This is a genomic window from Acinetobacter haemolyticus CIP 64.3 = MTCC 9819, assembly GCF_000369065.1.
Lineage (GTDB): Bacteria > Pseudomonadota > Gammaproteobacteria > Pseudomonadales > Moraxellaceae > Acinetobacter > Acinetobacter haemolyticus.
This window is the reverse complement of sequence record NZ_KB849812.1, coordinates 1-57,671: the sequence shown is the minus strand read 5'-3', so window position 1 is coordinate 57,671 and position 57,671 is coordinate 1. Positions and strand designations below refer to the sequence as shown.

The window sequence follows — 57,671 nt, the reverse complement described above, 5'->3', positions numbered from 1 at the left end:
CATCTGCACCAATACCATTGTTGCTATTATTGGTGGTGTCATTGTCTTGAACGATATTTGAAGTTGTGGTTGGTGCTGTATTGACAGAGTTGACTTCACCGCCGCCAATTCCTGCAAATGAGTTGCCTAGCACTTGGAATGGTGTTGTCCATGGTGCAACCACACTGGCATCATCGCCGTTACCATTACCGATCCCATAGTTATGTTCGCCATTTCCAGCTGATACACCATTTAACAATCCACCAGCATTACCATTACCTGCTGCGCCAACGCCATTGTTACTGTTGTTGGTGGTATCGTTGTCTTCAATGACATTGGAGGTTGTGGTTGGTGCAGTATTCACTGAATTTACGTCACCACCACCGATGCCTGCGACTGAGTTACCCAAAGCTTGAAATGGAGCAGTGACTGGCATGGTGATATCAGCATCATCGCCGTTACCATTACCGATCCCATAATTTTGTTCACCGTTACCCGCACCAATCCCATTTAACCAGCCGCCGCCATTACCATTACCTGCAGTACCAGTTCCATTGTTATTGTTGTTGGTGGTGTCATTGTCTTGAATATGAGTGGATGAAGTGGTTGGAGCAGTATTGATTGAATTCACGTCACCGCCGCCAATCCCTGCGATTGAGTTACCCACAGCTTGAACAGGCGTTGTCCAAGGCACAGTGACATTTACATCATCACCGTTACCATTACCAATCCCATAATTATGCTCACCATTACCCGCCGCCACACCGTTGAGTAGGCCGCCGCCATTTCCGTTACCCGCAGCACCAACACCACTGTTACTATTGTTGGTGGTATCGTTATCTTCAATTACTGTGGTTGAGCTAGTTGGGGTGGTATTGATTGAGTTAACATCTCCGCCACCAATAGCAGCGAAAGAGTTGCCTAAAGCTTCAAATGGCACAGTGACAGGCGTGGTGACATTGACGTCATCTCCGTTGCCATTACCGATGCCGTAGTTGTGTTCGCCATTGCCTGAACCAATACCATTTAAGAAACCACCGTTACTGCCATTGCCCGCAGAGATGCCTAAACTACTATTATCTGTGGTGTCGTTATCTTCAATATGAACTGAAGAAGAGGTGGTTGAAGTATTGACTGAGGTGACAGGTGAGGCTTCACCAAGCCAAGAATAAGAATTACCAAGTGAGTGAAATGCTGTTGTAAATGGATAAGTGAAGTTCAGGCCATCACCGTTACCCACACCGATACCATAGTTCTGGTCGCCATTACCTGCTGCAATGCCATTGAATAGACCATCATCAACTTGAGTGCCACTATTACTGTTGTTTGTTGTGGTACTTTCCTCGACATGAACTTGTTTTATTGTCGAGACTGTGTTGACAGAAGAAGATGAACCTTGGCTGTTGCTACTCCCCAGCGAGAGTATATTTGTAATGGGTGATAAAATATTTTTAAATAACATGTCGGTATACCTATATATAATTATTGAAGTTTTGTTTTATTTACCTTAATAATTATGTGACTCCTGTCTCATAATCCATGTAATAGTATTTATTGGTTTGCATTACTATGTCAATATTGTTATATGTATCATATTTTTAACGGCAATAAATTGAATATAAATCAATAAGCTGGCTTTTGAAAAGCTATTTTTTATTAGAATTTCTACATATATTCTGTTAAGCAGCTCATATTATTTATAAAAAATATATAATATGAATTAAAGATCGTTAATGAATGAGTGGTTAGTCAATTTAAACTTAATAATAAGAGTAAAATTAGATCGCTTGTTAAAAAATATTCTAAATAATATTTAATTTAATTATAAAGTTAAGATGGTGCAGGTTAAGGTTTCTATTATTTTTGAAGCGGTGGTTATGTATGAAAAGAGCAATCTATAGCCAGTTGATCATGATCGAGTGAAAAAGAGCTTATCAATTGAGAAAAAATACGTATAATGCCCAACATCAAATATGCGCTCATAGCTCAGCTGGATAGAGCACTTGGCTACGAACTAAGGGGTCGGGAGTTCGAATCTCTCTGAGCGCACCAATTTGAAAAAAGAAACCGCTTAAATGCGGTTTTTTTGTGTCTATTGCTTTTAGAGTTTGGTTCGTATTTTTTGTACAAACACGGTATTCCCACCAACGGCAGGTAACGTATCGTGATAAGGAAGGCTGCGCATCGCTCTTAATAAAAATGGTGCTTTTTCATCAATTTTCATAGCGGTCGTCATTTTAAATAAAGATCCTTGATTCACTGTATTTATCTGCATTCGCCCTTTGATATAGCGTAAATCTCCGCCATTGGCATGAAAGTTATTTTCGGTGGTCTGTGGGTAGTTAAACTGCAATTTAAAAGCAAATGGAATGTTAATTACACCTAAACCAACATTGACCTGAATATCGGCATCCTGACTTTGGTTTTGAATAGGTGTAGTGCTCACTTTTTTAATTTGACGTGGAAATAACTCCTTATAAGTCACTGGGGCAAGCCATTTTTGTAGTTGTTGAGGCGATTGCTTGTAGAACTGGTAGGTTGTGGTAAAGCGCATTGACTCCCGACCATGTGTATAAGCGATTGTAGTTGGGGAATGTAGAAAACTTACAGGTTGTTGAGCAGCTTGACTCAGTTGTGCAATTTTAACTAATTGGGCAGGTGTGAGTTGTGGAGAGGGTGTCTGACCTGCAGGAAGCGCGATAGGTGTGAGTGTGTTAAAACGTGTTCTTAATGATTCTAAGATAAAAGCGCTGCCGCTGCTGGGAATGCCAAGCTTCACTTCGGGAATCGCAGCTAGAATTTTTTTAACTAAAAAACCTTGAGGCTGATTTAGGTCACCCCATTGGGTTAGTGTGATTAATGTTCGATTTTCATCCAAAGCAAACCATTCAAATTTACCCACACCATAGGGAATAGGGGCATCAATCACCAAAGTTGAAATACTATTTTCAGTCAATTGGTGTTGCATGATGATATTTTCATTAAAGTTTAAAACAGGGATGGGGGTTGGTATCGAAACACGATATTTCATCTGTGTGATATTGCCAGATTGAGCTAATGTTTTCGCAGATTTCAGTGTGGGGAAAAGATCAACATATTGATTAAAGTCGGTCAGTGTTTTTTCAACCTGTTGTGCATTCACAGGAACAATCATCGCAGCTGTCGTAAAGTTTGCGGTTGGCTGAGGATTATTCTTTAGGGTCGGAACTGAGGTTTTTACGGCTGGGTGTCCGTAGATAAAAATATCATTTTGCGTATAACTTGCCAGAGTTTTTGGTTGATTTTGAAATGGTTGTATAGCACTCGGAATATTATCTGACCATGTAACAAGCTGTGCGAAGCTATACTGTATTGAACAATATAGAAAAATTGTAAATAGAGTGATAAAACGAGACATCACATTCCTTTGATTTTCTTTTGGTGATTCCAACTACAACAATTTATAACTTTTTTCTGCTAAGGAAATAGCCCTATTATGTAAAACGAGTCTGAATGATGAAAAACTGGTGTAATATCTATGCCTGTCTATGATCACCCGAATTGAAGTGTTATATGTCTGAACAGCGTCCAACCATATCCGCACGTTTTTATCTTAATCTGGAAGAATCTCAAGATGGCTTTGCTTTAGTCACTTTTGGCAAAAAACCGATTACACGTTTTCTAACCCCCGCAATTAGCATCGCAATTATCCTTTGGGGAATTTATTTGGGGTTCACCGGAGTTGGTCGTTACTATGTGGCACTCGGTGTTTTCTTCTTGATCATGCAAGCGATCATGCGCTTTTGGTTATTGCCGCTGTTGTTTAAACGTCAATTTGTGCGCTATCAATTTGGGAAAAGTGAACAAGGTATTGACCTATATCAAGACTACTTTGAGTTATATGCTGCAGGAAAGAAACAAAAAGCACAATATAGTGAAGTTCAATCTTTCGTAATTGGCAAATTGACTTATATGCTGGAACTTAAAAACCAAACAGTCGTGATCGTACCCAAACGTGTTTTTACTAATCCAGCAGATCAAAATAAATTTGAAAATAGCTTTAAAAAATAGTTGTAAAAATAAATAACGGTTCAAAACAACAAGGAGTTTTCATGAGTACACAGCCTTCAAAAATTGTTTGTGTGGGTAGAAATTATGCTGAGCACGCGAAAGAGTTGGGGAATGCTGTCCCAGATCGTCCGATTTTATTTATGAAACCACCAAGTAGCCTTGCTACGTTAGCACAAGGTGTCGCTTGGAATCAGGCCTTAGGCGAGTGTCATTATGAATGTGAAATTTGTTTGCAAATTGCACATCCTTTATCTCAAGAAACCGATAAGAACAAAGCATTAGAAGCAATTGGTGCGATTACGTTAGGTTTGGATTTAACTTTGCGTGATTTGCAAAGTGAATTGAAAGACAAAGGACAGCCTTGGGAGCGAGCAAAAGCGTTCGATGGTGCTTGTATATTGGCAGATTGGGTTGAAGCAGATGAAATCGGTGATTTACAAGAATTAGAATTGGTTTTAATGATCAATGGCGAACAGCGTCAGCATGGTTTTAGCCGGGATATGTTGTTTGATATCGGAGCGCTATTGGTCGAAATTAATCAGTCATTTAGTTTACAAGCAGGTGATGTGATTATGACCGGTACGCCAGCTGGAGTAGGTGCTTTAAATCCAAATGATCAACTTACGATGAAATTAATTACTCAGTCTGGGGAATATGATTGGGATACCTTTGTTAAAGCATAAGAATGAGTGATATGGCGCTGGTATCTAGGTATCAGCGTTTTTTTATGGGAAAAGAAATGAGAAAAATAGAATGAAAATAGGGCTATACCTGACACTGTTTTTGATCACCAGTTTCGTTCATGCGAAGCAGTTGGCGTTGAGTTTCGATGATGGGGTAAATCCTGATTTAAATGTTCAAGCCTTAACAATTAATCAGCATATTTTAGAGCAACTTCATCAACATCGAATCAAAAGTATTATTTACCCGAGTGTAATCAAGATTGGTGATTATGCAGGTGTACAATTGGTTGCTGAATGGGGGAAACAAGGTCATCAAATTGGTAACCATAGTGAGTTTCATCTTAACTTAAATAAAGACAGCATCAGTAGCCAACAATACATTGATGGAATTCGACGAGCAGAACAAGTATTTCAACCGTTACAGGGCTGGGTTGCAAGATATCGTTATCCTTTTTTGAAAGAAGGCAATACCCAAGAAAAAAGAGATGCAGTTGTTGGGTATCTTAAACAGCATGACTATCAGTCGGGTGCAGTGAGTATTGATGCCAGTGATTGGTTTTATAACCAAAAATACTTGTCTTATCAAAAGCATCATCAGAGTGATCAGCTTGAGAAATTAAAGCAAGCATACATTTATCATTTGCTAGATCGAGCCGATTATTATGATCAGCTTGCAATAGATACAATTGGTTATTCACCAAAACATGTACTGTTATTACATGTAAATGCCATTAATGCGGCTTTTTTGGATGACGTGGTTCTTGCATTTCAACAACAGGGTTGGCAGTGGATTGACAGTGAGAAAGCTTATACCGATCCACTGTATCAACTATCGTCAACGGTTTTGCCAGCTGGAGAAAGCATCATTTGGTCCTTGGCCAAACAGCAAGGACATGCAGACTTGCGTTATCCGGCTGAAGATGCACCTTATGAGCAGGAAAATTTAAAACGGTATGGCTTATTGTAGAGAACTGCCTTGATACAATTTCCGAAATTGATCTGGGGTAAAGTGCATCCAACGTTTAAACATATAAATAAAGGCGGAAGAACTCGCATAACCTAAATCTAATGCAATATTTTCAATGGTTTTCCCTTGATTGAGCATCGACATCGCTTTCATCACCTTGAGACGTTGTCGCCATTCATGTAACGACATGCCAAGCTCTTTTTGACTATAACGAGCCAAGGTTCTTTCGGTCATGTTTATCATTTCCGCAAGCTGCTGCAGGGTACTATTATCCGCTGGATATGCATGTAAGTGGCTTAATATTTTTGATAAGGCAGGATGTTGTGTGGTGGGTAAATAACTTCCTACCAATTCAGCATGTGTGAGTGCATCTAGTAATACTTGTAGTAAGCGTAAATATTCTGGGTCCTGCTCTGAAAAAGGGTGTTTACGAATGTGCTCTAGCAACGCTGGAACCAATGGTGCAGTCAGTAAGATACCCGCTTGTTGTGGCATGTTTTGGCACAGGTTTTCGTGTACATACAAAATGCAATGCGTGACCTCATGACGGTTGATCCCACTATGTTGTAAATGAGGAGGTAGCCAAATCCCATAAGGTGGGGGTGTAAGATAATGAATCTGGTCAATACTGACCTCCAGTACCCCATCAAAAGTATAAATAAACTCTCCCCATGCATGCGCATGTTTAGGATAAAAGGTTTCAGCGGGTGCATCGCGAATACGTAGCCACAATGATGCTGGAATATCATCACAGGCGGGTAGCTCCTGAAAATCTTGGATGCGATGTGCTGACTTTTTCATAATATGAGAATTGCCTGAAAATATGCATGCATTGTCTAAATCTCACTATATCATCAAAATAAGACAGCTTTATATTGGCTTTCTAATTATAAAATTGGGAGCTGGCAATGGATGAGCGTAAAACATTAGATGCACGAGCATCTGGTCTTATGATCGGACTCTGCATGATTTGGGGATTACAACAAGTCATTCTAAAAATGGCAGCTCCAGATATTTCTCCTCTTATGCAGATTGCACTGCGTTCGGGCTTAGCAGCAATTTTGTTATTGCCTTTATTGTATTTGGATAAAGCCGCTGAATTATTCAATCGCCAAAATCTTCAAGCGGGTGCTTTGGTTGCCTTTTTATTCTCTTTAGAATTCTTTTTGTTGGCGCAAGCATTACAATGGACCTCGGCTTCACATGCAGTGGTATTGCTATATACAGCACCAATTTTCGTGGCGTTGGGTTTACATTGGAAGTTACCCGCTGAACGTTTAAGTTGGTTGCAATGGTGTGGTATTGCTCTAGCTTTTATCGGCATAGTGGTGACATTTATCCGAGAGCAATCAGGGACAGCTTCTGCGATTGAGCAACAAATGCTTTGGGGAGATTTGTTGGCATTGGCTGCTGGTATTGCTTGGGCAGCAACCACAATTACCGTACGCTTATCCTCATTGGCACAAGCTGCGGTGACACAGACTTTATTCTATCAATTGGCAGGTAGCTTTATTTTATTGTTCGGCTTGGCTGTGTTTTTGGGGCAGGCAAGTATTCATTTTACCCCATTGGTAATTGGTAGTTTGGCATTCCATACCCTCGTGGTGTCTTTTGCGAGTTTTTTAGCTTGGTTTTGGTTGCTTAGAAATTATTTAGCTTCGCGCTTAGGCGTATTCTCTTTTTTAACCCCATTGTTTGGGATCATTTTCGGAGTATGGTTGCTCGATGAGAGAATTGAACCAAACTTCATTCTCGGTTCAATTCTGGTGTTAGCAGGGATTGTGGTGGTGAGTTTACAAGGTTGGTTAAGGAAATAAAAAAGACCTCAATACGAGGTCTTCTTGCTACTTCTGCTCAAAAATAGTGGATAACGGAATAGAAAGTTTAGCTGCTAAATAATCATTGCTTTCAATCAAGGCGGGTCCGATTTTTTCCATCCACTCATCATCTGCATGAACATTAGCAACATCATCTCGTAGTGGTAGTGGATATGGGAGTGCGGTGAAGAAACTCCAAAAATCAACCTGTGCTAAATTACGAACCAAGACATACTCATCATTGTCTGTACGTTTAATCAGATTTTGTGCTTCTAATTGCAGAATATATGAAGGTAAACGCCCCAGCTCACCGCGACCTACGATATCAAGTAGCTCATGCTCACTTACACTATTTCCAACTTGTTGCTTCTTATAAAATAGCTCTAAGATATCTAATAACATCATGATTGGATGACGCTTTTGTTCCTTACCTGAATGAAATGCGGTCAGTGCATAGCTGATTTCCACACCGAGTAAAATAATATTCCACGACAAGAAAATCCAAAGCAGAAAAATAGGAACCGCAGCAAAAGCACCATAAACGATTTCATAGCTGGTGAAGTTACTCATAATCCAGCCAAAGAGGCGTTTTAAGACTTCAAATACTGTTGCACTAAAACATGCTGCGATCATGGCTGAGTACATGGGAACATTGCGATTCGGTATGGTCCAATACAAAATGAAAAAACCAATAATGGTTAATAAAAATGAAATTAACCATAAAAGAAAAGCGCCGTTTAGCTGATAACCTGCGAAGTTATTGCTTAAGATATTCATTGAGGCAACTGTAGAGGAGAGTACGAATGCGCTCCCTAATAAAATCGGACCCAAAGAAATAATGGTCCAATAGCGCATAAAACCGACCAAGCCTGTACGCGTTTCTTTGACACGCCAAATACGATTAAAAACATTCTCAATCGATGACAGCATTAATACCGTTGTGACAAATAGAAACAAGATACCAATAATAGTTAGGTTGCTCGATTTATCAGTAAAGGCACTTAAGGCTTTATCAAAGGCAATGGTGCTTTTAGGTAAAAAATTGCTATAAATCAATTGCTGTAGCTGCTGCCTAGCAGGCTCTAAAGCTTTAATCGAAGAAATAATCACCAAAAACACAGTCAGCATTGGGACGACAGCAAATAAGGTGGTATAGGTCAAGGATCCTGCTTGTTCTCGACAGCGATCAGCCTCAAAACGGCGCAATACAAAGACAATAAATTGAAACCATGTTTTTTCTAAAAAATTCAGTTTTTTTAGATAACGGTTTAAGATCATGGAGATATCCTAGTTATTTTTAATCAAGATCTTGGTGAGTGCACAAGATCAACAACAGCTAAAAAAGGTAAAAATGTCGTATAGTGTTCTTAACTTAGCAAAATTATGAAAAGTGATGCAACCTTACGTTCTTGTACTTTATTACAGCAAATATGGTTCTACTCGGCAAATGGCTCATTTAATTGCGGATGGAATCGAGTCAGCAGGGGTGAATGCTCGGATTCGAACAGTACCGAATCTTGCAACTGTTGTAACAGAGGCACAACCGAGTATACCGGCAGATGGCGATATATATTGTAGCTTAGATGATCTGGCTCATTGTTCTGGTTTAGCTTTGGGTTCACCCACTCGATTTGGCAATATGGCCAGTGAGATGAAATATTTCTGGGACCAGACTACCAGTTTATGGCTCAATGGTGCTTTGCATAATAAACCTGCTTGTGTTTTTACCTCTTCGGGTTCAATGCACGGTGGGCAAGAAAGTACATTATTGACGATGTTACCACCGCTATTTCACCATGGCATGATGATTTTAGGTCTTCCTAACTCTATTCCTGCACTATCGAATACTAAAACTGGGGGGACACCTTATGGTGCGAGTCATGTTAGTGGACCGCGTCATGATCAGAGTTTAAGTCAGGATGAAAAAATATTGTGTGAAGCTCAAGGTAAACGTTTAGGTGAACTGGTTAAAAAGCTCATTTGAATTAACAATGGGAGCCAAAGCTCCCATTGTTTTGTTTATTTTTTCAATTGCCAATCATAGATGTTTTTACGATAAGCATACCAAATCATCCAAAGACCAATAATAATCATTGGGAAGCTTAGAATTTGTCCTTTGGTCATCCAGCCAAATAAGATGAATCCTTGATCTGCATCGGGTTGACGGAAGAATTCCATAAAGAAACGTGCTACGCCATATCCAACTAAGAATACTGCTGAAACGGCCATACGTGGTCGAGGTTTAGAGCTAAACCACCATAAAATGATGAAGAGTAATAAACCTTCACACAATGCTTGATAGATTTGTGATGGATGGCGTACCAGCCCCAAAGGGTCTGTTGGGAAAATCATACCAAATGGATAACTTGGGTCTTGAACTTGACGACCATACAGTTCACCACCAATGAAATTACCAATACGACCAAACATTAAACCTGTCGGTACACAAGGTGCGATAAAATCCAGTGTTTGAAACCATGTTTTTTGGTATTTCTTGCACCAAAATAACATGGCAATCATTACACCAAGAAAACCACCATGAAAACTCATGCCGCCTGTCCAAACTTGGAATAGCCATAGTGGATTTTCTAAGAATTTTCCAAATTCGTAAAACAGGACGTACCCCACACGACCACCAAGTACAACACCTAGCGCACCGTAAAAAACGAGATCTGAAACCATGTCTCCTGTCCAGCCATCACGCTGCTTAGCGCGATAAGAGGCAAGTCCCCATGCACATAAAAACGCCAATAAATACATGAGTCCATACCAATGCACTTGTACTGGTCCCAAGCTCAGTGCAACTGGGTCTATATTTGGATAGGTCAGCATTGCTGTTCCTCAATTTAGAATTTGAAATTAAGTTTTGAACAGATTGTAGCGGAATGATGTGAAAAATGTTGTACATTCAATGTGTAAAGATGTGAGAACAAAATCAATGTGTATTGTCGCTTTTGCATGGCATGTTCTTGAAGACATGCCACTTTGCTTAATTTCAAATCGAGATGAATTTTATCATCGTCCTAGCGCGCGCTTACATGCTTGGGAAAATAGCAGCATTATTGCTGGGCAAGATTTACAGTCAGGCGGGACATGGATGGGGATAACAGCATCTGGGCGCTGGGCGATTGTAACTAACTTTCGTAATGGTCGAGATAAAAATCAATATCAAACCTCAAGAGGTCATTTGATACAGACCTTTTTAGAAAGCGACTTAACTCCGATTCGTTTTGCGCAGCAGTTAGAATTAAAACAACAAGAATACGCGGGTTTTAACTTATTTGTAGGTGATCGAGAGCAAGCCGTTTATATGAGTAATCGCGGCGAAGCACCACAAGTTCTTGCCAATGGTGTTTATGTTGTTTCGAATGGTTTAATGTCTGAAGATTGGGAAAAAACCAAACATTTACGTAAACGCTTTACTCAAGAGTTTTTACCGATGTTACAACAGCCGAATATGACTGAAGCTGCACTGCATTCTACAGTTTGGGATATTTTGGAGGATGAGCGTAAGGTGATACCCGATTTGCTCCCCGATACGGGGATTAATGCTGAAATGGAGGCTTTATTGTCTTCGACATTTATTCAAAGTCCAATCTACGGAACACGATGTTCTAACTTTTTGCGTATGCGTCAGCAGCAATGGCTATGGACAGAGAAAGCACAACAAGGTGAGCAACAGGGGGAGATTGTGGAGCAAAAAATCAGTTTGTTGAAATAAAAAACCACGCTATCCGAAAATAGCATGGCTTGAATCTACTTTTAAAACTAAGCAGTTTTACCCAACAATTACACCGCCATCTTTACGAGTGATCACCACTGTTGCAGAGCGTGGACGGGCCGTAGTGTTATTCGGGTCAGTTTGAGTTGCAGGCCAGTTACTAGTTGGTGCTGCATAACTTTTAGCATCTTCACCTGGGTGCTGAACGTTGATGAAGATAGCTTTGTAATCAGGGGTCATCGTTACACCTGTGATCTCACATTCTTTTGGACCTGTGAGGAAACGACGAAGATTTTCATCATTCACTTTTGCCCCAACGATGGTTTCAGTCCCATTTGATGTTGTTGCCTTGCTACCATCGTTCAGTTGACCCGGTAGTGCTGCCAGCATCATACAGTTCGTAACATCCGTATATGCACCATCGTCAGTTTGAATCCACAATACACCGCGTGGGTCAAACCACATACCATCTGGTGATGAGAAATCATTGCTATCAGTTAAACCAGAAAGGTTAATGTTTGATGCCATGGCTGCTTCTGCACCAAATAAGTAGATATCCCATTTGAAGCTTTCAGCTGTGGTTTTATCCTCAGCTTCACGGAAGCGAATGATGTGGCCATTCACATTACCTTTTTGTACTTTTTGATTGTTATATAGATCTTCATAATTTCGCGGATTCGCTGCGTCAGTCGGATAGCTTGAACCACGATTCGAGTTATTGGTGAGAGTCACATAGACTTCACCATTAACAGGATTGACTGCACACCATTCAGGGCGGTCCATTTTAGTTGCACCAACAGAATCTGCCGCCAAGCGTGCGAAAGTTACGACATCTGCTTGTGATTTAAATGGATAGACAGGATTACTTTCTGTTAAGCCATTCTTACCATAGCTTAACTCTAACCACTGACCTGTACCATCAGCATTGAATTTAGCAACATAGAATTTACCGCTGTTCATATATTTATCACCAGCGCGGTAACCACCGTTGATATCTTTTGGATCCCACTTAGCATCGGATACAAATTTATAGATATACTCACCGCGTGAGTCATCACCCATATAAAAAGCTAGGTTCTGACCTTCAATGACGCGGCTAGTACGACAGTCTTCATGAGCAAAACGTCCAAGAGCAGTACGTTTTACAGGTGCTTGGCGGCTATCAAATGGATCGATTTCGACCATCCAACCAAAAGTATTTGGTGCATTGCGGTAATCTTGTCCTGCATTAGCTGCTTTTACATCAGCATTCCAACGATCATAAAGATCTTGGGATTCAACTTGACCTTGTGCAGTTTCCCAACCATAGCGTGAATTTGTATTTAAATATTGAATTCGCCCTTGTTCATCTAAGTTTGGTATTTTATTTTTTTGAGCATCTAAGATATAAATAATTTCGCCTTTTTCATTCTTCTTTGGCGTCCCATCTGGATTTTTTTCATATTGATAATCAATAGATAGACCTAAACCATAGCGTTTGAGCGCAATCTCTTCTGTTGCAGTACGTTGGTATTTATCAGTCCCTGAACGTTGGAAGTAACCAATGAAGTTTTCTTCAGTAGTGAGGTAAGTTCCCCATGGCGTGTAGCCATTACCACAGTTGTTATGTGTACCACGGGTTTGTACACCCGATGGTGAGAACTTAGTCGCAAGTAATGCATTACCCGCAGCAGGACCAGCAAACTCCATTAGAGTCGAACCAGTAATACGACGGTTATAAACTGAGTTTTTGACCAGTTCAACTTTTTGAGTTTTGGTGTCTTTCTTTACATGAATGATCGAGACGCCGTGAGCATTTACCTCACGGATTACTTCATCTTCTGGGCGGCGACCATCAACTTTGCTTGGTCCTTTAGGATGCAAGAATGTTGGATTGATATATTCATGATTTAGAACCAACAAACCATCATTTGACTGCTGTTCATCATAACGACCTGTTGCAGTATTTAGACCAAAATAACTCATGCCGTCATGACAGTCGCCTGAACGGAATTGGAAACTTGGACCTGATGGAATATTGTTGTCATCCCATTCTGCGTATGTTGGATTGATTGAGTCCCCTAAAGCATACAGAACATGTGCTTCATAACCTTCAGGTACAGTCACGATATCGTTTAGATTTTTAGGCACTGTAGTGAAGTTTAATTTTTCAGGTTTCTTATTTGGGTCAATAGGAGGGTTGGTTCCGCCGTTATTATTATTCGATTTATTATCGTTGTCATTGCAGCCAGTTAAAGTTGATGCCAAAGTCAGTGCGACAGCACCGCTTGCAGTTTTAGTGATGAGGCTACGGCGGTTAATATGTTGTTCTAAAATGTCACGGAAATGAACATTTGTAGACGTGTTATTGTCCAGTTCTTGGTCTTCATGATATGGCGTCAGCTGTGTCATGGAATCATCCTAAGTTTATATGTGCGATAAAAAATTTCCCGCCTTTAACTTAGTTTTTAATTCTGACGCTGCCTTGACAGTTATGTGACAAATACATTAAAAATCAATAAATAATAAAACGTTTAGTCAAAAAAAACAGGTGCTAGACCTGTCCTAAAATTGGATCATTTAAGTCTAAGCTGTTGCTTTTGATTTTTCTAGAACTTTGCCTAATAAGAGACCAAGTTCAAACAATAACCACATTGGAACGGCGAGCATAATCATTGAAATAGCGTCAGGTGGGGTAACAAACATCGAAATGAAAAAACATCCCACGATAATAAATCGTCTTTTTTCAACTAAACTTTGCGTGCTGACAACACCGATTAAGATCAGTAACAAGGTAACGACTGGAATCTCAAAGGTCAGACCGAAGACTAAGAAAAGTTTTAAGCAGAACGCCAAATAACTATTAATATCGGTCATTGGTGCCACTGTTTCGGGTGAGACACTGATGAAAAAATGTAAAATTGAAGGTAAAGCAATAAAATAAGCAAATGCAATACCCAAATAAAACAAGCAAATACTACTCACTAAGATCGGGAGAGCTAAAGATTTCTCTTTTTCATATAGGGCAGGTTTGGCGAAAGACCAAATCTGATAAATGATAAAGGGCATAACCAGCATTAATGCCACGAAGAAATTTAGCTTAAAAGGTGCCATAAATGTTGCTGTAACATCCGTTGCAATCATGGATGAACTTACAGGCAACTGAGCTCGTAATGGCTCAGACAGGATTTGATAAGTACGATTGGCAAAGGGCAATAAACAGAAAAAAAGTAATAGAATAGCAGCAACGATTTTAAATAAATGCTGTCGCAGAATCATCAAATGCTTGGTGATTGGCATTTCCTCAAGCTTAACGTCTTGTTCTTGCTCACCCAAAGAAGACTGAGGGAGTTGAGAGCTAGAGGGTGAACTCATACTGCTACCTTTAATTCTGGAACCGAAGTTATTTTTTCTAATGATGAAGCTGATACCGATGCATGCAATAGGGCAATTTTCGGAAGGTAAATCACAGGCAATGGGTGAAGAATAAAGTGGTAGATCACCTGAATCTGACATTTTTGCGTAGCAGCTTTTTGAGGATCTTCTTGAAGCGAGACCTTTTGCTGCTCAAATGCTGTCATTTGCGCCTGCATTTTTTGTTCAAGCTCAGCAATGCGTTGCATTTCTTGCTGCATTTGCTCTCGTAGTTCGGACAGACGTAATTCACGATCTATGTCATTTTGAACATTGCTAACCGTACGTTTAATTTTTGCGTACCATTTCCCAACGAATCGGGCAGCTTCAGGTAACTTATCAGGCCCTAATACAAGTAAGGCGATAATGCCGAACGCTAGGAGTTCGGACATTCCCAAATTCAGCATAATGGTGCTCGCTTAGCTTTTTATTGAGCTTTCAGAATTTTTTACTTGAGCATCGATGGTACGTGGTTCATTTAGAGAAGCTGTGGTTTCGTCTTCATCTTTCATCGACTTTTTGAAATCTTTAACGGCACCACCAACATCTTTACCCAGATTTTTTAGTTTTGATGTACCGAATAGTAAAATAACCACGATTGCAAAAATGAGCACGTGCCAAATAGATAAACCAGCCATAACCGTTTCCTCTTAAAATTTAGCTCTATCTCAACAGGTTGGCGTGACAAAGATGTGACATTTATATTGCAATTTTAAGACAATGAGGATGGTAGATGGTTTTGCAAAAGGGATAGAAACCTGAATAGATGATTCAGGTTTCTATAAATATTAACTTAGACTTGCTTTAAAAAGTTGCATCGCTTGACCACGATGGCTGATTTTATTTTTATCTGTTTTGCTTAATTCGGCACTGGATAGATTAAGTTCTGGCAACCAAAATAGTGGATCGTAACCAAAACCATTTTCACCACGCGCAGCTGCTAAAATCTCACCTTTCCATATGCCTTGGAAAATCTGCGGCAGAGGGTCTTCTGCATGTGTCACAAGTGCAAGTACGCACACGAACATACCTTCTATGCTTTCGCTATTTTTGCGGAAGGGAATGAGATCAGCCAAAAGCTTTTCATTGTTCGCTGTATCATTGCCATGTTCACCGGCATATCGTGCAGAATAGATCCCAGGTGCACCACCTAAAATTGGGACGCATAGACCTGAGTCATCCGCAATCGCTGGTTTTCCTGAAAGTTTAGATGCATGGCGCGCTTTGATAATCGCATTTTCAACAAAACTTAGACCATCTTCGATGGCATCTTCAATATCCAGTTTACCTTGAGGAATGATTTCGACAGGTAGATCGAGTTGTTGAAATAGGTGCTCAAATTCTGCGATTTTACCTTTGTTGTTGCTCGCAAGTACAAGCTTGCCTTGTGTTAGCCATGAAGGAGTAGACATATAAATTTTGTATTACAGAAGAATAGACAAATTATAAGGGAGATTCCGAAGAGGTGATATAGATATATTTAGAGATAAGGATTTTCACTTTCCCATGGTTTACTTGAGAAAATAATATTGCCATCTTCAACACAAAGTACCCAAGTATATAAAAATTCTTCACCTAAACCACGGCATTCGATATTGGCATTAGGAAATAGTGAAATAATCTGTTCAACTAATTGGAAACAATAAATAGGATCAACATTGATACTTGATTTGCCATCAGTAAATGCTGTAATTAAATCGTGATAGGTATCTTCATGTATAGCGTCCTGAGCGAGCATTTTAAAAATATTTTGTTTTTGAGTTGAAAGATCAATCTCATCGAATTGAGTGTATCTGATTTGTAGTTCTGTATAGAAGCTCATATCTATTCTATTGATTATATAAATTATAAAACCGATTCAACATTTTATTTAATCTGCTAAATCGGTTTTATATCATTGAAAATATTTTAGACTGGCTTTTATTGTGCTTGAATCCATTTATCAGCACGGTCGCGTGCAGTGCGGATTTGCTCTTGAGTTAAGTTTGCAGCCAAAGCGGTTTTCTTACCTTCTGACAAGCTAATCACTTTAGTATCAAGCATGCCATCACGTGTTGAAAGCTCATACCATTGATAAGCGCCAATATAGTTTTTCTTTTGTTCTTCCATCACAGCAAGATTAAAGCTGGCACGGTTATCACCATTACTTGCCGCTTTTTCAAAATACTTGCGCGCTAATACTTCATCTTTTTTGGTGCCAATGCCATCGGCATACATACGACCAACATTGAGCTGTGCAGCGGAAATACCTTTGTCAGCAGCAGCTTTAAATAAAGCAAACGCTTGTTTCTCATCTTTTGCAACGTCCTTACCATGTTGGTAACGAGTTGCTAAATAAAACTGTGCCCCAGCCTGACCTGCTTTTGCAGCGTTTTGCAATTCACCAATACTCATCACTGAATATCGTGCTGCTTGTGCAGCAACGGATTGCGGTTGAGCAACATAGTCTGCATGCGCTTGTATGCTGATCAGACCAAATAAAAATGTGCTGATTAATGTCTTTTTCATAGAGCGCTCACTCGATAAATTGCGACTTCACCAAATAGGTTCGGCATATGCTTACTGAGCAAACTACCTTGTTGGTCACCATTAACGGCAAGTCGATTAATAATTTTAATCCGATTCTCAGCACATAAGGCTTCAAAGTCACGGAATGTACATAAATGAATATTCGGAGTGTTATACCACATATAAGGTAAAGCCTCCGAAACAGGCATTTTCCCTTTTAATGCAAGAAAAGAACGAGTCTTCCAATATGCAAAATTTGGAAAAGTAATAATTGCTTGCTTACCAACACGCACCATATCACGAAGTAATACATCAGGTGCATCTACAGCTTGCAAAGCTTGTGCCATCACCACAGAGTCAAAAGATTGATCGGCAAAGCGGCTTAAACCTAAGTTTAAGTCCTGTTGGATAATATTTAACCCCCGACTGATGGCAATTGCAATCTTTTCTTGATCAATTTCTAAGCCATAAGCACGAATATTGTGCTGTTTGCTCATATGAGCCAATAATTCGCCATCGCCACAACCTAAGTCTAGCACGCTAGAATTTGGATTAATCCATTTTTCGGCGAGTCGTTGATCTATACGCATTAGTTCAGCTCCTGCGATGTCGATTGCAACTGTTGTTCTCCACCTAAAAATGCACGTAAGGATTTTACATACAGCGGAATTGGGAACAAGAAAGAGTCATGGCCCTGTTCAGCATCAATTTCCAAGTAACTCACAGGTTTATGATTATCAATCAAAGCATCAACCAATTCCTGTGAACGGCTTGGACTAAAACGCCAGTCTGTGGTGAATGAAATTACCAAAAATTGACATTTCGGTTGACTCATTGCTTTGGTCAATGAATGCTCATACTCACGAGAGGGGTCAAAATAATCCAAAGCCTTGGTCATAATCAAGTAAGTATTTGCATCAAAATTACGGCTAAATTGTTCACCTTGGTAACGCAAATAGCTTTCAACTTGGAACTCAACATCAAAACCATACATAAACTTGCCAGATTTTAGATCTCGTCCAAATTTTTGTTTCATGGCTTCTTCTGATAGGTAAGTGATATGACCAACCATTCGCGCCAAAATCAAGCCCCGTTTTGGATAGCTATCATTCTCTAAATAACGTCCATGATGAAAGTCTGGATCGGACAGAATAGATTGGCGTGCGACTTCATTGAACGCAATATTTTGAGCAGAAAGCTTTGGTGCACTCGCAATAATCGCACATTTCTTTAAACGATCTGGATAATCCAACGACCATTGCAAAGCTTGCATGCCTCCCAATGAACCGCCGATGACGGCGTACCATACATCAATACCAAGACGATCAGAAAGCATGGCTTGGGTCTTTACCCAGTCTCGTACAGTCACGAGAGGGAAGTCAGGGCCATAGGGACGATTTTCATTTTCAGGATTGGGTGAGATTGGTCCCGTAGAGCCACTACAACCACCGATATTATTCAGTGCAACTACGAAAAAGTGATTGGTATCAATTGCTTTGCCAGGACCGATACAACTGTCCCACCAACCTGCTTTTTTATCATCTTCATGATGATAACCTGCGGCATGATGGTGACCTGATAGGGCATGACAAATTAAGATGGCATTGGAATGATCTGCGTTGAGTGTTCCATAGGTTTCAACCATTAAATCAAAGCGAGGTAATACCCTCCCACACTCAAGTTCTAATGGTGCTTCAAATGAAAATTTTTGTGGTGTGACTAAACCCACTGAATCCGATGGAAAAGACACTGGAATCGTTCGTCCTATAAATCTTTTATCAATAATAAAAAGGATACCAACTCTGGTATCCTTTTTAAACGATTGTTTTTGTTAAACTGCAGCGGCAACCACTTGATCCGTTGTTAACACACCTTGTTCAATCAATCGGTTGGTACATGCAATAATGGCTTCGATTGATGACGTAACGATGTTGTCATGTACGCCTGCACCAAATGCGCTTTTGCCTGTGCCTTTCACTTGGAGTTCAATTAAAGCAAGGGCTTTGGCATTTGCACCAGAACTAATACTACGTTCTTCATAGTTCACAACATCGATTGGCAACTGTAAAGCGTTCAACATTGCAGAGATTGGGCCATTACCTTCACCACGTAAGCGTTGAATCTCACCTTCAATTTCAATGTCTAATTCAATGATTTGTGTGCCATTGATATCAGACAACTGATAGTGTTTAGTTTGATAATGGTGGTTTTTGATATCCACATAAGTCTTTTCGAACAATGTCCAAATCTCATGCGCACTGATTTCTGTACCATTTTCATCAGTATGTTGCTGAACGATCTGACTAAACTCAATCTGAACACGACGTGGTAAGGCAACGTTGTAATTTGATTCTAATAAATATGCAATACCGCCTTTACCTGATTGGCTATTCACACGAATTACCGCATCGTAGTCACGACCCAAGTCTTTCGGATCGATTGGCAAGTAAGGCATATCCCAGATTTCTTCATTTTTCTGGAATTCAAAGCCTTTTTTAATTGCATCTTGGTGCGAGCCAGAGAATGCTGTGAAGACTAAATCACCTGCGTATGGATGACGAGGATGAACAGGCAAGCCTGTACATTCTTCAACTGTAGCGATGATTTCATTGATGTTCGAGAAATCTAAATTCGGTGCAACACCTTGGGTATACATGTTCAAAGCGATGGCTGCAACGTCAACGTTACCTGTACGCTCACCATTTCCAAACACACAACCTTCAACGCGGTCAGCACCAGCCATAATCGCCAATTCAGATGCTGCAATACCACAACCACGGTCATTATGGCAGTGAACAGAAATGATCACACCATCACGACGCGCCAAGTTGCGATGCATCCATTCGATTTGATCGGCATAGACATTTGGCGTTGACACTTCGACAGTTGCAGGTAAGTTCAAAATCACTTTATTGGTTGGCGATGCTTCCCAAATTTCTGTGACTGCATCACATACATCCTTGGCAACTTCTAATTCTGTTGCAGTGAAACATTCCGGACTGTATTGAAATACCCATTCAGTTTCAGGATATTGTGCTGCATATTCTTTGACTTTATTGGCTGCATTGATGGCAAGTTGTTTCGCACCATTGACATCGACATTCAAGACTTTTTGACGGAATGTTGGTGAGTTTGAATTATAGATATGCACGATTGCACGCTTTGCGCCCACTAAGGATTCAAATGTACGTTCAATCAAATGATCACGTGCTTGCACTAAAACTTCAATGTAGACATCTTCTGGGATCAAATCTTCTTCGATCAATTTGCGAGCAAAGTCAAAGTCGATTTGGGATGCAGATGGAAAGCCAATTTCAATATGTTTAAAACCAATTTTTACCAACATATGGAACATTTTTAATTTTTGTTCCATATTCATCGGTTCAAAAATCGCTTGGTTACCGTCACGAAGATCGGTACTCATCCAAATTGGCGCTTGGTTAATTTCATTATTTGGCCATTGACGGTCTGGTAAATCCACACGTTGATACATACGGCGGTATTTTTTACTTGGATCTGCCAACATTTTGCTAACTCCTTGTCATAGCAGGGGTTGCAAACTCAGCGTAAATGCAACGTGCTACTTTATATATGGTGTCTATTCGAAATAATTTAAAGAGAATCTGTGTCGAGTACCTAAAAATTTAGGTCAAAAAAGTTATATGCGCGCGAGGCGCAGCATCAGGAGAGCAGCGAGATGTTTTTTATGAGACGGATGGATAAAGCCGCGATTTGTTTTCATCATCTACCATTCAACGCAGTTATTAGGTTGTGTTGCTATATTAATCACGTAATAGAAAACAGTCTAGGTGAAAATACAGGCAACTGCAAAGGTCTATCTAAACCTATAAAGCATTTTAATTTGTATGAACAAGAAATAATTTCCTATTTTTGCGCTAAATAGAAAAATAATGAAAATATTTACCGAGATATTGGCTAATCTCGGTAAATAAAATCTTGGTTAATCTCATTTACGCTCGCTGTTCCCATCAGTGCCATGGTAATTTCTAATTCTTCTTTTAAAATTTAAAACCCTTTTGAGGGAGTTGGAGTTTTTGAACTCATCCAAATCCCCAAAAAGGGTTTTATCCGAAGCTGAATCTTTACAACGTGACTGAATTAGAAATCATAAGATATAGATAACCAATAGTTACGACCTGATAGGTAGGTGCCTGACATACTTGAGCTGATTTGCATGTAGTCATAATAAGAGGCAGGATTACCCTGAGCATCTATATATGAACCATTACTGCTAAAGTCTTTGTCGAGTAAGTTGTTGACAGAACCATTAAAACGTAATTGATCATTAACGCTGTAACTAGCACCTAAGTTGAATAAATTATAGCCTTTTAGTTTGTTATTGGTTGCATTGTAAATAATAGCGGCATCACCGGTAGTTTGTTCAGTATCGTAACGCTTACGATCTGACTTGTATTCATGCTGCAACCATAAATCAAATGCATCATTGATATGCCAAGTTGAGGTCATATTAAAGGCATTCTTGGGTACGTTACTTAGGTATGAACCTTTGTTTTTACCCTTGGTAATTTCTGATTCCATGTAAGTATATGCTGCTTTAATGTCCCATTCTGGAATAATGCTATATTTGAGACTAAGTTCAATACCTTTGGTTTCTGCTTCATCCGCATTGATTTTTTGGTTAAAGCTATTTTGGGTAATATGTGAACCATAACTCACACAACCTGGTTGATTTGGATTTGTTGCAGAAGAACAATTTAATAATTCTGGCCCATCTGTAATCAGGTTCTTAATCTTATTAAAGAACGCTGTAGTGGTAAGGTCTAAATTGCCATTGTTATAATTAAACCCAAGCTCATAGTTGGTTGATTCTTCTGGTTTTAAGTTTGGGGACCCCACATTAAAAGAGGTTCCTTGTCCAGTGATACTGATAATACCATTGTGAAGGTCTTTGGCTGAAGGTGCTTTGTAGCCTGTGCTGACACCACCTTTTAGCGTCAAGTTGTCATTTGCGTTCCAGACTAGGTAAGCACGTGGGCTAAATTGACCACCGAATCCAGAGTGATCTTCATAACGACCACCAAGAGTGAAACCGAGATTTTCGAGAATACGCCATTCATCTTCAGCATAGACAGAGAAAGAGTCTTTTTTGAACGTAGAACCAAAGCCAGCTATGTCATCTGCAATTTTAGCCTCTTTATATTCAGCACCGACAGTTAACTTATGATCAGCAATAGGTAAAACTACATGCGAGTCGGCAACAAAATCAGTATTCTTTAATGTACGATCCTGACCTGCTGAGGCATTTCCTGGGAAAGTATTATGCGGTATAGTGCGCCCAATCGTTTCAGTTTTGGTTTGACTAACATAGGAGGTCCATTGACCAAAACTATAGTCACCGTCATGACCTAAAGCAATCTGATCACGTTTAAACTCTAATTTATCTTTATAGCCTGTAGCGCCCAGTTCCGTTGCACCTCTTGGTACGGTCGTCCAATCTTGTGTACCTAAACGGCTATCATCGTTTTTATAAGTTTGATTTGAGTGAAAGCCATCTATCCAAAAACTATTTTGATCATTCAATTTAAATGATAATTTTCCACCGATATCATAGATATCTGCTTCGCTTGGGCGAGGATCACGACCTGACGTGCCTGGAACACGTTCCGACTTTTGACGATCTAAATAAGAACCACGTAGTTGTACGCCAAGTTTATCCTGAATAATAGGACCATTTACGACTAAGCTGGTTTTCCATGAATCGGCTTCACCGCCATGTTCCATCACATTGCCACTTACAGTGACATTACCATTCCATTCATTGCTAATCTTTTTGGTAATAATGTTAATCACACCACCCATTGCTTCAGAGCCATAGCGTGTAGCCATTGGTCCTCGAATCACTTCAATGCGTTCAATAGAAACCAACGGTGGTAAAAAACCATTAGCGGATTCACCAAAACCATTTGGTGTCACGTCTGAAGAGGTGGTTTGGCGACGACCATCAATCAGAATTAGACTGTATTCATTTCCTAAGCCCCGCATTTTAATATTTAAGCCAGAGGTCTTGCCGATACCATCACGGATATCGATACCAGGAATATCAGTAAGTAGATCCGCAATGCTGGTCGCATTTTTCTTTTCAATATCTTCTTTTGTTACAACACTAATAGAAGCAGGCGCATTTTTAATGTCTTGCTCGTAACCTGCAGCAGATACCACAATGGTTGAGAGCTGATGGGTGGTTGGCTCATTGTTATTGGCATATACAGTACTCGATGCAAGCGCGAGCAAAGCGGCGGAGAGAGGATGAGGATTAAACCTTGCCATAATTAAAAATATCCCTAAACAAAAATAAAAGTCACGAGAATGTGGGTGGTATATAGATGTGTTAATGATAATGATAAAACTTATCATTAACAACAAAAAGAAACATTGTTTTAAGTTTGATTTAAGAATCTTAATAAATTAGGGTGGGTGGGCAGATAAAGTGACTTTTTCATCATCTAATTTTGTATATCTGAAAAGTTGTCATATAATGTGGCACTTTAAAAAATTGTTACTACTAACTAAATATCGAGGAAGCCATGCAAGTAACGACTGAAGCGGTTTCGGGCGTTGCCCGTCGTTTAAATGTTTCTGTACCGACGAGCCGTGTTAACGAGCAATTTGAAGCTCGCTTAAAACGCACTGCCAAAACTGTGAAGATCAACGGCTTCCGTCCAGGTAAGGTGCCTTTAAATGTTGTTCGCCGTGAATATGGTGCAAGCATTTATCAAGAAGTTGTAAATGACGTCATCCGTGACACTGTTTTCGAAGCAATTCAACAAGAGAAAATCAATGCTGTCGGTATGCCGAACATTGAGAAAGTGGAAAACAAAGATGATGCTTTAGTTTATGAAGCAACTGTTGAAGTTTATCCAGAAGTAGAAGTGAAAGCTTTTGCTGACTTAGAAGTTGAACGTAAGTCATCAGAAATCAATGATAAAGACGTTGATGTCATGATTGAAAACTTGCAAAAGCAGCGTGCTTCTTGGACTGAAACCAAAGGCATGGCGAAAAAAGACATGCAAGTGACTTTCGACTTTGAAGGTACAGTTGATGGTGAGAAGTTTGAAGGTGGTGCTGCTGAAGACTTTAAACTTGTTCTTGGTTCAGGTCGTATGATTCCAGGTTTTGAAGATGGCATCATCGGCATGAAAAAAGGCGAAGAGAAAGTGATTGATGTTACTTTCCCTGAAGACTATCAAGCTGAAAACTTGGCTGGTAAAGCAGCTCAATTCAAAATCACTGTAAAGCTTGTTGAAAAACAAAAGCTTCCAGAGATTGATGCTGAGTTCTTAAAAATCTTTGGTTTAACTGAAGAAGAAGGCTTAGACAAATTAAAAGCTGACGTTCGTAAGAATATGGAACGTGAAGTTCGCAATGGTCTTCGTAACCAAGTAAAACAAGCGGCATTTGATGCACTTGTTGCTGCAAACGAAATTGAAGTTCCAGCTTCTATGGTTGCTCAAGAAATTGACCGTCAACGTCAACAAATGATCCAACAATTCACTCAGCAGTTTGGTGCTCAAGGCGCAGGTGCATTTGACAGCAGCATGCTTCCTGATGAATTGTTCAAAGAACAAGCTGAGAAATCAGTTAAGCTAGGCGTATTGGTAAGCAAAGTATTGGCTGATGCTAAACTTGAAGTTGATCAAGCACGTGTTGATGCTTATATCGATGACATGGCTTCTTCTTATGAAGATCCAACAGAAGTTGTTGAATACTTCAAAAATGACAAACAACAACGCGCTCAAATTGAAGCTGTTGTGTTAGAAGATCAAGTGGTTGATCACATTTTAGCTGCTGCTAAAGTAACTGATGTTGCGATCAGTTATGAAGACTTATTGAAAGAACAACAAGCTCGCCGTGGCTAATTTTTCAAAAGTTCTGAAGAAAGGCGCGTAAGCGCCTTTTTTTATCTGTCTTTGTCTCTGTTATGAATGTGTTAATTTGTCGAAAAATTGCCAAAAATCAGCTGAAATAATCGAATAATTCAGAGTGAACCTTTTGCAATTTCATCGATTATCCCTCATATTGTTGGCATAGACCGAGTCACAATAATTTAGGAATAAATAAACGTATGTATGTTCCAACAATTGAAAATGCTTTAGTTCCTGTTGTCGTTGAGCAATCATCTCGTGGTGAACGTTCATTTGATATTTTTTCACGTTTATTGCGTGAGCGCGTTATTTTCTTAACGGGCGAAGTTGAAGATAACATGGCAAACCTAATCGTTGCACAAATGTTATTCTTAGAAGCAGAGAACCCTGAAAAAGATATTCACCTTTATATTAATTCACCAGGTGGCTCAGTCACTGCGGGTATGGCGATTTATGACACCATGCAGTTTATTAAACCTGATGTTGTGACTTATTGTATGGGACAAGCAGCATCTATGGGTGCATTCTTGTTAAATGCAGGTGCGAAAGGTAAACGTTACTGTCTTGAAAATGCACGCGTCATGATTCACCAACCATTAGGTGGCTTCCGTGGTCAAGCTTCTGACATCGAAATCCATGCACGTGAGATTTTATTTATCAAAGAGCGTTTGAATCGTTTGATGGCTGAGCATAGTGGGCAAGACTATGAAACAGTGGCTCGTGATACTGATCGTGATAACTTCATGACAGCGCAAGCGGCGAAAGAATATGGTTTAGTTGATCAAGTATTAAGTAAGCGTCCGTAATTTTAAAGATTTAGAATTGGAGTAAATATGTCCGAACATCCTCAAGGACAAAAACATTGTTCATTTTGCGGTAAAACGCAGTCTGAAGTCGGGAAACTGATTGCAGGTGAGGACGCATATATTTGTAATGAGTGTGTGGATGTCTGCATGGACTTGGTTCAAACGAGTCAACAAGTTGAGGCAGGTGATTGGGCGAGTAAACCTTTGCCTAAGCCGCATGAAATACGTGCTGCCTTGGATCAGTATGTTATTGGACAAGATATCGCTAAGAAAACCTTATCTGTTGCAGTGTACAACCACTACAAGCGTTTAAAAGCAGGGCAGTCAGGTCATACACATAAAGAGATTGAGATTGCGAAAAGTAATATTTTGCTGATTGGACCTACAGGTTCAGGTAAAACTTTACTTGCACAAACACTTGCACGTTTACTCGATGTTCCTTTTGCAATGGCTGATGCAACTACATTAACCGAAGCTGGTTATGTAGGGGAAGATGTTGAAAACATTGTACAAAAGCTTTTGCAAAAAGCTGACTATGATGTTGAGAAAGCGCAAAAAGGAATCATCTATATTGATGAGATTGATAAGATTACGCGTAAATCTGAAAATCCATCGATTACCCGTGATGTGTCTGGTGAAGGCGTACAGCAAGCGTTATTAAAAATGATTGAAGGTACTGTCGCATCAATTCCTCCACAAGGTGGCCGTAAGCATCCTCAGCAAGAATTCATTCAGATTGATACTGCAAATATTTTGTTTATTTGTGGTGGTGCGTTCTCTGGTTTGGAAAAAATTGTCCAGCAGCGTCAAGAAAAAGGTGGAATTGGTTTCACCGCTGATGTGAAAAACAAAGATGACAGTAAAAAAGTCTCTGAACTATTCCGTCAGGTGGAAGCAACAGATCTTGTGAAGTTTGGTTTGATTCCAGAATTCATTGGTCGTTTGCCTGTGATTGCAACATTAGAAGAACTGGATGAAGAGGCATTAATGCAGATTCTGACAGAACCGAAAAATGCATTAACTCGTCAATACCAGTATTTGTTTACGATGGAAGATGTAGATCTAGTCTTCGAAGAGTCAGCTTTACGTGCGGTGGCGAAGAAAGCATTAGAACGTAATACAGGGGCTCGCGGTCTGCGTTCTATCTTGGAAAATGTACTGCTTGAAACGATGTATGATTTACCGAGTCGTTCAGATGTGGGTACTGTGATTGTTGATGAAGCTGTGATCAATGGAACAGCGAAGCCGAAGTTTAAGGCTGAGCGCTTACCTCAAACGACCAGTGTAGAAACAGTTGAAAAGAAAGACTTAAAGGTGATCGACTCCAAGTCAGCATAATCCTGATCTTGTATCGTTTATCTAAAAAGCATGAAAGGCTTCGCTTTTCATGCTTTTTTTATTTGCAATTAGACGTTGAGGTGTTAATCTTAAAAATTGAAAAATCCGCATAGTATTGCGTAGTTAAAAATAAATCCAAGAAAACGCCTTGAGGGATGTCATGCGTTATTTAATATTATCATTGTGCTGTGCAGGGGTGTTGGCAGGCTGTCAAAGTCATAAGACAGTTGAAGAAAAACCAACAGCGCTGACTGCAACGCTACCACCTATTGATACTGAGAAAGAGCCTGGTTTATTTGATCAATACCATGTGGGTGGTTTCACAGTGGGTGGTTGGGTAAATCAAAAATTAGGTCAGCATTTCAGTCCGATTAAACCGCAAAATGAGCAGGCTGCTGTGGTCTACTTATATCGTCCTGATACGCGTTGGAATCGCCAAGAGATCGCCGCTGCAAATTTATTTATCAATGGGCATCGCATTCCAAGCTTATTGCATAATCACTATTATTGGCTTGAATTGCCTGCTGGCACTTATCGTTTAAGTGTGAGTCGTCCTTTGGTTGGATTACATTTTCAAAAACCGAAGTACATCGATTTTAGCGTGGACGCAGGGCAGACCTATTTTATTAAGTACGACGAAGAGAACAAAGTCGAGCGTAGTGTGCGTTCAGGTCCATTTATGCCAACACCTGATAAAGTTGCTCGTCAGGAAATCGCATTTACCCGTTTAAAATCGTCTAGTTATAATTTTGTGGCACAGGAAGAATCGGGGAAAGTACGTTCCAAACCCCAAGAGCTTAAACCTGAAAAATATGATGCTAAATCAGAAGTGCATCTCGTGAAGCCTTTTAAATTATGGAATCCTTTGACGTGGTAATATGCCATGATAATCTATGTAGAAAGGCGCAATCTAGTTTTGCCTTTCTACATATAGGTAATTAAAGCTTAGAAATAGTAACCTAAGTTAATATTAAAACGTTGTTCAGTTTTAGAACTATCACCTGCAACGCTTCCTCCGATGAAAGGTTGATTTTTTGCGTTCACAAAGTCGATATAGCTAAAGAAATTACCCGCAGAAACCGCAACACCTGTCGTGTTCATGATAGTATCGCGGCTATTGTCAGATTTATCGTAAATCATCCCGTAATCATTATAAAATTGTAGTTGCGAAATTGGCCCTAGAGAAATGGGTAATGTATAAGCAATATTTGCACTTAATGACTTGGCCTGAGCCGCTATAGAATCATAAAAACCGTAGGCACCTACAATCATGCGATCTGCATTGTTGTTGACATTGTAGTCATATTGGCTGTGCTGTAATTGGAAGTTCCAACGCTGATAATTACTATTGAGATGAACCGCCCATGCGTGGTAATTTCCGACACGGTTTTGGTTGTCATGTAATCCACCATAAAGGGCCGATGTACCTATTTCACTGATAACCCCACCGATATCGAATTGATAACCTACGCGACCTGCAAGCGTATTGTATTCACCAATTTTTTGTGTGGGCTCAGCATAAATATCCTCACCTTTAGTTCGTACGCCAACTACATCGTATGAGTAGCGTTTACTACGATCATCAACATAACCATCAACACCGCCTAATTCATCATTTTTATAGAAGCCTAAATCCAGTCGCCAATTATCTTTCATTTGACGTGAAACTAAGATCCCAAGATCAAAGTCATCCTCTAGACCAATATAATAATTGGGGCTGAAATAGTAGCTGTGAGAGTTATAAGGTTGATTACCAAAGCGCACAGGTGTAATTCCAGCTTTAACTTCCCAATTCGGTAGGAATTCATAACCCAACCACGCATATTTGACGGTCGTCATGTAGTCATAAAAACGCAGTTCTGCACCGAGCAGGATGTCGTCAACATTGCCATTAAATTTGAGTGCGATCATATCGAAATCAAAATCGCCATGACGGTCTTTATTGCCTTTTTCGTATGAGTTGATACCTAAATTGGCACGAACTGCTCCTCCGACTTCAACTTTACTTTTTTTAGCCTCAGTGTGGGTGGTCTCTATTTTCTCATCTGATGCTTTAGCTTGTTGTTGGTGTAGTTTGGTTTCGAGTGCAGCAAGTTGTTGTTTTAAATTATTGATCTGTTGCTGTAAGTCAGGTTCACTTTGAGCATAGCTGCTAGAACAAATAGCAAATGTGGATAGAAGTAAGAATCTTTGATAAAGCATAATATTGAGCGCCCTCCCTTGTTAATGTTTAAGCAGTGTAATAGAGGTTTCATCGTATTATCAAATTTCAAGCATTAAAAAAGGCATTGAGGATAACCTCAATGCCTTTAAAGTGAATATTACTTATATTTTGTTGATATACACGGAAGCTTAAGCTTGTGCAGCATCAACCACTGGAATTTTTCCAATTTTTGCTTGCCAGATTTTTGGAGCAGTTGCGTGGATAGAAGTACCATTGACATCAACGGCAACGGACACAGGCATATCTTCAACCACAAATTTGTAGATTGCTTCCATACCTAGGTCAGCAAATGCAACGACTTCCGCTTCACGTACAGCTTTAGACACGAGGTAAGCAGCACCACCAACAGCCATGAGGTAGGTTGCTTTATTGTCTTTGATTGCTTCAACAGCCGCAGGACCACGATCCGCTTTACCGATCATGCCGAATAAGCCAGTTGCTTCTAAGACTTGACGCGTAAATTTATCCATACGTGTCGCAGTTGTCGGACCAGCAGGACCAACCACTTCATCACCTACTGGATCAACAGGACCGACGTAGTAAATAAATTTACCTTTTAAGTCGACTGGAAGTTCTTCACCATTATTTAACATGTCGACCATGCGTTTGTGTGCTGCATCACGACCTGTATAAATTGTACCGTTAAGAAGTAAGGTATCTCCTGGTTTCCATGAGTCCATTTCTTCTTGTGTAATGGTATCAAGGTTTACACGTTTTGATTGAGAAGAATCCCAAGTCACAGCAGGGTAGTCTTCAAGTTTAGGCGCTTGAATGTGTGCAACACCTGTACCATCTAACTGGAAGTGTGCGTGACGAGTCGCAGCACAGTTTGGAATCATACCGACTGGCTTACCTGCAGCATGACATGGGTAATCTTTGATTTTAATATCAAGAACAGTCGTCAAACCACCAAGGCCTTGAGCACCAATACCCAACGCATTTACTTTTTCGAAGATCTCGATACGGAGTTCTTCCATCTTGTTTTGTGGACCGCGACGAAGTAATTCGTCCATGTTGATTTCTTCCATGAGCGCTTCTTTCGCAAGCATCATGGCTTTTTCAGCAGTACCACCGATACCAATACCGAGCATACCTGGTGGACACCAACCTGCACCCATCGTTGGAACGGTTTTAAGTACCCAATCCACGATCGAATCAGATGGGTTAAGCATCGCAAGTTTAGATTTATTTTCTGAACCGCCACCTTTTGCTGCAACGGTAATATCGACTTTATTCCCTGGTACGAGTTTGTAGTGAATGACCGCAGGGGTATTGTCTTTGGTATTTTTACGACCAAAAGCTGGATCAGCAAGAACTGAAGCACGAAGTACGTTTGAATTTTCTAAGTAACCTTGGCGTACACCTTCGTTCACTGCATCATCTAAGCTCATGGTTAAATCAAATTTAACGTCTAAGCCAACTTCAAGGAAAACGTTAACGATCCCTGTATCTTGACAGATTGGTCGGTGACCTTCAGCACACATACGTGAGTTGATGAGGATCTGTGCAATAGCATCTTTTGCAGCTTTGTTCTCTTCACGATCATACGCACGGCTCATCGCTTGGATGAAGTCTTGTGGGTGATAGTAAGAAATAAACTGGAGGGCATCCTTGATTGATGTAATCAAGTCATCTTGTTTGATGATCGTTGTCATATCAAAATTCTCTTGAGCGGGCGATTAGCTGGCGGGCTAAATTATATGACAAAAAGCTCGGATTGTGGGAGTTTTAAACGACTTTTGGCTAAAGGCCTAAAGATTTGACTCCTTTCTCAATGATCTAATCCTTATTGGTTTTTTAAATTCAAATAATATAAGAGACTTAATAATGAACTTACTTCATGCGCATTTGAGAGGGAGAATAACCAAAATATTTTTTAAATCGATTACTAAAATGACTGCTAGAACTAAAACCATATTGCGCAGAAATTTCGGTTAAATTGAGATTGGTTTGCTGTAATGCTTGATGTGCTTGCTCTAAGCGGCGTTGCATTACATATTGGTGAGGTGGCATACGCATCGATTGCTTAAACATATGGGCAAAATGATACTCACTCAGTTGAGCTTGCTGTGCCAAGTCAGAGAGTGTCAAACTGAGATGGAGATTGTGATCAATCCACTGCAATAATTGTTTCAACACATACGGTGATAATCCCCCTTTAACTTCCGGTGCTTGCCATTGGGCGTGGCTATAATTTTTAATTAAATGGTTGAGTAAGAGTGTGGTTGCGGTACTCATTTGTAAGTGATTTTCACGATTTTGCCATGCACCATTGAGTAAAAAATGTCGGTAAATCATGGCAATGTGTGGATCAGCAACAAAAGTCTGTGGATTTAAAATAATTTGGTTGGGTTCACGATCCCAAACTTGTTCTGCGACACGTTGTAAATGTTGTTGGGTGTAATAGAGATGGACAAAAGTGAGTGAGTCACGAAGATCCCATGTTGATTCAAAATCTTGGGGCATCAAGCACATATGATCAGGGCCACCACCATTATGCCAACCTTGAGCAGTTTTTTGATAGCTTTGATATCCGCCTTGAATGTACATACTTAGTGTATGGTGATTGCTGCAAACATTGACGCGATCTTGATTATTGTGCCACATCGCGAGTTGCATACCTGAACCCAGTTCTACTGAGTCAAGCAATTCAGCTTTATATTGTTGTAATTGATCTAGAATCTGATATTTCATCTTCTACTCAAAGGTTTAAATATGTGACTAGTGTAGCGATTTTTGATTGCGTTTGTCATTAGTAAGGATGATGTAAATATAATCGCAATTTGATGATAATCATCGCAAGAACATGCAAGAGAAAAAGATCTGAAACATCGCAAAATAGCAGCTATGTAAATGATCTGGTTAAATGAGATGAATGCGCTGTTATATGCTTTGGTTGTGTTGATTTGGGGAACCACATGGATTGCGATTAGTTTGCAACAACAAAGTGGAATCTCAGCAAATGTTGCAGTGTTTTGGCGTTTCTTTATTTCAGCGGTTGTTCTCTTTGTCTTTATTGCGCTCACCAAGAAATTACAGAAACTTGCATTAAAAGATCATCTATTTTGTGTATTACAGGGGCTATGTGTTTTTGGCTTAAATTTCGTCTGTTTTTATTATGCTGTGCAATATATTAGCAGTGGGTTGGAAGCGGTGATCTTTTCTATGGCTATGATTTTCAATGTAATCAATGCTAAATTCTTTTTTGATCAAGAGATTTCACCGCGCTTTTATCCAGCCGCTTTGATGGGACTTTTGGGTATGCTGGCCTTATTTTGGCATGATGTGTTTGGTACAACATTGAACTATCAGACATTGATTGGGATCGGATTGTGTGTGTTGGGTACGTATGGCTTCTCACTGGGCAATATGATTAGTACTCGACATCAAAAACATGGATTAGATATTTTTAGTACCAATGCTTACGGCATGTTATATGGTGCGATCTTGATGGCGTTGATTTCGGGGATTAAGCAAGACAATTTCTTTCCAAGTATGCAGTTCAGTGCGTTGAGTGCATTATTGTATTTAGCGCTTTTTGGGTCAGTGATTGGATTTACTGCCTATTTCTATCTCATCGGACGGATTGGTGCAGCGAAGGCAGCCTATAGTACGTTATTATTTCCATTGGTGGCTTTAGTTGTGGCGACAATTTGGGAAGGCTATCAATGGCAGCTTAACGCTGTGATCGGCGTGGTCTTGATTCTTGGTGGAAATGCTATTTTCTTTATCAAAATGCCACGAATCCAAACGATATTTACGTCTTCTAAGCAACTCTGAATGAGCTTGCCATATTTAAGGAAGAGAAAAATGCAGGCGCATTTGGCAAAGCAGATTATCGATATCTATAAGAAATATGGACGTTCATGGACCGAACATCGTGGAACCTATTTGTATGAAAAGGTTTGGTTGGATCGATTTTTATCTTTAATCCCTGTTCCATCCAAAATTCTAGATTTGGGCTGTGGCTCAGCCAAGCCAATTGCGGCATATTTGATTGAGCAGGGTCATGAGGTAACGGGGGTGGACGCTTCGGATGTCATGATTGAAATGGCTCAGCAAAATTTTCCTGAACAGCACTGGATACAACAAGATTTTCGTAGTTTTCAATCAGATCAAAAGTTTCAAGGTATTTTAGCTTGGGACAGTTTTTTTCATTTGACCCATGATGATCAAAGAAAAATGTTTGGGTTATTTTCAGATCATGCTGTGGCGGGTGCTGCATTAATGTTTACTAGTGGCCCTGCACATGGGGAGGCGATTGGTGAGATGTTTGGTGAGCCTCTGTACCATGCCAGTTTATCGGCAGATGAATATCGCCTTTTATTAAAGCAACATGGATTTGAAGTGATAAAAATGATAGCAGAGGATGCTGAATGTGCAGGGCATACGGTGTGGTTGGCAAGATTTATTTGAAAATAGCGATTTAGTGAGATAGATGGATTTTTAATCACAAAAGCCAGTTTTAGTTTGTAGGTATTATTTTTTAGATTTAGTTTAATACAATATCGTTAACTCAATATTTTGGTTGTACCAATATCTTTCGAAAATGCTTTTGGATACATTCGGGAATAAGCACCGTGAATTTCGTTATCAGATAAAGATAATACCTGTCGGAGATTTGTACTCATAAAGGATAGAGTTGCTGCAATGATAAGAATCAGGCTGAGTAAAATCAAAGTTATATTTATGCCGAAGTTACTTATAAAAATACCTGTAATAACAACACCTATTGGGTTTGCGATACCTGTTCCAAATGTGGATGAGGCGCTGACTCTGTTTAGGAAGTTATGTGGTACTGCTGCGCTACGCATAAAACTGGTATTGGTTAGAGCAACCATTAAGCCACAGCCAGCTACACACATGCTAAAACACATCAAACTAAAATAGCCAATGTGAAAAACGGATAAGACTTGGCTCATGAGCGCAAATATTAAAATACCTACACTTAACGCTAAATATCCTGAGTATGTGGTTATTGCTCGACCAAACAAAGAATTGGCGAGAGTTGCGAGTTTTGTTGCGCCTAAAAACATGCCGATTGCAAATGATGTGTCAACGATACCAAGTAGTAGAGGGGTCTTACTAAAATTTTGATAAAAGTAAGTGGGTAGAGCGACACTAAAAAAAGGAAATAAGCCTAAATTTATAAAAAAAGTAATTTTAATTAAACTAATTTCTGGAGGGAGTTGTTTTAGGGTAGAAAAACCACTGTTCCACTTAGGACGTTTGAGCTTAGAGTTTATCTTCGAGCCGACATTTAAAATTTTTATTGAATTTAATAAAATGATTGAGAAAAGAATCAACCCGACGCCAAACCAAATCGTATTATGTGCACCGATGAGCGAAATTAATCCTGTTCCTAATATAGGTGAGCAAAAGGTCACAATTGTCATCGCTGCTGATCGCCATTGGATAGCGCTGGAAAGTTGTTCTTTGCTGATTTGAAATGGAACGATACTGCTTTGGAGTGGTTCACGAATACCAATGGCTAAACCACCTAAAGCTTGGCAAATAATAAGTACAATTGCTAGATAGGTCTGTGTCGTTGCTAACAAGGCGATGGTGATTGCTGAGATTAGACTCATCCAATAACATAATGAAATCAGTCGTTGTTTATCATAGGTATCACCGAGTGATCCAAATATTCCCCGTGCTAAGATGTCTGCCGCTGTGCCTATCGCAACAAAGATTACAAATGCTCTTGCATCGCTGGTTATCGAAAGAACCCACCATGCAAGAGCTAGATGTATACAACGTGAAGCAATACTATTCAGAATTGCGGAAAATTGAACAAAATAAAAACCTTTTCCAAAGGAGTATGGCGTCAAGCTTATTTACTCCTAGGCTAGGTTTATTGTTGCGCTGCCTGAATCGCCGTTAACGCAATGGTAAACACGATATCATCGACCAAAGCACCGCGAGACAAATCATTGACTGGTTTATTTAAACCTTGCAGCATTGGGCCGACACTGACCACATTGGCAGCACGTTGTACTGCTTTATAAGTGGTATTACCCGTGTTTAAATCAGGGAAAATAAATACATTGGCACGACCTGCAACTTGCGAATCAGGTGCCTTTTGGCGCCCGACACTTTCTACTGAAGCCGCATCATATTGCAAAGGTCCATCAATGAGGAGATCGGGACGACGCTGTTGGGCGATTTGAGTTGCTTCAGCGACCTTTTCAACATCCGCACCTGTGCCAGAGGTTCCTGTTGAATAGCTGATCATCGCAATACGAGGGTCGAGACCAAACGCTTTTGCAGAATCAGCAGATTGAATGGCAATCTCGGCCAATTGTTCTGCATTCGGATCTGGATTGATTGCACAGTCACCATACACATAGACTTCATCTGGTAACAGCATAAAGAATACAGAAGAAACCAACGAATAATTAGGCGCAGTCTTAATCAACTGGAAGGCAGGACGTACTGTGTTGGCGGTCGTATGAATCGCACCAGAAACTAAACCGTCAACTTCATCTAAGGCTAACATCATCGTACCCAGTACGACGGTATCTTGAAGTTGCGCTTTGGCTTGTAAGGCATCTAATTTACCTTTGCGTAGCTCAACCATTGGATCGATGTAGCGGTCACGGATAGTGTCAGGATCAATGATCTTTAAATCACTCGGTAATTGAATACCACGAGCTTTTGCAACTTCTGCAACAGATTCGGGTTTTGCCAATAAGATACATTGTGCGATACCTCGATTCTGACAAATCACAGCCGCTTGTACGGTGCGAGGTTCGTCGCCTTCAGGTAGCACAATGCATTTTTTCGCAGAAATAGATTTTTGGACTAACTCATAACGGAATGCTGAAGGAGATAGGCGCGGGTGTAAATTGTTTTGGGTGTGTTGATCCAGCCATTGACTGTCAATATGGCTTGATACAAAGCGTGTAACTTGTTCAGCACGTTCAGTATCATCGATTGGAATTTCATTCCCAAAACGACTGAGTTTCTTCAATGCTTCTAAGGTTGTGAGGGGTGTGTGTAAGACTGGTAAACCTTGTTTGATTGCACTTTGGCAAAACTCAAGCACATTTGCTGCGGGTGGGGATGGTTCTGTGAGAACTAATCCTGCCAATGGTGTTCCATTACTGCTGGCAAGACTGGCAGCAAGTAAAATATCAGCGCGCTGAGATGCACCAATAATCAGCTCACCTGGTACAAATTTGTGAAGTTCAGATTCAATATTAGATGCAATTAAACTGGTATGTAATATACGTCGATGTTTGGCTTCACCTTGATGTAACCATGTTCCATTGACAATCGGGGCAATGTCTAAACTTCGCGGAACGCTCAAAATATTACTAAAAGGCACTAAGCCAATAATAGGTAGGGCCTCGGTTCCGATATGGCGGTTATAACGTTGTAACTCTACTGCATAACGATCTATCTTTTCACCTAAGCGTAAACTTGGATCGAGTGTGACAGGAATTTGTGCCGTATCTTCAGGCAAACCTTTGGTTCGCATAAATAGAATGCCAGTCGTACGTGCTGAAGAAGCGCCACCAAATTGTCTAAGATGTGCATCTATTCGTTCTGCGGTTTTGCGAGGATCTGACAAGTCAGCGGTACTGACCAAGACCACTTGAGCATCTAAAGCTTGTGCTAAGGCAGCATTGATTTCACTCACAAAATGGTCTTGGCCATTTGGAACAAGCCCTTCAACAATGATCACATCATGATGCGCCGCGATTTGGCGATGTAAAGCCACCGCTTCTTCAAGCAATTCATCTGTTTCACCGAGCGCAATCAATTGTGTTAATCGATCATAGGTCATCGGTTCTACAGCATGATGCTGAAATAGATGATGGTATAAGGTTGTGGTGCGATCAACAGTTGCTTCAGCAATTTGAGAGAAGGGTTTTAAAAATCCTGCATTAATGCCTTTACAGTCTAGTGCATAGATCATGCCTAGACAGGCTGAGGTTAAACCTACACCTTCACCAGTTGGAATAAGTAAAATTGTATTCATAATGACCTTAAAATTCGATTTATTGGTTAATTAAGTTGTCCAAGCACTTGGCGCGTTTCTTTGGCAATCCTTCCTTCTTCATCGGTTGGGATGACCCAGATTTGTGGACCTGTACCATGATCAATCCGACCTTCGGTACCACGTGCTAAGCTATTATTTTTTTCTACACTAAATTGCAAACCAAAGTGTGGTAGATAGGCTACGGTTTTCTCACGAATATTGGCAGCGTTCTCACCAATACCACCTGTAAAAATTAAACCATCTAAACGAGGGAGCCCACAACTTAAAGCTGATAAAGATTTAGCGAGACGATAGCAGAAGACTTCGATTGCGAGAGTTGCACCTTCATGCCCATTTTCTGAGGCTTCAACTAGGGTTCGCATATCATTAGAAAGATCAGATAAACCCAGTAAACCGCTTTCTTTATTCAACATATTGTCGATTTTCTGAATATCCCATCCTAGATTATTGGATAAGAACAAAGGGAGGCTTGGATCAACATCCCCACTTCGGGTGCCCATAACGACACCTTCTAGCGGTGTCATTCCCATAGAGGTATCAATACTTTCACCATTCCAGATTGCACAGGTTGAGCTGCCATTACCAAGATGTGCACTGAGCCATCCACCTTGATTTTTTTGGCCAGCTAACTCACTTGCTCGCTCTGAAACATAGGCATGACTCGTACCATGGAAGCCGTAACGGCGAACTTGATAATCTGAGTATAAAAACTGTGGTAGTGCATAACGATAAGCACGTTCAGGCATAGTTTGATGAAAAGCAGTATCAAAGACAGCGACTTGAGGTAAATGTGGAAATAGCGCTAAGGTGGCTTCAATACCAATTAAATTGGCTGGATTGTGTAGCGGTGCTAAAGGAACAGCATGACGAATACGATCAATGGTGTCCTGTGTTAAACGTTCAGCATGTGTCATGGTTCCACCATGTACCACTCGATGTCCGATCGCTTGAGGATTATAATTTGCTAGACGAGCTAATAGCGTTTCAAGTGCTTTGGCGTGATCTGCATAGGGAATGGATAGTTCAAGTGGTTCACCACCGATTGTGATGCCTTTAATCCGTGCATCAGCTGCGCCTAAATTTTCTGCCAAACCGTAAATACGATCTTCACGACGTTCTGAGATCAGGGCATATTTAATAGATGAAGAGCCACAATTAATTACTAATACAGATATAGCCACGTTTGAACACCTAACCAATTTTAAATTTTATGATAAGCATTTTGAGTTTACGATCATCGAAGAACAGTAAAAACAAGCGCAATGTTTTAACATGAGGTGTTGCATTGGCAAAATAGACTTTAGCCTATACAACTTTTTATAAATCAACGGAATTAATATTTTTCAGTATAGTTTGTAAATAAGAAATACTTTTGATTAATCTGTTGGTTTTCACTGTTTTTTTGTATGAAAATATATAAAAACACGATAAAGATCAAATGAATGAACTTTATCGTGTCTTGGTTTAACTAGATGAGTTTTAATTATTGACGGATTTGACCATCACCAAAGACGATCCATTTCTGAGAGGTTAATCCCTCAAGACCTACAGGACCACGGGCATGAATTTTATCAGTAGAAATACCGATCTCAGCACCTAGCCCATATTCAAAGCCATCTGCAAAACGAGTTGATGCATTGATCATTACAGAGCTTGAGTCAACACGCGCTAAGAACTCTCGCGCTAGACTAAAGTTTTCAGTAATGATGGCATCTGTATGATGCGAACCATATTTGTTGATATGTTCGATTGCTTCATCCATGCCAGTCACCACTTTTACCGCAAGAATTGGCCCTAAATATTCAGTATACCAATCATCTTCTGTCGCAGTTTTAACAGAAACACCTAAGATACGTTGTGTCTCTGGGCAGCCTCGTAACTCGACCTGTTTCTCGGCATATAATTCGGCAATATGCGGTAAAAATTCCTCTGCAATTGCTTCATCGACCAATAAAGTTTCCATTGCATTACACACCCCATAGCGATGGGTTTTAGCATTTAATGCAATTGGAAGTGCTTTTTGCAGATCTGCTTGAGCTTCAACAAACACATGACAGTTACCGTCTAGATGTTTAATGACCGGGATACGTGCTTCTTGACTAATACGTTCGATCAGGCTTTTTCCACCACGCGGTACAATCACATCAACATATTCAGTCATGGTAATTAGGTGGCCGACTGCTGAACGATCTGGTGTATCAATCACTTGAACGGCATGTTCTGGCAAACCTGAAATTTGCAAGCCATGTTGAATCGCGGTTGCAATTGCTTTGTTGGATTCAAGAGCTTCTGAACCGCCACGTAAAATAATGGCATTACCAGACTTTAAAGCCAAAGACGCTGCTTCAAGCGTAACATTTGGACGTGATTCATAGATCATGCCAATGACACCCAATGGGACACGCATTTTACCCAATTGAATACCTGATGGACGATAAGCGAGATCGGTAATTTCTCCAATAGGATCAATTAAGGCGATGACATCTTTTAAACCTTGAAGCATTCCTTTAAAACGCGCGGGTGTAAGTTCTAAACGGTCTAGCAAAGCAGTGTCTAATTGTTTTTGACGACCATTTTGCATATCAATTTGATTGGCCGCTAAAATTTGTGTTTGGTTATTTTCCAACGCTGTATAAATCGCAGACAAAGCATGGTTTTTAAGATGAGTTGATGCACTCATTAAAACACGAGAAGCTTGGCGCGCTTGAATACCCACTTGTTGCATATAATTTTCAATAGAATCTTGCATAGCATTTTAAGGATTGCCTGTACTAATAAGATAGTAACAGTCAAATGCAGAACAATGAATAGGCGGAACTGACAATTCAAAAAAATTAAAAATGTTAATTGACGCAAATTTTTTTATTTTAGTGCGATAGAGATATTGAATATAAAACGGAGATTACATATTTTGCAAAAGATTATTGGATTAAACAAGATAAGTGGTAAAGGAAATGATTGCGTATAAAACGTGCATTTGTATAGAATGAAAAAGTATAGGATAAATGTAATACAAATTTTATAAATTTGTTAACTTGCAAGTATAAATCGCTGACAATGAGGTTCTTGCATCAAAAAAATAAACAAGGATGGAGGAAGGACATGAATTCCATTATCCAAATGGACTCGGATTTAAATCATACCTACACAGGGTTTGGTTTTTTCGACATCTACAATAAAAACAGTTTTAAGCAACCAGCACGCACAACATGGATTGATGGTTGGAAAATTGAATATATGGCGATTGCAGATCCTAAAACGATCTATAACACGCCGATTGTAATTGTCGGGGGCGCATTTCAAAACTTTAACTCTTATAAATATTGTGTTGAGCAACTTTTTGAGAGTGGTCCTGTTATTTTAATCGATTTACCATCCATGGGTGCAAATCAACAAATTCGTAATGTTGATACTGGTGAATCTGCAGGTGTTTTAGAATTGCCAGACTTATCAAAAATGCTTGGTCAATGGCTTGATATTGTAGGAATCGATAAAGTTTCCATGATGGGAATGTCTTTGGGATCGGTGGTTGCTTCTTCGTTTGCACATCAACGTCCAGAACTTATTGATCGTATGGTGTTGATGGGTGTCATGCAAAAGACACGTAAAAGTTGGCGTATGCTACTTGAAGAGTCGTTGCATCTCATGCGCGAGGATCGCATGGAAGAGTTTGGGCAAGCTGTTATTTTGTATTTGGTTAATCATGCCAAATTGGATAAAACACGCATGTCACCGACGGCAAAACGTTTGTTTTTTAGACAGATGGCGGAGTTTAGTGCAACCGAGCGTGAACGTTACGAGATCAATTGCAATCGTTTATTGCGTCTAAGTGATGTGCCTGTGCCGCAGTGTAAAACATTGGTTGCAGCAGGGCAGTACGATAGTTTTACTTTACCTCATGAAAATGCGGACTTTGCACTTCAATGTCAAGATATGCATTTTGCTTTGATTGCCAATGCAGATCATGTACCACAATTACAACGTCGTAAAGAAACGATGAATTTGTTTACCTCATTCTTGAAGGGTGAATCCATCGACAATCTTGATGGCATTATTACCATGACACGTGAGGAAATGAAACAGATCGAACGTCGTGGTGAAGAACGTATTCCAGTCTTGCAACCAGAAACTAAACTAACACATCGTCATTTAGATACTGAAGTTTTAGTTAAAGTTGTTGATATCACTTTCTTTGGTGTGTATTTAAAACTTGATGACTTAGAACAGCTTGATTTTGTTAGCCAACATCCGCGTGATTTAGCTTTACATTTAGCTGATGAAGAAGGCGAGTTTAAAATTGAATGCTTAACTTTCGAAGCAACAGTGCAAGGATTACGTATTTTGTTTAAACATGGCAATTTCGATGTTGCTGAGCGTTTAATACGGTTTATTGAGCGTCAAAAACAGTCGTAATTTTAGTTTACGATTAGTAAAAAAGAGAAGTAGATCATTTGATCACTTCTCTTTTTTCTTGTGGGTTAGTTATTACTTGCTTGAATGGTCCAAACCAGATCACCTAAATGTTGTTGTTTATTTTCCAGTATTTTTTGCTCGAAGAATTGTTTAGGTTGTAAGACTGTTACTTGTTTAAAACCAGCTTCATAGAAAAACTGCTCAACTTCTGATGGTGTTTGAAAGTGAAAACTAAATGCACTGCGAGACATCCATTTTAGTAAGCGGCTGCTATTCCAAATAATTGTAGCAAGTTTGTTTTGCGTTGGTTCTGGATAAAGATCAGTAAGATAATGAAGTTCGATAAAATCTTTTCCATAAGTCGCAATGGATTGGATCAATTGGTGTAGTAAAGGCTTATCAAAATAGTTAATTAAACCTTCGCTAATAATCACCAATGGGCGTTTCGAATCAAATACGGCAAAGGCGTCTGCAAATGCTTCTGTAAATAAGTCTACTGATAGCACATCTTCGACATTTTCTTCGATTTGTTGTAATGCGGCTTGCTTGGTTGCAGCCATATCAGGTAGATCAAGTTCACGATAAACAATATCTGGATAGTGTTGTCTAAACCACCAGCCACGCGGAGATAAGCCACAAGCAATTTCAAGTACCTGCAAGTCTGGATGTTGGCGGATGAGTTGCTCTAAATGGGCATCTAGCATAGTGTGGCGTTGCTTGAGCGTAGTGCGCATGCTACCGCCCACATATTTTTCCGCCCAACTTTCAATCGGATGGACTAAAGCAGCAAGTGTTTTTCCTTTGGCTGTTGCAAGAGAGGGATGTGAAATCCCCATCTGATACCAAATATAGCCTGTGTAGTGTGCGGTAAATGAAATGTGGCGATGTTTTGAAAGTTGTTGTGTCATCTGTCCTAGACTCTATTTTTTCCTAATTTAGATATAAAATTCATCTCTTTAAAATATAGAGTGTTTTGACTACATCTTGGTTTAGGTTTGTTATTTACTATCGTGGGGCGGCATGGATGCCGCTGTTGGGCTGGGGTTAAAGGATGTACCCTCAGCCTAACAAAGGATTTTTGCTTACTTTTCATCCCTGAAAAGTAAGTCGAGCCGAAGGCCAAATCCTTTAATCAGATGAGCTCTCGGCAAGATTCCATCGTATGAATAGAACAATTAAAAAAATCTAATCAAAGTTAGAACGAATTCTTAAATTCTTCAATGACTTTTCTGACGTTGTGCCAGTTTTCATCGTCTAAAGTTAATGTTGTGCCGATTTGAATATTTGGAATTTTGCCACGCATACGCTCTAATCGCTGTTGATTTGGCAACGCCAATTTTTGGATTCCATCCAGAGCTGTACATGCAGCATCACGGTCATTGCAGACCAAGCCCATATCACAACCTGCACTTAATGCCGCTTGAATCCGTGCATCTGCACCACCAGCAACACATGCTGCTTGCATACTTAGATCATCGGAGAATAAAACTCCGTCAAATTTAAGTTCTTGGCGAAGAATTGTTTGTAGCCAAAATGGAGAGAATCCAGCAGGGTTTGGATCGACTTGATCATAGATCACATGAGCAGGCATCAAGGCATCGAGTTGAGGCATGAGTTTGATAAAGCTTTGCATATCTTTGTCATAAATTTCTTGATATGAACGGCTATCAATGGCAGCGGCGACATGTGAATCTGCTTTTACCGAACCATGTCCAGGGAAATGTTTGCCTGTGGTAGCCATACCTGCTTTTTTCATCCCACGCATAAAAGCGTCGGCAAGAGGAACAATATCTTGCATATTTTTAGCGAAACCACGATCACCAATCACATCACTGACATCATTCAGATCTAAAACAGGTGCAAAGCTGAAATCAATACCAACAGCTAAAACTTCGGTTGCCATTAACCAACCACATTGTTCTGCTAACTCAATCGCTTGTTGTGGGTTTTCGAGGTAGTGTTCACCGAGTCTTCCCATTGCAGGTAATAAGGTAAAACCTTGTCTCAAGCGTTGTACTCGACCGCCTTCTTGGTCTACGGCAATCAGAATATCAGGGCGTACTTGGCGCATTTGATCGGTTAGGGCGCGAACTTGTTGAGGTGATTCAATATTTCGTGCAAATAAAATCATGCCACCGACTTGCGGGGCTTGTAATAGTTCAATATCTTCTTGAGTAAGTTCTGTGCCAGCAATATCTAGCATCAAAGCGCCAATCATATGTATTCCGTTTGAATTTTGATTAAAAAATTGCTTTGTACACGACAAAAAAAGATAACTCATTGAAATAATGGCATAATACTTGTTTTCTGACGACGAATATGATGACACATTTCAATGAGTTACATCTCATCTTAAACAAATATCTAAAGTGGAACAAGTCACATGCAAAATGTTTTACACTGATTATGCTTGCATTAATTGTAAAACAGACATGTAATCTTTCTTCTGCATCTAAAGCCTTACCCATCAAGTGCTTACCACAATCATTTTATCGACGTATACAACGCTTCTTTGCAGATCAGTATTTCGATTATCGTCAAATTTCTCAGTTAATTTTCAATATATTTTCATTCGATAAAGTCCAATTAACTTTGGATAGAACTAATTGGAAATGGGGAAAACGAGATATTAATATCTTGATGTTAGCCATCGTCTATCGTGGAATAGCGATACCTATTGTTTGGACATTGCTCAATAAACGTGGAAATTCAGATACAAAAGAGCGTATTGCTTTGATTCAACGCTTTATCTCCATTTTTGGTAAAGATCGTATTGTGAATGTGTTTGCAGACAGAGAATTTATCGGTGAGAAATGGTTTACATGGTTAATTGAAAATGACATTAACTTCTGTATACGTGTTAAAAAAACTTTATTGTGACCAATCACTTAGCCAAGAATCATAAAATTAGTGATTTATTTCGTCATCTTCAAGTTGGTCAAACTGAATGTCGTAAACGACGTATTTGGGTTGGTCGAGTGAAACTGTATATTAGTGCGCTACGATTAGAAGATGGAGAGCTTTTACTTGTTGTTTCTCCTATGTTTAATGCTTCTGCTATTCGTGATTATGCATTACGCTGGGAAATCGAAACGTTATTTAGTTGTCTCAAAGGACGTGGATTCAATCTTGAAAATACTCGTTTAACAGACCCTAGACGAGTCAAGAAATTGATAGCAGTGCTAGCTATCGGTTTCTGTTGGTGCTATTTAACAGGTGAATGGCAACATGATCGGAAAAAAGCGATAAAAATAAAGAAGCATGGACGACTTTCAGTAAGTTTATTTCGCTACGGTTTGGACTATGTTCAAATGGCTATTCTACGTTTGATTGGTTTTGGAAAAAAAGAAGAATTTAAGAAAGTGCTAGCAATTTTAAGAAAGAAAAAGCCTGATAGGACAAGGATCCTATGAAATTTGTCGTGTACAGAGAAAAAATTGATGAAAAAAACGATAGCAAAATTGTGCAATGATTTGCTACATTTTGTCAGTACAGATTATGATAAAACTACATGATATTGATGATAAATACTTATTGTGAGGTTATTAATAGCACCTGATAAGTATGCAGGCTGATAAAGTGTCGGATGAAATATGTTCTTAATCGCTGTATCAGCGTGTAATAATTGCCATATCCAAGGAAGTACCCAAATTTTATGAAACTTCAAATGATAGCGTGTGCAGTTGCAATTGCGACTGGTGGTTTGTTTTTCTCTCATACAATTAATGAGGCATTTGCGGCAACAGAAGCATCTGCTGTCTCAACGGTGATTAAGCCTACACAAGAACAAGCACTGGTTGCACGTCAGTTAGCAACATTGGTTGATCGCCAACACTACCTTAACATGCGCTTAGATGCATCGACTTCCAACCGCGTTTTGGATATGTATTTAGATAGTCTTGATCCTGATCATTCACTTTTTTTGAGTGGTGAGGTTGAGGAGTATAAAAATAAATATGGTTCAAATTTTGGTAGTTCACTCAAAGCTGGGAATTTAACGGGTCCATTTGAAATTCATGCGCAATATCGTGAACGTTTGAAACAATTTTATGAGTTTATGTTGGCTGAGTTGAAAAAGCCGCAAAACTTGCAGCAAAAAGATGTTTATTTGGATCTGAAACGAGAAAAAGCTCCTTATTTCCAGACCACTGCTGAACAGCAAGCGCATTGGCGTAAAATGCTGGTATCACAGTTAATTAACTTAACTATTAGTAAAGAAGAAGAGTTAGCCAAGCAAAAGGCATTAAAAGAAAATCCATCACTTGCAAATGGACAAGATCTGACAGGACCTGAGGATCTTACACCTGTGCAGACATTGACCAAGCGTTATACGCGTCAGTTAGAGCGCATGGCACGTCTAAAAAGTGATGATGTCTTAGAAAAAACTTTAAATGCGATGTTGGCGACATACGATCCACATAGTAATTATTATCCACCAATTGATGCGATGGAGCTGAATCGCCAAACGACTTTGCGTTTAGAGGGGATCGGTGTTTCGATTCGTCCAGAGCGTGGCAATGAAGATTACACTCGGATTGAAACGATCGTCGAGGGTGGTCCTGCAAGTAAGTCTGGACAAGTTAAATCAGGTGATCGCATTATTGGCGTTGCGCAAGACGGCGAGAAAATGGTGGATGTCATCGGCTGGCCAAGCTCTGAAATCGTTGGCTTGATTCGCGGTAAGCGAGGAACCAAAGTGGTTGTACGTTTACTTGGACCAGGTGCTCCGATGAGTCAAGCGCGTAATGTCACTTTAACCCGTGATATTATTCAAGAGGAAGATGCAGGCGTTCGTTCACGTACCATTGAGATCACACGAGATGGAAAGAAACATACCTTTGGTGTGATCGAAATTCCATCTTTCTATTTTGATTACCGCTCTCGCCGTGCAGGAGCAGAATATCGTTCAGTTTCAGTTGATACAGCCAAGGCTTTGGAAGCGCTCAAAGCGAAAAAAGTAGAAGGAATCTTGGTTGACTTGCGAAATGATCCGGGTGGTTCTTTGGAAGAAGTTGCGCGGATGTTGGGACAAGTCATCAAATCTGGTCCTGTAGTTCAGATCCGAGATGGCAACGGTAATGTTAATGTGTTTGAGGACACTGATGGTGGTGCACAAATTTATGCAGGACCATTGGCTGTTCTTGTGAATTTAGCATCTGCATCGGCAAGTGAAATTTATTCTGCTGCGATTCAGGACTATGAGCGTGGTATCGTAATTGGTAGTACTACGACAGGAAAAGGAACTGCACAGGTTCAGTTGGATTCGTTAGCTTATGGGCAGGCAACGCTGACACAACGTAAATTCTATCGTATTACAGGTGGAAGTACCCAGAATAAGGGGGTGATTCCAGATATCAAACTTGTCGATATTTATAACGAGGAGTTTGGTGAACGTAAAGCGAAGAATGCGTTGAAGTGGGATACGATTCCAACAGCACCATTCAAACGAGAGGGTTCGGTTCAACCTTATGTGGCTAAATTATCCCAATTCTCTGCTGAGCGTGTTGCTTTGGATGCACAGTTTAAATATTTAGAGGCGAGAAAGGCAATTGCACAGAAAACCTCTGATCAGAAACAGGTCGTATTAGATATTAACCAGCGTCGTGCAGAACTAATTGATTTAGAAAAGCAGACTTTAGAGGCTGAAAATCAAAGACGTGTAGCATCTGGTCAAAAGCCTTATGCAAATTGGGAAAGTTATCAAGCTTCCATTGATGCTTTAATTGAAGCGCGTGCCAAGATGAAAGCACATCAACGTCCACCTTTACCAGAGGAAGAAGCGTTCGTAACAGAGGCGGCAAATGTTCTGTTGGATTATGCAAAGTTACAAGCACGATAATTTAATCGTGCAAACAAAAGCCCTATAACATGATAGGGCTTTTTGTTTTGTCTAAGGATTTGTTTTAATCGTTAATCTGCACGAATCCAGATTTGGTTACGACCTAATGCGGATACACCTAGATAGCCGCGTAAATGTAAGCGTTTGCCATTTGCACTTAATTTAGCCCGCATACTGTAAATTTTACCTGTATTCGGATCTAAAATTCGACCATTGGTATAGTTTAGACCTTCACTGTATTTTAGACCTGTGACTACATCTAAACCTAAAATTGGTTTATTGGTATAAGGTGCAGGACAATCTACGCAGGTTTCTTTCGGTGTGTAGCCTGTACGAGGTGTAATCTTTACGATTTTCCCAGCATAGCTGCCATTTGATTCTTGGCGAATTTCAACTAACGCTTTTGGCGCCCCCGTCTTGTCATCAATACTTTGCCAGAGTCCTGTAATATCAACTGCAGAGGCAAAACTGCTGATTGTTGATAAAAGTAAAGCACTTATTAATTTTTTCCCCATGATCAAAAATCCATTTAATGTTCAAGTGCTCTATTATGGGTGATTTGTAATAACTAGTTCAATATTAATATGTGATTTGAGACAAAAATTATGATAGAGATAAAATAAATGTTGGCAACCAAATTGCTGTAAATACACCATTTACCGCCATACCAAATGCAGCATAACGCCCTGCAACAGGACCACGTTGCCATGCTTGAGCTGTACCAATCGCATGAGCTGCAAGGCCTAATGCTAAACCAGAAGCACGTTCATCATGAATATGTTTTAAGATCCAAGGTGAAAAAGCAGCGCCAATAACGCCCGATAAAATTACAATCAGGGTAACCATCATCAAGGGTGCGTGGAGTAAAGTTGCAATGTTTAGTGCGATAGGCGTGGTGACTGCTCGTGTAGCAAAGGCCATGATTGTGGGTTCAGACATATGTAGCAAATAAGCAAGACTCATAGGTAAAGCGACAGCACTGATACTTGCAAAACCTAAAATTCCAATCATAGATTTAATTGGTAAATCATCATAACGCATTGCAGCAAGTGGTATCGCTAAAGCGACGGTGACATAACCTAGTAAATGATTAAATATACCATTCACGTTATCCATGTAGTGTTCGTAAGGAACTCTTAGGACGGCTAATAAACCAATCACAATAAACATGGCAAATACAATTAATGGAATTTGAGGCATTTTTTTATTGAGAGGCTTAGCAATCAAATAACTAACCAAGGTGATCACGAATCCGTAAATAACCATAAACATATACGAACTCCTATAACCAACGTTTCGCCATTTTGGCGTAAATCCACAATGGCAATAAAGTACTTAGGGTGAGAATAAATAAAAACACAGGAATTTCTTTACCCAAATGAACTAGCATGATTAAGGACCCTGCACAAATCGGTAAAAATGCAAAAGAACTTTCTTTCATGATTCTATTGTTGGTATCGATCAGACGATTGGAAATTTTTCTAAACTTTCTCCAGATTAATAACACGCTAAGTAGGCTAATTAGCCCAACCAAGTTACCGAGTTCTGGATGTTGAAAGAAAGTGGTGATGGCGACAGCTCCTTCACGAAATACAACAATTAATAGAATCGTGTAAAACCAAGCTGTCCAATCGATTTCTTTCATGTTCTCTTTTACCCATGTTTATAACAATGATGAATCGTGTTATTACGCTTGCACGAGAAGCGAGCCCCAGCGACTTATTCCTGTTTAGATTCGAACTCTTCTAAAACACGATGAAATAAGAACGACTTTGCTCCGACAATTTCATCGAGTGGTAAGTGTGCTTGTTTAATCAGTTGTTCTAACTTGTGAGGGGCGATGCATACGGATAAATGCAAGTCACCTTCATCATCATAATGTTCTGATTGAATAACATTCAAAGTGTAAAGTTGCGTACGTAGTTTACCGTAAGCAGGCTTGAGGACTAAATCAAATTGTTGTAACTGTCCCATCAGACATTGTTGTACCGCTTGACTGAGTAAATCCAAGCCTTGACCTGAATGTGCAGATAGATAAACGCGATCGGGTAGTTCGGGTGCTTTATAGGTGATTTTAGCAGTATCACCGCTCAGGTCGATTTTATTATAGACATGCAAAATAGGTGCATCTGCCCCGATTTCTTTTAGAACTGACTCTACCGCTTCGATTTGTTCAGGCATATTGGGGCTACTACTATCGACAACGTGTAAAAGGAGTGTTGCTTCAAGTGTTTCCTCTAAAGTTGCTTTAAATGATTCAACTAAATCATGTTGTAGATTACGTACAAACCCAACCGTATCAGCGAGTACAACTGTACCAATACCATCCCACTCAAGTCGGCGTAAGGTCGGGTCTAGTGTTGCAAAGAGTTGATCAGCAGCATAGACATCACTTTTTGCTAAAATATTAAATAATGTTGATTTTCCAGCATTGGTATAACCCACTAAGGAAATGGTGGGAATCGCTGCCTTTTGGCGAGCGGCACGACCTTGTAAACGGGTTTGTTGTACTTTAATAAGTTTATCTTTAAGTTGGGTAATTCGGACTCGAATGAGTCGACGATCTGTTTCGAGTTGCGATTCACCAGGACCGCGTAGACCAATGCCACCTTTTTGTTGTTCTAGATTGCCCGTAAAGCCTCGAATCAAGCGAGTCGATAAATGCTTGAGTTGAGCCAATTCAACTTGTAATTTACCTTCATGTGTACGGGCACGTAAGGCGAAGATATCTAAAATTAAGCCTGTACGATCGATGACACGACATTTCAGAACTTTTTCTAAGTTACGTTCCTGAGCGGGAGATAATGAGTGATCGAAGATCACCAATTCAGCATCAAGTGCTCTAACTAATTCTGCAATTTCTTCAACTTTACCTGAGCCAATAAAAAATTTTGGATCAGGTTTCTGACGTTGAACTGAAACATGTTCAAGAATTTCAGCACCTGCGGATTGAGCGAGCAATCGGAACTCTTCAGCATCAAGATCATCAAGAAGTTGAACGGAAACATTGACCAAAATTGCTCGTTCACCATGCTGACGCTGCTCAAAATTTTCCACGCTGTTTATAAATCCTTGGTCTCAAAGTCTTATTCTAGAACAAACTGAAAGTAAAGGGCAAAGACTGAGTAGATTTATATAATATTACTGCGTAAAAGTTCTATAAATCCTACCAATGTTCCAAAATATAAGATTGACCAGCCAATAAACATTCTTAAAGCATAACCGTAAGGTACAGTGGTTTGTGACGTAGATGCTGTTGCTTGAGATTTCATCTGCTCACCTTTTAATTTGAAAATTCGATTTTTAAATTATAATCAATCTATAAAACCATTTAAAATTGAAAAATATTATGCTTACATTCGGTTTTTGTTATGACACAAACTTTTATAAGAGGATATGAGCGTGATATAACTTGATTAATTCAATGTATACATGTTCAGTGTTTTACTGATCCGATGGTTTTAATGATTTATGACTCAAGAAGTATCAACAGCAAAAAGCAGCGCGCCATTAAATTTACTTTCCAAATTTAGTTTATATAGTCGAAAACTAGCAGCAGGCTTAGAAACCATTGGTGAAGGATTTTATCTGATTTATCGACATGCTCTTTACAAAGATCCGAATAATCCTGTGAATACTCGATATGTTCAATATTTTTGCCGACGATTATGTGAGGTCTTTAATCTAGATGTACAAGTGCATGGCAGCATACCTAGAGAACCTTCACTGTGGGTTAGTAATCATATTTCATGGTTAGATGTTGCGGTACTCGGTTCAGGAGCACGTATTTTCTTTTTGGCGAAAGCTGAAGTAGAAAAGTGGCCTATTTTAGGTAATTTAGCTAAAGGTGGTGGAACTTTATTTATTAAGCGAGGCTCGGGGGACTCACTGCGTATTCGAGAGCAAATTACAGATTTTTTAAAACAAGATATTCCTGTCTTATTTTTTCCAGAAGCCACAACTACAGATGGTCGTCAGGTTAAAAAAGTGCATGGTCGCTTATTAGGTGCGGCGATAGAAGCTCAACGACCCGTGCAGATTTGTGTCATTTGCTATGTTAATCAGCAAGGTGAGCTAGATATGGTTGCGCCATTCATTGGTGCAATGACTTTTGTTGAACATGTACAACGTGTGTTGGAAATGCCAAGAGTCACAGCGCATTTATTGACTTTACCTGCAATTTCGGTTGAAGGGCATACGGTGGATAGTTTAACCAAAGAAGTGGATTTAAAGATGCGTGAAGGTCTGAAGAAGTTACACCGTAAAGTTTTAAAAGTATTGCCTGAAGAGGATCTTACATAAATCCTTCAATTGGAAGCCATGAAATGACTTTCATACCAGCTCTTTGCCACCATTTCATTTTTGGTTCTTTTCTGTAGATAATCGGGCCTTGGGGTGTTTGGCGTTGCCATGTAATTTTATTATTTGCATCCAAAACTAATTTGTATGCAAATTTGGTAAGGTTCTGATCCATGGTGGTGTGTACGGCTTGAGCAAGTGGTGGACTATTCAGAAGAACGCCGATTTCGGTATTTAAATATGCCGAGCGAGGATCGAAATTAAAAGAACCAATAAAAACTTGCTTTTCATCGAGTGCCATTAGTTTTGCATGCAAACTAGAGCGGCTTAAACCTTTAAGACTTACTTTTGCTTTTTTTGCCAGTTCTTCCGTCCGCTTATCTAAATCACTTTTGTCTATTGCGGGTAAAAACTCGTAGAGTTGAACCCCTTTTTCGAGTAACTCTTGACGATATTTTCCATAGAATGCATGAACAACGGCAACATCGTTGGCTTTAAATGAGTTGGTGAGAACTCTGACTTCAATTCCATCTTGCGCCAAGTCTGTTAAAACCTTCGTTCCTTTCTTTTCTGGTACAAAATAAGCGGAGATGAGATCGATATTCTTTTCAGGTTGTTCGAGGTGATTGATCAATTGAAAATTTAAGTGTTCTTCTTTCTTGGCTTTTGCTCTTATTTTATCTGGAGAATCTTTGACAACTTCTGCTTTGACCCAGTCGAGTGAAATGCGTTGATTCATTAAACCATTGATGGTCTGTGAGTGATTGGTGATATCTAAGTAGTTTTGCACCGTGGCAAGTTGATAATGTTCATCTAATTGCTGTTTTAAGCTTTCATAGCTAAGGCGATGTGATCGTTGTTTAACGATATCTCTGACATCATAAGCGTATTCATGGTTCCAATAGTCATCAAAGGATGCTGAAATATCATTTACCGCTGTGCCAAATAGCATGACATCGACATCAGAAAATTGGAAATTTTCGCTGATATTATAATATTGATTCGTCATATTACGTCCACCAATCAATGCAACTTGGTGATCAGCAATAAAACTTTTGTTATGCATTCGTCGATTGATGCGCTTTAAGTCGAGCACCATATCTATGGCACGATATTTACGAAACCGATAAGGATTAAATAACTTAACCTCAATATTGGGATGTTGAGCCAAAGCTAAAAAAATTCCTTCTGTTTTTTTTGCATTGTTATCATCGATTAATAGTCGAACTTTGACTCCACGATCAGCTGCACGTATCAGTGCATGTAAAGCAAGAGCTCCAACTTTGTCGTTATCCCAAATATAATATTGTAGATCTAAGCTTTTTTCTGCTTTATCGATCAGACTTAAACGTGCAGATAAGGCTTCTAGTGGTTCAAATAATACATGGTAGCCTGTCAGTGCAGGGTGCTGGGCTTGTAGAGGTTGGATGACCTGAGCCAGTGATGTTTCTGAGTGTTCAGTTTGAATGCTTATAGAGGGTGTTGATGGTGTTTTATGTTGGGGTAAAGTACTACATCCACTTATGGTTAAGGCAATTGCACAAGAAAACGCAAGCATGTTTTTATTGTAAGTACTTGTACTTATCTTTGTATGTTTGCCATTTAAATGAGAAAATTGCGTCATAATCGTTACTGATTAAAGGTTGGGTTGAGTATACCATTTCATCGAAAAAGATAAATATAAGATGCAACCTCTGTCCCTGAGTAAATTGAAAGAGGGCTTTAATGTCGAATTCAGATCCTATTATTTTTGGCTTTTATCTTATTTTTGCGATTTTAGCACTTTGGGCCTTTATCGAAGCATGGGTTCACCAGTCACGTACAGAGACCATCCATCCATTTAAAGCTTTTGTGCATTTGCTTGCTTTTTATCTCTCTTATTTACTCGTACCTCTGTGGTTTTTTAGCTTATATGCGGGGTGGTCTGGGTACTATAATATCCATCAAACCGCTTTTGTTTTTCTCTTGAGTAGCGTCTTGGTCTACGCACGCTTTATTGAGCCACATCAAATTCATGTCAAACAGCATCAGTTTCGTTTAAATCCTACACAGGAATTTAAGCGTCCTATTAAAGTTGCGTTGGTTGCAGATCTGCACATTGGTTTATTCTCGGGGCATGAGCGACAACTTAAAAGTATTGTTAAAAAGTTGAATCAGCAACAACCTGATTTAGTTGTGGTAGCTGGAGACTGGACTTATGAGCCAGAAAATCGACTTGTTTATGAGCTTGAAGTTTTAAAGAAAATTCAAGCCCCTGTTTATTCTGTACCAGGGAACCACGATGAACAATATCCAGGACCACCAATCCAAGCGTTATTAAGTGAGGCGTTGGCACAAAATAATGTGATAGATATTGAGGGTAAGATCGTTGATTTTGATGAATTTCGTCTCATCGGTATTGGTGATCTGTGGGCTGGTAAAGCGAATATGCGCTTTTTGCCTGATTTACCCCAAGATAAACCTTGGTTAATTTTATCTCATAACCCAGATACTGTAGATATGGTGCCCGAATTACCCATGCGTCCATTGATGTTATCGGGGCATACGCATGGTGGACAAATTGAGTTACCGTGGGTGACAAATTATATTATGAAAAAAGTCTCAATTTTGGGACATAAAAAAGGTTTTTATTCACATGAGCATGCAGATGTCTTTGTAACTGTTGGAACGGGGATGGTTGGTGTGCCTTTTCGATTTAGAGTGCCACCCACTATCGATATTATCGAACTCATCTAAAAATAAAAAGCCAACTGACTATGAGTTGGCTTTTTGGGGAAAGAGTGATCTAGAAATTAAGGAATAATGATCACAGCTACTCGACGATTGCTCGCACGGTTTTCCTCTGAGGTATTTGGCAAATAGGGTTGACTAGAACCACGACCAATCACTGTTAAATTATTTTGCTTAAAGCCTTCATTAACAAAAATCATAGAAACGCTTTGAGCACGTTCCTCTGAAAGTTTTTGATTGTATTCTGGATTGCCGACATCATCGGTATGTCCGACAATTTTTAGTTTTTGTAAATCGTATTTATTGAGTTGCTTCGCTAAACGAGCAATCTCATTTGCATGTTCTGGCTTGATGTCTGACTTATTAAAGTCAAAGAGTAAGCGTTCAGGTAAGCCCAAACTCCAGCCTTCATCTGTTAAAACGAAACCTTCTTGTTTCAACATTTTGACTTGGCGATACTTTAGTGGGCCAAAACTCAAACATCCAGCCAATGTTAGGCAGAGTAACGCAATAAATGAAATTTTAAGTGTGTGTGTGCGCATAACATATCCTAATTTTCTGGTTTATAAAGAAACCAATGAGGGTTTAAGTTTTTAGCTTTATACATGGCTTGATCAGCTTGCATGACCAAATCTTCTGGGTTTTCAGCGAACTGGGAGAAAGCAATTCCCAAACTAAAACTGAAATGAATGGATTGACCATTAAAGTCTAAAGGTTCTTTGCAACTTGCAAGTATGGTGTCTGCAATTGTCTCTAAATGTTCTGCTTGGTGAATAGCATGAAGAATGATAGCAAACTCATCTCCACCTAAGCGTGCAATGAAGTCTTCATGGCGAACAGAGAGTTTTAAGCGAGATGCCATTTCAGTTAAAACAGCATCGCCAGCCAAATGACCATATTGATCGTTGATTGCTTTGAATTTGTTATTATCTAAAAATAACAATGCTGAGTTGTGACGATACTGAGGATTATCAAAAATATTATTCAACTCATCATAAAAATAATGACGATTAGGTAAACCTGTTAATTGATCATGGTGTGCTTGGAATGATAGTTGATGGTTCTCTTTTTGAAGATGTGTATGCCAAATTTGAATTTCCTCAAGTAGCTCATTAAAAACAGTGTTTAAATTTTGGAATTCACGGATATGATTGTTTGGGAAGCGTAAATTATATGCTTTTTGGTCACTCACCAGTTGTGCAATGTGAGTGAGTGGCTTGATCGCTTGCATGATCTGACGGTAGGTTAGATTGACTGACCACAATAAGGCGATCACGATAAAAAACATTGAAATGGCTAATCCAATGATAATGGTTTTAAGAAAATGCAAAATATTTTCAGAGCTGCCATAAAGTACGAGTTCACCGACCTGCTTTTTATTATGAATTACTGTGAGTTGAACAGGATCGTGTAAGAACCAATTGTCGAGCAAATCTTGCAAAAAAGAGGTGTATTCAATGGTTTTACTACTTTCTGCAAGCAACTGCTTTTGAGCGTCATAAACATGGATGCTGCGGATGGCATGACTTGTGGTGTAATCGGAAAGAATTTGATCTATGGTTCCTTTATCTTTAAACACCACAGCAGGTTGAATTCGTTCAAGGACTGTTTGACTCAATAATTGAAGATTCTGCTTTGCATAAGTTTCCATGGTAAACATTGAAATCGTGGCAAAGGTAAAAGAACAAATAAAAAAAGTAATCGCAAAAATAGTAAATTGAGACTTACGGAATAAAGCATGTAATGAAGTTGATTGATATAAACTTGAAATCACGTTGATCACTCCGTGTTTTTTGCCAAGAGTAGAACACGTGGATCAATGTGAACTTTGGAGGCACTTAAAGCATCCAGATTCACTTTAAATGAAGAAAAAGTCTGACGACTATACAAGCAGAAAATACTTCCAATCTCGCATGCGGGATTATTCGTACTTAATGAAAGTAACGAGCGAGAAGGGTGTGCTTGAATAAGATTTTGTTGTTGTTGTGGTGTAGTCGTAGAAAAATAAACAACATTACAATCGGTTTTTGTGAAATCTTTCGTCGCTATTGCTTGCACTTGATAGTCATACGCAAGTTGACGAATATTGACTTGAAATTGAGATGCAGCCTCATTGTTATCTAAAACACAAATGGTTGGGCGTGTTGTATTCGGCCATTTGCTATAACTTAATATAGATAGCGTTAACTCATAAAAACTATGGCTCGAAATGGCATGACTAAACGGACTAATAGAAATCAAACCTATTAGCCATAAATATTGAGCTTTCCTAAAAATACACCGTCTTTTCAATCAAAAATGCCAAAAAATGTGAAGCAAGAAACATATTCTACTTTACTTAATTGTTTAAAAATAGCTCTTAAAGGCAAAGAAAAAGTATTAAAAGTAACTGATGCGTTCAAAAAACGTTCACTTGATAATAAAAAATAGATGAGGGTGTTGCATTGGGTGGGAAATGCTGTAGAATGCACATCCATCGGCGGTGATGCAGATAAAAACTTGTTGATAAACAAGGATTTGGCTTTAGTGGTTAGATTTTTGGGTTGTTTGATAAGTTTTAAAAATATCTAAATTACCTGTTGACTTTTAAGAGATTGAGAGTAATATAGCCGACCTAGCTTGATGATGACGAATCATCGAGAAGATCATTAAGAGAATAGAAGAACAACTTGTGTGGATTTTTACTGGTTAATCAATCGAAAATATTTCATTGATTGAATGGTAGAAATTACTCGAAGTTTATTTGAGAAATTAATGTCAGAAAATTGATGAGCCAAGATTTGTAGCCATAAGCTACTAATGATTTTAAACTGAAGAGTTTGATCATGGCTCAGATTGAACGCTGGCGGCAGGCTTAACACATGCAAGTCGAGCGGGGAAGGTTGCTTCGGTAACTGACCTAGCGGCGGACGGGTGAGTAATGCTTAGGAATCTGCCTATTAGTGGGGGACAACATTCCGAAAGGAATGCTAATACCGCATACGTCCTACGG

At 39.5% G+C, this 57,671-nt stretch carries 51 protein-coding genes, 1 tRNA gene and 1 rRNA gene (1 of these 53 running past the window's edge); 19 read left to right on the top strand and 34 right to left on the bottom strand.

Annotation, left to right across the window (positions count from 1 at the left end):
* The coding region annotated (locus F927_RS14370; RefSeq protein ID WP_005086799.1) for a beta strand repeat-containing protein crosses the window boundary (this coding region is incomplete at its 3' end): on the bottom strand, positions 1–1,441 show 1,441 of its 4,415 nt. Its footprint begins 2,974 nt before the window's first position.
* Positions 1,442–1,954: 513 nt separating this feature from the next.
* On the opposite strand from F927_RS14370, the gene F927_RS14365 reads away from it, so the two are divergent.
* Positions 1,955–2,031 (top strand) — tRNA-Arg (locus tag F927_RS14365).
* Positions 2,032–2,080: 49 nt separating this feature from the next.
* On the opposite strand, the gene F927_RS14360 is transcribed toward F927_RS14365, so the two are convergent.
* The gene (locus F927_RS14360) at positions 2,081–3,376 is read right to left on the bottom strand and encodes a hypothetical protein (RefSeq protein WP_005086797.1); all 1,296 of its coding nucleotides are present in this window, start codon (positions 3,374–3,376) and stop codon (positions 2,081–2,083) included.
* Between the two features lie 155 nt (positions 3,377–3,531).
* Between F927_RS14360 and F927_RS14355 the strand changes: the two genes are divergently transcribed.
* The 3 genes from F927_RS14355 (at position 3,532) to F927_RS14345 (ending at position 5,679) form a co-directional block, all read left to right on the top strand.
* Entirely contained in the window at positions 3,532–4,029 is a 498-nt protein-coding gene (locus F927_RS14355; RefSeq protein WP_004640980.1) for a YcxB family protein, read from the top strand.
* 8 nt (positions 4,030–4,037) lie between these two features.
* The gene (locus F927_RS14350; RefSeq protein WP_265586662.1) at positions 4,038–4,712 is read left to right on the top strand and encodes a fumarylacetoacetate hydrolase family protein; all 675 of its coding nucleotides are present in this window, start codon (positions 4,038–4,040) and stop codon (positions 4,710–4,712) included.
* Between the two features lie 70 nt (positions 4,713–4,782).
* Positions 4,783–5,679: a polysaccharide deacetylase family protein gene (locus tag F927_RS14345; protein ID WP_005086792.1), complete on the top strand. Its 897-nt coding sequence runs from the start codon at positions 4,783–4,785 to the stop codon at positions 5,677–5,679.
* Here F927_RS14345 and F927_RS14340 read toward each other — a convergent pair.
* Entirely contained in the window at positions 5,671–6,480 is an 810-nt protein-coding gene (locus tag F927_RS14340; protein WP_005086790.1) for an AraC family transcriptional regulator, read from the bottom strand. The two genes, F927_RS14345 and F927_RS14340, sit on opposite strands and share 9 nt — an antisense overlap.
* A gap of 107 nt (positions 6,481–6,587) precedes the next feature.
* On the opposite strand from F927_RS14340, the gene F927_RS14335 reads away from it, so the two are divergent.
* Positions 6,588–7,496 (top strand): DMT family transporter, encoded by a 909-nt coding sequence (locus tag F927_RS14335; RefSeq protein WP_005086788.1) that lies wholly within the window; start codon positions 6,588–6,590, stop codon positions 7,494–7,496.
* A gap of 27 nt (positions 7,497–7,523) precedes the next feature.
* On the opposite strand, the gene F927_RS14330 is transcribed toward F927_RS14335, so the two are convergent.
* Positions 7,524–8,774 (bottom strand): YihY family inner membrane protein, encoded by a 1,251-nt coding sequence (locus F927_RS14330; RefSeq protein ID WP_005086786.1) that lies wholly within the window; start codon positions 8,772–8,774, stop codon positions 7,524–7,526.
* 115 nt (positions 8,775–8,889) lie between these two features.
* Here F927_RS14330 and wrbA point away from each other — a divergent pair, with 115 nt between their 5' ends.
* Complete coding sequence (gene wrbA / locus F927_RS14325; protein ID WP_004640966.1) at positions 8,890–9,480, top strand: NAD(P)H:quinone oxidoreductase; 591 nt, start codon at positions 8,890–8,892, stop codon at positions 9,478–9,480.
* 35 nt (positions 9,481–9,515) lie between these two features.
* Here wrbA and lgt read toward each other — a convergent pair whose 3' ends face one another.
* Positions 9,516–10,328, bottom strand: coding sequence for a prolipoprotein diacylglyceryl transferase (lgt, locus tag F927_RS14320; protein ID WP_004640964.1), 813 nt, complete (start codon positions 10,326–10,328; stop codon positions 9,516–9,518).
* Positions 10,329–10,434: 106 nt separating this feature from the next.
* Between lgt and F927_RS14315 the strand changes: the two genes are divergently transcribed.
* Positions 10,435–11,217 (top strand): NRDE family protein, encoded by a 783-nt coding sequence (locus F927_RS14315; protein WP_005086785.1) that lies wholly within the window; start codon positions 10,435–10,437, stop codon positions 11,215–11,217.
* Positions 11,218–11,274: 57 nt separating this feature from the next.
* On the opposite strand, the gene F927_RS14310 is transcribed toward F927_RS14315, so the two are convergent.
* The 11 genes from F927_RS14310 to F927_RS14260 all read right to left on the bottom strand — a co-directional run bounded on the left by F927_RS14310 (position 11,275) and on the right by F927_RS14260 (position 23,427).
* On the bottom strand, positions 11,275–13,608 hold the full coding sequence (locus F927_RS14310; protein ID WP_005086784.1) for a PhoX family protein: 2,334 nt from the start codon (positions 13,606–13,608) through the stop codon (positions 11,275–11,277).
* Between the two features lie 174 nt (positions 13,609–13,782).
* Positions 13,783–14,496: a twin-arginine translocase subunit TatC gene (gene tatC, locus F927_RS14305; protein ID WP_370736364.1), complete on the bottom strand. Its 714-nt coding sequence runs from the start codon at positions 14,494–14,496 to the stop codon at positions 13,783–13,785.
* Between the two features lie 71 nt (positions 14,497–14,567).
* Positions 14,568–15,017 (bottom strand): Sec-independent protein translocase protein TatB, encoded by a 450-nt coding sequence (tatB, locus tag F927_RS14300; RefSeq protein ID WP_005086779.1) that lies wholly within the window; start codon positions 15,015–15,017, stop codon positions 14,568–14,570.
* 12 nt (positions 15,018–15,029) lie between these two features.
* Positions 15,030–15,248, bottom strand: a complete 219-nt coding sequence (gene tatA, locus F927_RS14295; protein WP_005086778.1) for a Sec-independent protein translocase subunit TatA — start codon at positions 15,246–15,248, stop codon at positions 15,030–15,032.
* Between the two features lie 150 nt (positions 15,249–15,398).
* The gene (rdgB, locus tag F927_RS14290) at positions 15,399–16,022 is read right to left on the bottom strand and encodes an RdgB/HAM1 family non-canonical purine NTP pyrophosphatase (RefSeq protein ID WP_005086777.1); all 624 of its coding nucleotides are present in this window, start codon (positions 16,020–16,022) and stop codon (positions 15,399–15,401) included.
* Between the two features lie 68 nt (positions 16,023–16,090).
* Positions 16,091–16,432: a hypothetical protein gene (locus F927_RS14285; RefSeq protein WP_005086776.1), complete on the bottom strand. Its 342-nt coding sequence runs from the start codon at positions 16,430–16,432 to the stop codon at positions 16,091–16,093.
* 98 nt (positions 16,433–16,530) lie between these two features.
* Positions 16,531–17,118, bottom strand: a complete 588-nt coding sequence (locus F927_RS14280) for a tetratricopeptide repeat protein (protein ID WP_005086775.1) — start codon at positions 17,116–17,118, stop codon at positions 16,531–16,533.
* Positions 17,115–17,708 (bottom strand): methionine biosynthesis protein MetW, encoded by a 594-nt coding sequence (gene metW, locus F927_RS14275; protein ID WP_005086774.1) that lies wholly within the window; start codon positions 17,706–17,708, stop codon positions 17,115–17,117. Before metW ends, F927_RS14280 begins: the two co-directional genes overlap by 4 nt.
* Positions 17,708–18,868: a homoserine O-succinyltransferase MetX gene (gene metX, locus F927_RS14270; protein WP_005086773.1), complete on the bottom strand. Its 1,161-nt coding sequence runs from the start codon at positions 18,866–18,868 to the stop codon at positions 17,708–17,710. The genes metW and metX overlap by 1 nt, the downstream gene beginning before the upstream one ends.
* Positions 18,869–18,949: 81 nt before the next feature.
* Positions 18,950–20,644 (bottom strand): 2-isopropylmalate synthase, encoded by a 1,695-nt coding sequence (leuA, locus tag F927_RS14265; protein ID WP_005086764.1) that lies wholly within the window; start codon positions 20,642–20,644, stop codon positions 18,950–18,952.
* 593 nt (positions 20,645–21,237) lie between these two features.
* Positions 21,238–23,427: a TonB-dependent receptor domain-containing protein gene (locus tag F927_RS14260; RefSeq protein ID WP_005086763.1), complete on the bottom strand. Its 2,190-nt coding sequence runs from the start codon at positions 23,425–23,427 to the stop codon at positions 21,238–21,240.
* A gap of 257 nt (positions 23,428–23,684) precedes the next feature.
* On the opposite strand from F927_RS14260, the gene tig reads away from it, so the two are divergent.
* The 4 genes from tig to F927_RS14240 all read left to right on the top strand — a co-directional run bounded on the left by tig (position 23,685) and on the right by F927_RS14240 (position 28,043).
* The gene (gene tig / locus F927_RS14255; RefSeq protein WP_004640930.1) at positions 23,685–25,016 is read left to right on the top strand and encodes a trigger factor; all 1,332 of its coding nucleotides are present in this window, start codon (positions 23,685–23,687) and stop codon (positions 25,014–25,016) included.
* A gap of 206 nt (positions 25,017–25,222) precedes the next feature.
* On the top strand, positions 25,223–25,828 hold the full coding sequence (gene clpP / locus F927_RS14250; protein WP_004640929.1) for an ATP-dependent Clp endopeptidase proteolytic subunit ClpP: 606 nt from the start codon (positions 25,223–25,225) through the stop codon (positions 25,826–25,828).
* 27 nt (positions 25,829–25,855) lie between these two features.
* Complete coding sequence (gene clpX, locus F927_RS14245; RefSeq protein WP_004640927.1) at positions 25,856–27,166, top strand: ATP-dependent Clp protease ATP-binding subunit ClpX; 1,311 nt, start codon at positions 25,856–25,858, stop codon at positions 27,164–27,166.
* 160 nt (positions 27,167–27,326) lie between these two features.
* Positions 27,327–28,043 (top strand): DUF2846 domain-containing protein, encoded by a 717-nt coding sequence (locus F927_RS14240; protein WP_005086756.1) that lies wholly within the window; start codon positions 27,327–27,329, stop codon positions 28,041–28,043.
* A 68-nt stretch (positions 28,044–28,111) separates the two neighbouring features.
* Here F927_RS14240 and F927_RS14235 read toward each other — a convergent pair whose 3' ends face one another.
* From F927_RS14235 to F927_RS14225, 3 genes are all read right to left on the bottom strand, one after another.
* On the bottom strand, positions 28,112–29,368 hold the full coding sequence (locus tag F927_RS14235) for a hypothetical protein (protein WP_005086754.1): 1,257 nt from the start codon (positions 29,366–29,368) through the stop codon (positions 28,112–28,114).
* Positions 29,369–29,518: 150 nt separating this feature from the next.
* Positions 29,519–31,045: a fumarate hydratase gene (locus F927_RS14230; RefSeq protein WP_004640921.1), complete on the bottom strand. Its 1,527-nt coding sequence runs from the start codon at positions 31,043–31,045 to the stop codon at positions 29,519–29,521.
* A 178-nt stretch (positions 31,046–31,223) separates the two neighbouring features.
* Positions 31,224–32,084 carry a helix-turn-helix transcriptional regulator gene (locus F927_RS14225; protein WP_004640920.1) on the bottom strand — a complete coding sequence of 287 codons (861 nt, stop codon included), beginning with the start codon at positions 32,082–32,084 and terminating at the stop codon, positions 31,224–31,226.
* A 177-nt stretch (positions 32,085–32,261) separates the two neighbouring features.
* Between F927_RS14225 and F927_RS14220 the strand changes: the two genes are divergently transcribed.
* Positions 32,262–33,170, top strand: coding sequence for a DMT family transporter (locus F927_RS14220; RefSeq protein ID WP_026057239.1), 909 nt, complete (start codon positions 32,262–32,264; stop codon positions 33,168–33,170).
* A 30-nt stretch (positions 33,171–33,200) separates the two neighbouring features.
* Entirely contained in the window at positions 33,201–33,806 is a 606-nt protein-coding gene (locus F927_RS14215; protein WP_005086750.1) for a class I SAM-dependent methyltransferase, read from the top strand.
* A 95-nt stretch (positions 33,807–33,901) separates the two neighbouring features.
* Here F927_RS14215 and F927_RS14210 read toward each other — a convergent pair whose 3' ends face one another.
* From F927_RS14210 to F927_RS14195, 4 genes are all read right to left on the bottom strand, one after another.
* Positions 33,902–35,221 carry an MFS transporter gene (locus tag F927_RS14210; RefSeq protein ID WP_005086748.1) on the bottom strand — a complete coding sequence of 440 codons (1,320 nt, stop codon included), beginning with the start codon at positions 35,219–35,221 and terminating at the stop codon, positions 33,902–33,904.
* A 23-nt stretch (positions 35,222–35,244) separates the two neighbouring features.
* Positions 35,245–37,377, bottom strand: a complete 2,133-nt coding sequence (gene pta, locus F927_RS14205) for a phosphate acetyltransferase (RefSeq protein WP_005086747.1) — start codon at positions 37,375–37,377, stop codon at positions 35,245–35,247.
* A gap of 26 nt (positions 37,378–37,403) precedes the next feature.
* Positions 37,404–38,579 (bottom strand): acetate/propionate family kinase, encoded by a 1,176-nt coding sequence (locus tag F927_RS14200; protein WP_004640913.1) that lies wholly within the window; start codon positions 38,577–38,579, stop codon positions 37,404–37,406.
* A gap of 302 nt (positions 38,580–38,881) precedes the next feature.
* Positions 38,882–40,147: a glutamate-5-semialdehyde dehydrogenase gene (locus F927_RS14195; RefSeq protein WP_004640911.1), complete on the bottom strand. Its 1,266-nt coding sequence runs from the start codon at positions 40,145–40,147 to the stop codon at positions 38,882–38,884.
* A 353-nt stretch (positions 40,148–40,500) separates the two neighbouring features.
* Here F927_RS14195 and F927_RS14190 point away from each other — a divergent pair, with 353 nt between their 5' ends.
* A complete protein-coding gene (locus F927_RS14190; RefSeq protein ID WP_005086745.1) occupies positions 40,501–41,811 on the top strand; it encodes an alpha/beta fold hydrolase in 1,311 nt (436 codons plus the stop codon).
* Positions 41,812–41,876: 65 nt separating this feature from the next.
* On the opposite strand, the gene F927_RS14185 is transcribed toward F927_RS14190, so the two are convergent.
* Both F927_RS14185 and nagZ read right to left on the bottom strand, forming a co-directional pair.
* The gene (locus tag F927_RS14185; RefSeq protein WP_005086744.1) at positions 41,877–42,719 is read right to left on the bottom strand and encodes a class I SAM-dependent methyltransferase; all 843 of its coding nucleotides are present in this window, start codon (positions 42,717–42,719) and stop codon (positions 41,877–41,879) included.
* A 287-nt stretch (positions 42,720–43,006) separates the two neighbouring features.
* A complete protein-coding gene (nagZ, locus tag F927_RS14180) occupies positions 43,007–44,029 on the bottom strand; it encodes a beta-N-acetylhexosaminidase (RefSeq protein WP_005086742.1) in 1,023 nt (340 codons plus the stop codon).
* A 104-nt stretch (positions 44,030–44,133) separates the two neighbouring features.
* Here nagZ and F927_RS17125 point away from each other — a divergent pair.
* Together F927_RS17125 and F927_RS14165 are read left to right on the top strand one after the other, a co-directional pair.
* Positions 44,134–45,224, top strand: a protein-coding gene (locus F927_RS17125; protein ID WP_107010211.1) for an IS4-like element ISAba33 family transposase whose coding sequence is annotated in 2 segments (ribosomal slippage) — positions 44,134–44,674 and positions 44,674–45,224 — 1,092 coding nt in all. Because the reading frame shifts where the segments join, the coding sequence is not laid out codon by codon here.
* A 242-nt stretch (positions 45,225–45,466) separates the two neighbouring features.
* On the top strand, positions 45,467–47,650 hold the full coding sequence (locus tag F927_RS14165) for a carboxy terminal-processing peptidase (protein ID WP_004640902.1): 2,184 nt from the start codon (positions 45,467–45,469) through the stop codon (positions 47,648–47,650).
* Positions 47,651–47,721: 71 nt separating this feature from the next.
* On the opposite strand, the gene F927_RS14160 is transcribed toward F927_RS14165, so the two are convergent.
* From F927_RS14160 to F927_RS17255, 5 genes are all read right to left on the bottom strand, one after another.
* Positions 47,722–48,165, bottom strand: a complete 444-nt coding sequence (locus F927_RS14160; RefSeq protein WP_004640900.1) for a DUF2147 domain-containing protein — start codon at positions 48,163–48,165, stop codon at positions 47,722–47,724.
* A gap of 88 nt (positions 48,166–48,253) precedes the next feature.
* Positions 48,254–48,922 carry an LrgB family protein gene (locus tag F927_RS14155; RefSeq protein WP_004640897.1) on the bottom strand — a complete coding sequence of 223 codons (669 nt, stop codon included), beginning with the start codon at positions 48,920–48,922 and terminating at the stop codon, positions 48,254–48,256.
* 10 nt (positions 48,923–48,932) lie between these two features.
* On the bottom strand, positions 48,933–49,295 hold the full coding sequence (locus F927_RS14150) for a hypothetical protein (protein WP_004640895.1): 363 nt from the start codon (positions 49,293–49,295) through the stop codon (positions 48,933–48,935).
* 74 nt (positions 49,296–49,369) lie between these two features.
* Positions 49,370–50,707: a ribosome rescue GTPase HflX gene (hflX, locus tag F927_RS14145; protein WP_005086735.1), complete on the bottom strand. Its 1,338-nt coding sequence runs from the start codon at positions 50,705–50,707 to the stop codon at positions 49,370–49,372.
* A gap of 74 nt (positions 50,708–50,781) precedes the next feature.
* Positions 50,782–50,922 (bottom strand): hypothetical protein, encoded by a 141-nt coding sequence (locus F927_RS17255; protein WP_004640892.1) that lies wholly within the window; start codon positions 50,920–50,922, stop codon positions 50,782–50,784.
* Positions 50,923–51,121: 199 nt separating this feature from the next.
* Between F927_RS17255 and F927_RS14140 the strand changes: the two genes are divergently transcribed.
* Positions 51,122–51,952 carry a lysophospholipid acyltransferase family protein gene (locus F927_RS14140; protein WP_005086732.1) on the top strand — a complete coding sequence of 277 codons (831 nt, stop codon included), beginning with the start codon at positions 51,122–51,124 and terminating at the stop codon, positions 51,950–51,952.
* Here F927_RS14140 and F927_RS14135 read toward each other — a convergent pair.
* Entirely contained in the window at positions 51,945–53,507 is a 1,563-nt protein-coding gene (locus F927_RS14135; RefSeq protein ID WP_005086730.1) for a phospholipase D family protein, read from the bottom strand. The genes F927_RS14140 and F927_RS14135 overlap by 8 nt on opposite strands.
* A gap of 167 nt (positions 53,508–53,674) precedes the next feature.
* Here F927_RS14135 and F927_RS14130 point away from each other — a divergent pair, with 167 nt between their 5' ends.
* Positions 53,675–54,685, top strand: a complete 1,011-nt coding sequence (locus F927_RS14130; RefSeq protein ID WP_005086728.1) for a metallophosphoesterase — start codon at positions 53,675–53,677, stop codon at positions 54,683–54,685.
* 56 nt (positions 54,686–54,741) lie between these two features.
* Here the strand turns inward: F927_RS14130 and F927_RS14125 are convergent, their stop codons facing one another.
* The 3 genes from F927_RS14125 to F927_RS14115 are packed head-to-tail and all read right to left on the bottom strand — an operon-like array spanning position 54,742 to position 56,920.
* On the bottom strand, positions 54,742–55,221 hold the full coding sequence (locus F927_RS14125; RefSeq protein WP_005086726.1) for an outer membrane lipoprotein YfiB: 480 nt from the start codon (positions 55,219–55,221) through the stop codon (positions 54,742–54,744).
* Between the two features lie 8 nt (positions 55,222–55,229).
* Positions 55,230–56,453 (bottom strand): diguanylate cyclase DgcN/YfiN, encoded by a 1,224-nt coding sequence (locus F927_RS14120; RefSeq protein ID WP_005086724.1) that lies wholly within the window; start codon positions 56,451–56,453, stop codon positions 55,230–55,232.
* Positions 56,454–56,458: 5 nt separating this feature from the next.
* Positions 56,459–56,920, bottom strand: a complete 462-nt coding sequence (locus F927_RS14115; protein WP_004640879.1) for a regulatory sequestration protein YfiR — start codon at positions 56,918–56,920, stop codon at positions 56,459–56,461.
* Positions 56,921–57,486: 566 nt separating this feature from the next.
* On the opposite strand from F927_RS14115, the gene F927_RS14110 reads away from it, so the two are divergent.
* A 16S ribosomal RNA gene (locus F927_RS14110) occupies positions 57,487–57,671 on the top strand; the annotation flags it as partial.

Excerpts from the sequence above, each read along its gene's own strand:
- F927_RS14360 (WP_005086797.1), bottom strand. The coding sequence starts at position 3,376 with ATGTCTCGTTTTATCACTCTATTTACAATTTTTCTATATTGTTCAATA.
- F927_RS14355 (WP_004640980.1), top strand. The coding sequence starts at position 3,532 with ATGTCTGAACAGCGTCCAACCATATCCGCACGTTTTTATCTTAATCTG.
- F927_RS14345 (WP_005086792.1), top strand. The coding sequence starts at position 4,783 with ATGAAAATAGGGCTATACCTGACACTGTTTTTGATCACCAGTTTCGTT.
- F927_RS14340 (WP_005086790.1), bottom strand. The coding sequence starts at position 6,480 with ATGAAAAAGTCAGCACATCGCATCCAAGATTTTCAGGAGCTACCCGCC.
- F927_RS14335 (WP_005086788.1), top strand. The coding sequence starts at position 6,588 with ATGGATGAGCGTAAAACATTAGATGCACGAGCATCTGGTCTTATGATC.
- F927_RS14330 (WP_005086786.1), bottom strand. The coding sequence starts at position 8,774 with ATGATCTTAAACCGTTATCTAAAAAAACTGAATTTTTTAGAAAAAACA.
- wrbA (WP_004640966.1), top strand. The coding sequence starts at position 8,890 with ATGCAACCTTACGTTCTTGTACTTTATTACAGCAAATATGGTTCTACT.
- lgt (WP_004640964.1), bottom strand. The coding sequence starts at position 10,328 with ATGCTGACCTATCCAAATATAGACCCAGTTGCACTGAGCTTGGGACCA.
- F927_RS14315 (WP_005086785.1), top strand. The coding sequence starts at position 10,435 with ATGTGTATTGTCGCTTTTGCATGGCATGTTCTTGAAGACATGCCACTT.
- F927_RS14310 (WP_005086784.1), bottom strand. The coding sequence starts at position 13,608 with ATGACACAGCTGACGCCATATCATGAAGACCAAGAACTGGACAATAAC.
- tatC (WP_370736364.1), bottom strand. The coding sequence starts at position 14,496 with ATGCCAATCACCAAGCATTTGATGATTCTGCGACAGCATTTATTTAAA.
- tatB (WP_005086779.1), bottom strand. The coding sequence starts at position 15,017 with ATGCTGAATTTGGGAATGTCCGAACTCCTAGCGTTCGGCATTATCGCC.
- tatA (WP_005086778.1), bottom strand. The coding sequence starts at position 15,248 with ATGGCTGGTTTATCTATTTGGCACGTGCTCATTTTTGCAATCGTGGTT.
- rdgB (WP_005086777.1), bottom strand. The coding sequence starts at position 16,022 with ATGTCTACTCCTTCATGGCTAACACAAGGCAAGCTTGTACTTGCGAGC.
- F927_RS14285 (WP_005086776.1), bottom strand. The coding sequence starts at position 16,432 with ATGAGCTTCTATACAGAACTACAAATCAGATACACTCAATTCGATGAG.
- F927_RS14280 (WP_005086775.1), bottom strand. The coding sequence starts at position 17,118 with ATGAAAAAGACATTAATCAGCACATTTTTATTTGGTCTGATCAGCATA.
- metW (WP_005086774.1), bottom strand. The coding sequence starts at position 17,708 with ATGCGTATAGATCAACGACTCGCCGAAAAATGGATTAATCCAAATTCT.
- leuA (WP_005086764.1), bottom strand. The coding sequence starts at position 20,644 with ATGTTGGCAGATCCAAGTAAAAAATACCGCCGTATGTATCAACGTGTG.
- F927_RS14260 (WP_005086763.1), bottom strand. The coding sequence starts at position 23,427 with ATGGCAAGGTTTAATCCTCATCCTCTCTCCGCCGCTTTGCTCGCGCTT.
- tig (WP_004640930.1), top strand. The coding sequence starts at position 23,685 with ATGCAAGTAACGACTGAAGCGGTTTCGGGCGTTGCCCGTCGTTTAAAT.
- clpP (WP_004640929.1), top strand. The coding sequence starts at position 25,223 with ATGTATGTTCCAACAATTGAAAATGCTTTAGTTCCTGTTGTCGTTGAG.
- clpX (WP_004640927.1), top strand. The coding sequence starts at position 25,856 with ATGTCCGAACATCCTCAAGGACAAAAACATTGTTCATTTTGCGGTAAA.
- F927_RS14240 (WP_005086756.1), top strand. The coding sequence starts at position 27,327 with ATGCGTTATTTAATATTATCATTGTGCTGTGCAGGGGTGTTGGCAGGC.
- F927_RS14235 (WP_005086754.1), bottom strand. The coding sequence starts at position 29,368 with ATGCTTTATCAAAGATTCTTACTTCTATCCACATTTGCTATTTGTTCT.
- F927_RS14230 (WP_004640921.1), bottom strand. The coding sequence starts at position 31,045 with ATGACAACGATCATCAAACAAGATGACTTGATTACATCAATCAAGGAT.
- F927_RS14225 (WP_004640920.1), bottom strand. The coding sequence starts at position 32,084 with ATGAAATATCAGATTCTAGATCAATTACAACAATATAAAGCTGAATTG.
- F927_RS14220 (WP_026057239.1), top strand. The coding sequence starts at position 32,262 with ATGAATGCGCTGTTATATGCTTTGGTTGTGTTGATTTGGGGAACCACA.
- F927_RS14215 (WP_005086750.1), top strand. The coding sequence starts at position 33,201 with ATGCAGGCGCATTTGGCAAAGCAGATTATCGATATCTATAAGAAATAT.
- pta (WP_005086747.1), bottom strand. The coding sequence starts at position 37,377 with ATGAATACAATTTTACTTATTCCAACTGGTGAAGGTGTAGGTTTAACC.
- F927_RS14195 (WP_004640911.1), bottom strand. The coding sequence starts at position 40,147 with ATGCAAGATTCTATTGAAAATTATATGCAACAAGTGGGTATTCAAGCG.
- F927_RS14190 (WP_005086745.1), top strand. The coding sequence starts at position 40,501 with ATGAATTCCATTATCCAAATGGACTCGGATTTAAATCATACCTACACA.
- F927_RS14185 (WP_005086744.1), bottom strand. The coding sequence starts at position 42,719 with ATGACACAACAACTTTCAAAACATCGCCACATTTCATTTACCGCACAC.
- nagZ (WP_005086742.1), bottom strand. The coding sequence starts at position 44,029 with ATGATTGGCGCTTTGATGCTAGATATTGCTGGCACAGAACTTACTCAA.
- F927_RS14165 (WP_004640902.1), top strand. The coding sequence starts at position 45,467 with ATGAAACTTCAAATGATAGCGTGTGCAGTTGCAATTGCGACTGGTGGT.
- F927_RS14160 (WP_004640900.1), bottom strand. The coding sequence starts at position 48,165 with ATGGGGAAAAAATTAATAAGTGCTTTACTTTTATCAACAATCAGCAGT.
- F927_RS14155 (WP_004640897.1), bottom strand. The coding sequence starts at position 48,922 with ATGTTTATGGTTATTTACGGATTCGTGATCACCTTGGTTAGTTATTTG.
- F927_RS14150 (WP_004640895.1), bottom strand. The coding sequence starts at position 49,295 with ATGAAAGAAATCGATTGGACAGCTTGGTTTTACACGATTCTATTAATT.
- F927_RS17255 (WP_004640892.1), bottom strand. The coding sequence starts at position 50,922 with ATGAAATCTCAAGCAACAGCATCTACGTCACAAACCACTGTACCTTAC.
- F927_RS14140 (WP_005086732.1), top strand. The coding sequence starts at position 51,122 with ATGACTCAAGAAGTATCAACAGCAAAAAGCAGCGCGCCATTAAATTTA.
- F927_RS14135 (WP_005086730.1), bottom strand. The coding sequence starts at position 53,507 with ATGCTTGCGTTTTCTTGTGCAATTGCCTTAACCATAAGTGGATGTAGT.
- F927_RS14130 (WP_005086728.1), top strand. The coding sequence starts at position 53,675 with ATGTCGAATTCAGATCCTATTATTTTTGGCTTTTATCTTATTTTTGCG.
- F927_RS14125 (WP_005086726.1), bottom strand. The coding sequence starts at position 55,221 with ATGCGCACACACACACTTAAAATTTCATTTATTGCGTTACTCTGCCTA.